Annotated in this window: 63 protein-coding genes, 1 rRNA gene and 1 riboswitch (1 of these 65 cut by a window edge); of the genes, 47 read left to right on the forward strand and 17 right to left on the reverse strand. The window is 68.2% G+C overall.

All coding sequences use genetic code 11. The features are described 5' to 3' along the window. Positions 1-3: 3 nt before the first annotated feature. The 7 genes from rrf to recN all read left to right on the forward strand — a co-directional run bounded on the left by rrf (position 4) and on the right by recN (position 5,935). Positions 4-120, forward strand: a 5S ribosomal RNA gene (gene rrf, locus IEV96_RS00005). A 139-nt stretch (positions 121-259) separates the two neighbouring features. Further along, positions 260-1,300 carry a tetratricopeptide repeat protein gene (locus IEV96_RS00010; RefSeq protein ID WP_229732869.1) on the forward strand — a complete coding sequence of 347 codons (1,041 nt, stop codon included), beginning with the start codon at positions 260-262 and terminating at the stop codon, positions 1,298-1,300. Beyond that, positions 1,293-2,300, forward strand: a complete 1,008-nt coding sequence (locus tag IEV96_RS00015; protein WP_188508677.1) for an HAD-IIA family hydrolase — start codon at positions 1,293-1,295, stop codon at positions 2,298-2,300. The genes IEV96_RS00010 and IEV96_RS00015 overlap by 8 nt, the downstream gene beginning before the upstream one ends. Then, a complete protein-coding gene (locus tag IEV96_RS00020; protein ID WP_188511279.1) occupies positions 2,297-2,467 on the forward strand; it encodes a hypothetical protein in 171 nt (56 codons plus the stop codon). Before IEV96_RS00015 ends, IEV96_RS00020 begins: the two co-directional genes overlap by 4 nt. Next, complete coding sequence (locus IEV96_RS00025) at positions 2,460-3,254, forward strand: TlyA family RNA methyltransferase (RefSeq protein ID WP_188511054.1); 795 nt, start codon at positions 2,460-2,462, stop codon at positions 3,252-3,254. The genes IEV96_RS00020 and IEV96_RS00025 overlap by 8 nt, the downstream gene beginning before the upstream one ends. Before the next feature lie 57 nt (positions 3,255-3,311). Further along, complete coding sequence (locus tag IEV96_RS00030) at positions 3,312-4,241, forward strand: NAD kinase (RefSeq protein ID WP_188508678.1); 930 nt, start codon at positions 3,312-3,314, stop codon at positions 4,239-4,241. Continuing rightward, positions 4,238-5,935, forward strand: coding sequence for a DNA repair protein RecN (recN, locus tag IEV96_RS00035; protein WP_188508679.1), 1,698 nt, complete (start codon positions 4,238-4,240; stop codon positions 5,933-5,935). The genes IEV96_RS00030 and recN overlap by 4 nt, the downstream gene beginning before the upstream one ends. Here the strand turns inward: recN and IEV96_RS00040 are convergent, their stop codons facing one another. Then, positions 5,936-6,427, reverse strand: coding sequence for a hypothetical protein (locus IEV96_RS00040; protein WP_188508680.1), 492 nt, complete (start codon positions 6,425-6,427; stop codon positions 5,936-5,938). Positions 6,428-6,462: 35 nt separating this feature from the next. On the opposite strand from IEV96_RS00040, the gene pyrG reads away from it, so the two are divergent. The 10 genes from pyrG (at position 6,463) to der (ending at position 16,264) form a co-directional block, all read left to right on the forward strand. Next, complete coding sequence (gene pyrG, locus IEV96_RS00045) at positions 6,463-8,160, forward strand: CTP synthase (RefSeq protein WP_188508681.1); 1,698 nt, start codon at positions 6,463-6,465, stop codon at positions 8,158-8,160. Then, positions 8,153-8,830 (forward strand): NUDIX domain-containing protein, encoded by a 678-nt coding sequence (locus IEV96_RS00050; protein ID WP_229732871.1) that lies wholly within the window; start codon positions 8,153-8,155, stop codon positions 8,828-8,830. Before pyrG ends, IEV96_RS00050 begins: the two co-directional genes overlap by 8 nt. Continuing rightward, entirely contained in the window at positions 8,827-9,747 is a 921-nt protein-coding gene (xerD, locus tag IEV96_RS00055) for a site-specific tyrosine recombinase XerD (RefSeq protein WP_188508682.1), read from the forward strand. The genes IEV96_RS00050 and xerD overlap by 4 nt, the downstream gene beginning before the upstream one ends. 108 nt (positions 9,748-9,855) lie before the next feature. Beyond that, the gene (locus tag IEV96_RS00060; RefSeq protein ID WP_188508683.1) at positions 9,856-10,743 is read left to right on the forward strand and encodes a ParA family protein; all 888 of its coding nucleotides are present in this window, start codon (positions 9,856-9,858) and stop codon (positions 10,741-10,743) included. After that, entirely contained in the window at positions 10,727-11,548 is an 822-nt protein-coding gene (locus IEV96_RS00065) for a segregation and condensation protein A (protein ID WP_188508684.1), read from the forward strand. The genes IEV96_RS00060 and IEV96_RS00065 overlap by 17 nt, the downstream gene beginning before the upstream one ends. After that, a complete protein-coding gene (gene scpB / locus IEV96_RS00070) occupies positions 11,538-12,137 on the forward strand; it encodes an SMC-Scp complex subunit ScpB (RefSeq protein ID WP_188508685.1) in 600 nt (199 codons plus the stop codon). The genes IEV96_RS00065 and scpB overlap by 11 nt, the downstream gene beginning before the upstream one ends. Then, on the forward strand, positions 12,124-12,966 hold the full coding sequence (locus tag IEV96_RS00075) for a pseudouridine synthase (protein ID WP_188508686.1): 843 nt from the start codon (positions 12,124-12,126) through the stop codon (positions 12,964-12,966). Before scpB ends, IEV96_RS00075 begins: the two co-directional genes overlap by 14 nt. Continuing rightward, positions 12,959-14,050 carry a prephenate dehydrogenase gene (locus IEV96_RS00080; RefSeq protein ID WP_188508687.1) on the forward strand — a complete coding sequence of 364 codons (1,092 nt, stop codon included), beginning with the start codon at positions 12,959-12,961 and terminating at the stop codon, positions 14,048-14,050. The genes IEV96_RS00075 and IEV96_RS00080 overlap by 8 nt, the downstream gene beginning before the upstream one ends. Before the next feature lie 29 nt (positions 14,051-14,079). Next, positions 14,080-14,736: a (d)CMP kinase gene (cmk, locus tag IEV96_RS00085; RefSeq protein WP_188508688.1), complete on the forward strand. Its 657-nt coding sequence runs from the start codon at positions 14,080-14,082 to the stop codon at positions 14,734-14,736. A gap of 16 nt (positions 14,737-14,752) precedes the next feature. Continuing rightward, positions 14,753-16,264: a ribosome biogenesis GTPase Der gene (gene der / locus IEV96_RS00090; RefSeq protein WP_188508689.1), complete on the forward strand. Its 1,512-nt coding sequence runs from the start codon at positions 14,753-14,755 to the stop codon at positions 16,262-16,264. Positions 16,265-16,328: 64 nt separating this feature from the next. Here the strand turns inward: der and IEV96_RS00095 are convergent, their stop codons facing one another. Further along, positions 16,329-16,910 carry an exonuclease domain-containing protein gene (locus IEV96_RS00095; protein ID WP_188508690.1) on the reverse strand — a complete coding sequence of 194 codons (582 nt, stop codon included), beginning with the start codon at positions 16,908-16,910 and terminating at the stop codon, positions 16,329-16,331. A gap of 129 nt (positions 16,911-17,039) precedes the next feature. On the opposite strand from IEV96_RS00095, the gene IEV96_RS00100 reads away from it, so the two are divergent. Both IEV96_RS00100 and IEV96_RS00105 read left to right on the forward strand, forming a co-directional pair. Further along, positions 17,040-17,384, forward strand: a complete 345-nt coding sequence (locus IEV96_RS00100; protein ID WP_188508691.1) for a PadR family transcriptional regulator — start codon at positions 17,040-17,042, stop codon at positions 17,382-17,384. Further along, the gene (locus IEV96_RS00105) at positions 17,381-18,454 is read left to right on the forward strand and encodes a hypothetical protein (protein WP_188508692.1); all 1,074 of its coding nucleotides are present in this window, start codon (positions 17,381-17,383) and stop codon (positions 18,452-18,454) included. The genes IEV96_RS00100 and IEV96_RS00105 overlap by 4 nt, the downstream gene beginning before the upstream one ends. A 3-nt stretch (positions 18,455-18,457) precedes the next feature. Here the strand turns inward: IEV96_RS00105 and IEV96_RS00110 are convergent, their stop codons facing one another. Then, positions 18,458-19,663 (reverse strand): flavin-containing monooxygenase, encoded by a 1,206-nt coding sequence (locus IEV96_RS00110; RefSeq protein ID WP_188508693.1) that lies wholly within the window; start codon positions 19,661-19,663, stop codon positions 18,458-18,460. A gap of 114 nt (positions 19,664-19,777) precedes the next feature. On the opposite strand from IEV96_RS00110, the gene ychF reads away from it, so the two are divergent. The 5 genes from ychF to IEV96_RS00135 all read left to right on the forward strand — a co-directional run bounded on the left by ychF (position 19,778) and on the right by IEV96_RS00135 (position 24,027). Beyond that, positions 19,778-20,854, forward strand: a complete 1,077-nt coding sequence (gene ychF, locus IEV96_RS00115; protein WP_188508694.1) for a redox-regulated ATPase YchF — start codon at positions 19,778-19,780, stop codon at positions 20,852-20,854. A gap of 290 nt (positions 20,855-21,144) precedes the next feature. Further along, positions 21,145-22,026: a hypothetical protein gene (locus IEV96_RS00120; RefSeq protein ID WP_188508695.1), complete on the forward strand. Its 882-nt coding sequence runs from the start codon at positions 21,145-21,147 to the stop codon at positions 22,024-22,026. 1 nt (position 22,027) lies between these two features. Continuing rightward, positions 22,028-22,474: a hypothetical protein gene (locus IEV96_RS00125; protein WP_188508696.1), complete on the forward strand. Its 447-nt coding sequence runs from the start codon at positions 22,028-22,030 to the stop codon at positions 22,472-22,474. Further along, positions 22,471-23,010 (forward strand): hypothetical protein, encoded by a 540-nt coding sequence (locus IEV96_RS00130; protein WP_188508697.1) that lies wholly within the window; start codon positions 22,471-22,473, stop codon positions 23,008-23,010. Before IEV96_RS00125 ends, IEV96_RS00130 begins: the two co-directional genes overlap by 4 nt. A 342-nt stretch (positions 23,011-23,352) precedes the next feature. Continuing rightward, entirely contained in the window at positions 23,353-24,027 is a 675-nt protein-coding gene (locus tag IEV96_RS00135) for an SDR family NAD(P)-dependent oxidoreductase (RefSeq protein WP_188508698.1), read from the forward strand. Positions 24,028-24,034: 7 nt separating this feature from the next. Here the strand turns inward: IEV96_RS00135 and IEV96_RS00140 are convergent, their stop codons facing one another. From IEV96_RS00140 to IEV96_RS00150, 3 genes are all read right to left on the reverse strand, one after another. After that, positions 24,035-24,502 carry a universal stress protein gene (locus tag IEV96_RS00140; RefSeq protein ID WP_188508699.1) on the reverse strand — a complete coding sequence of 156 codons (468 nt, stop codon included), beginning with the start codon at positions 24,500-24,502 and terminating at the stop codon, positions 24,035-24,037. 3 nt (positions 24,503-24,505) lie between these two features. Next, positions 24,506-25,972: an APC family permease gene (locus IEV96_RS00145; protein WP_229732873.1), complete on the reverse strand. Its 1,467-nt coding sequence runs from the start codon at positions 25,970-25,972 to the stop codon at positions 24,506-24,508. 95 nt (positions 25,973-26,067) lie between these two features. Further along, entirely contained in the window at positions 26,068-27,132 is a 1,065-nt protein-coding gene (locus tag IEV96_RS00150) for an NAD(P)-dependent alcohol dehydrogenase (RefSeq protein ID WP_188508701.1), read from the reverse strand. A gap of 44 nt (positions 27,133-27,176) precedes the next feature. Here IEV96_RS00150 and IEV96_RS16775 point away from each other — a divergent pair, with 44 nt between their 5' ends. The 3 genes from IEV96_RS16775 (at position 27,177) to IEV96_RS00165 (ending at position 29,032) form a co-directional block, all read left to right on the forward strand. After that, positions 27,177-27,773: a TetR/AcrR family transcriptional regulator gene (locus IEV96_RS16775; protein ID WP_188508702.1), complete on the forward strand. Its 597-nt coding sequence runs from the start codon at positions 27,177-27,179 to the stop codon at positions 27,771-27,773. 88 nt (positions 27,774-27,861) lie between these two features. After that, entirely contained in the window at positions 27,862-28,317 is a 456-nt protein-coding gene (locus IEV96_RS00160; protein ID WP_188508703.1) for an iron chaperone, read from the forward strand. Positions 28,318-28,351: 34 nt separating this feature from the next. Further along, the gene (locus tag IEV96_RS00165) at positions 28,352-29,032 is read left to right on the forward strand and encodes an NADPH-dependent F420 reductase (protein ID WP_188508704.1); all 681 of its coding nucleotides are present in this window, start codon (positions 28,352-28,354) and stop codon (positions 29,030-29,032) included. On the opposite strand, the gene IEV96_RS00170 is transcribed toward IEV96_RS00165, so the two are convergent. Next, the gene (locus IEV96_RS00170) at positions 29,029-29,598 is read right to left on the reverse strand and encodes a GNAT family N-acetyltransferase (protein WP_188508705.1); all 570 of its coding nucleotides are present in this window, start codon (positions 29,596-29,598) and stop codon (positions 29,029-29,031) included. The genes IEV96_RS00165 and IEV96_RS00170 overlap by 4 nt on opposite strands. After that, complete coding sequence (locus IEV96_RS00175) at positions 29,595-30,524, reverse strand: DMT family transporter (RefSeq protein WP_188508706.1); 930 nt, start codon at positions 30,522-30,524, stop codon at positions 29,595-29,597. Before IEV96_RS00175 ends, IEV96_RS00170 begins: the two co-directional genes overlap by 4 nt. A gap of 33 nt (positions 30,525-30,557) precedes the next feature. Between IEV96_RS00175 and IEV96_RS00180 the strand changes: the two genes are divergently transcribed. The 12 genes from IEV96_RS00180 to IEV96_RS00230 all read left to right on the forward strand — a co-directional run bounded on the left by IEV96_RS00180 (position 30,558) and on the right by IEV96_RS00230 (position 38,899). After that, positions 30,558-31,142 (forward strand): TetR/AcrR family transcriptional regulator, encoded by a 585-nt coding sequence (locus IEV96_RS00180; protein WP_188508707.1) that lies wholly within the window; start codon positions 30,558-30,560, stop codon positions 31,140-31,142. A 138-nt stretch (positions 31,143-31,280) separates the two neighbouring features. Beyond that, on the forward strand, positions 31,281-31,964 hold the full coding sequence (locus IEV96_RS16605; RefSeq protein WP_229732875.1) for a hypothetical protein: 684 nt from the start codon (positions 31,281-31,283) through the stop codon (positions 31,962-31,964). Beyond that, a complete protein-coding gene (locus IEV96_RS16820; RefSeq protein WP_373282433.1) occupies positions 31,853-32,134 on the forward strand; it encodes a TNT domain-containing protein in 282 nt (93 codons plus the stop codon). Before IEV96_RS16605 ends, IEV96_RS16820 begins: the two co-directional genes overlap by 112 nt. A 17-nt stretch (positions 32,135-32,151) precedes the next feature. Beyond that, positions 32,152-32,520 carry a hypothetical protein gene (locus IEV96_RS00190; protein WP_188508709.1) on the forward strand — a complete coding sequence of 123 codons (369 nt, stop codon included), beginning with the start codon at positions 32,152-32,154 and terminating at the stop codon, positions 32,518-32,520. A 265-nt stretch (positions 32,521-32,785) separates the two neighbouring features. Further along, a complete protein-coding gene (locus IEV96_RS00195; RefSeq protein WP_188508710.1) occupies positions 32,786-33,145 on the forward strand; it encodes a hypothetical protein in 360 nt (119 codons plus the stop codon). Between the two features lie 3 nt (positions 33,146-33,148). Next, positions 33,149-33,508: a cupin domain-containing protein gene (locus tag IEV96_RS00200; protein WP_188508711.1), complete on the forward strand. Its 360-nt coding sequence runs from the start codon at positions 33,149-33,151 to the stop codon at positions 33,506-33,508. Positions 33,509-33,551: 43 nt separating this feature from the next. Further along, positions 33,552-33,782, forward strand: a complete 231-nt coding sequence (locus tag IEV96_RS00205) for a hypothetical protein (RefSeq protein WP_188508712.1) — start codon at positions 33,552-33,554, stop codon at positions 33,780-33,782. Between the two features lie 59 nt (positions 33,783-33,841). Then, positions 33,842-34,132, forward strand: coding sequence for a hypothetical protein (locus IEV96_RS00210; protein ID WP_188508713.1), 291 nt, complete (start codon positions 33,842-33,844; stop codon positions 34,130-34,132). Between the two features lie 48 nt (positions 34,133-34,180). Next, a complete protein-coding gene (locus IEV96_RS00215; RefSeq protein WP_188508714.1) occupies positions 34,181-35,284 on the forward strand; it encodes a hypothetical protein in 1,104 nt (367 codons plus the stop codon). Positions 35,285-35,336: 52 nt separating this feature from the next. Then, the gene (locus IEV96_RS00220) at positions 35,337-36,920 is read left to right on the forward strand and encodes an ABC-F family ATP-binding cassette domain-containing protein (protein ID WP_188508715.1); all 1,584 of its coding nucleotides are present in this window, start codon (positions 35,337-35,339) and stop codon (positions 36,918-36,920) included. An 88-nt stretch (positions 36,921-37,008) separates the two neighbouring features. Further along, entirely contained in the window at positions 37,009-37,521 is a 513-nt protein-coding gene (locus IEV96_RS00225) for a hypothetical protein (RefSeq protein WP_188508716.1), read from the forward strand. Positions 37,522-37,714: 193 nt separating this feature from the next. Then, positions 37,715-38,899 carry a lipid-transfer protein gene (locus IEV96_RS00230; protein ID WP_229732877.1) on the forward strand — a complete coding sequence of 395 codons (1,185 nt, stop codon included), beginning with the start codon at positions 37,715-37,717 and terminating at the stop codon, positions 38,897-38,899. 4 nt (positions 38,900-38,903) lie between these two features. On the opposite strand, the gene IEV96_RS00235 is transcribed toward IEV96_RS00230, so the two are convergent. Further along, on the reverse strand, positions 38,904-39,344 hold the full coding sequence (locus tag IEV96_RS00235; RefSeq protein WP_188508717.1) for a DoxX family protein: 441 nt from the start codon (positions 39,342-39,344) through the stop codon (positions 38,904-38,906). A gap of 9 nt (positions 39,345-39,353) precedes the next feature. Beyond that, the gene (locus IEV96_RS00240) at positions 39,354-39,635 is read right to left on the reverse strand and encodes a hypothetical protein (RefSeq protein ID WP_188508718.1); all 282 of its coding nucleotides are present in this window, start codon (positions 39,633-39,635) and stop codon (positions 39,354-39,356) included. A gap of 141 nt (positions 39,636-39,776) precedes the next feature. On the opposite strand from IEV96_RS00240, the gene IEV96_RS00245 reads away from it, so the two are divergent. Continuing rightward, positions 39,777-40,784, forward strand: coding sequence for an LLM class flavin-dependent oxidoreductase (locus tag IEV96_RS00245; protein WP_188508719.1), 1,008 nt, complete (start codon positions 39,777-39,779; stop codon positions 40,782-40,784). Here the strand turns inward: IEV96_RS00245 and IEV96_RS00250 are convergent. Next, complete coding sequence (locus IEV96_RS00250) at positions 40,781-42,163, reverse strand: pyridoxal phosphate-dependent decarboxylase family protein (protein WP_188508720.1); 1,383 nt, start codon at positions 42,161-42,163, stop codon at positions 40,781-40,783. The genes IEV96_RS00245 and IEV96_RS00250 overlap by 4 nt on opposite strands. A gap of 68 nt (positions 42,164-42,231) precedes the next feature. Further along, the gene (locus IEV96_RS00255; protein WP_188508721.1) at positions 42,232-42,582 is read right to left on the reverse strand and encodes a winged helix-turn-helix transcriptional regulator; all 351 of its coding nucleotides are present in this window, start codon (positions 42,580-42,582) and stop codon (positions 42,232-42,234) included. A 64-nt stretch (positions 42,583-42,646) separates the two neighbouring features. Between IEV96_RS00255 and IEV96_RS00260 the strand changes: the two genes are divergently transcribed. Next, the gene (locus tag IEV96_RS00260; protein ID WP_188508722.1) at positions 42,647-44,896 is read left to right on the forward strand and encodes an LLM class flavin-dependent oxidoreductase; all 2,250 of its coding nucleotides are present in this window, start codon (positions 42,647-42,649) and stop codon (positions 44,894-44,896) included. Positions 44,897-44,957: 61 nt separating this feature from the next. Here the strand turns inward: IEV96_RS00260 and IEV96_RS00265 are convergent, their stop codons facing one another. After that, positions 44,958-45,305, reverse strand: a complete 348-nt coding sequence (locus tag IEV96_RS00265; protein WP_188508723.1) for a LysR family transcriptional regulator — start codon at positions 45,303-45,305, stop codon at positions 44,958-44,960. 108 nt (positions 45,306-45,413) lie between these two features. On the opposite strand from IEV96_RS00265, the gene IEV96_RS00270 reads away from it, so the two are divergent. The 3 genes from IEV96_RS00270 to IEV96_RS00280 are packed head-to-tail and all read left to right on the forward strand — an operon-like array spanning position 45,414 to position 48,141. After that, positions 45,414-45,815, forward strand: coding sequence for a VOC family protein (locus IEV96_RS00270; RefSeq protein ID WP_188508724.1), 402 nt, complete (start codon positions 45,414-45,416; stop codon positions 45,813-45,815). A gap of 13 nt (positions 45,816-45,828) precedes the next feature. Continuing rightward, entirely contained in the window at positions 45,829-46,476 is a 648-nt protein-coding gene (locus IEV96_RS00275) for an LON peptidase substrate-binding domain-containing protein (protein WP_188508725.1), read from the forward strand. A gap of 12 nt (positions 46,477-46,488) precedes the next feature. Then, complete coding sequence (locus IEV96_RS00280) at positions 46,489-48,141, forward strand: ABC-F family ATP-binding cassette domain-containing protein (RefSeq protein ID WP_188508726.1); 1,653 nt, start codon at positions 46,489-46,491, stop codon at positions 48,139-48,141. Here the strand turns inward: IEV96_RS00280 and IEV96_RS00285 are convergent. After that, entirely contained in the window at positions 48,128-48,484 is a 357-nt protein-coding gene (locus IEV96_RS00285; protein WP_229732879.1) for an iron chaperone, read from the reverse strand. The two genes, IEV96_RS00280 and IEV96_RS00285, sit on opposite strands and share 14 nt — an antisense overlap. 152 nt (positions 48,485-48,636) lie before the next feature. Continuing rightward, positions 48,637-48,734, forward strand: a riboswitch (glycine riboswitch). A gap of 165 nt (positions 48,735-48,899) precedes the next feature. On the opposite strand from IEV96_RS00285, the gene gcvT reads away from it, so the two are divergent. The 3 genes from gcvT to gcvP are packed head-to-tail and all read left to right on the forward strand — an operon-like array spanning position 48,900 to position 53,304. After that, positions 48,900-50,030 carry a glycine cleavage system aminomethyltransferase GcvT gene (gene gcvT, locus IEV96_RS00290; protein ID WP_229732881.1) on the forward strand — a complete coding sequence of 377 codons (1,131 nt, stop codon included), beginning with the start codon at positions 48,900-48,902 and terminating at the stop codon, positions 50,028-50,030. Then, positions 50,030-50,401 carry a glycine cleavage system protein GcvH gene (gene gcvH / locus IEV96_RS00295; protein ID WP_188508729.1) on the forward strand — a complete coding sequence of 124 codons (372 nt, stop codon included), beginning with the start codon at positions 50,030-50,032 and terminating at the stop codon, positions 50,399-50,401. The genes gcvT and gcvH overlap by 1 nt, the downstream gene beginning before the upstream one ends. An 11-nt stretch (positions 50,402-50,412) precedes the next feature. After that, positions 50,413-53,304, forward strand: a complete 2,892-nt coding sequence (gene gcvP / locus IEV96_RS00300; protein ID WP_188508730.1) for an aminomethyl-transferring glycine dehydrogenase — start codon at positions 50,413-50,415, stop codon at positions 53,302-53,304. A gap of 101 nt (positions 53,305-53,405) precedes the next feature. Here gcvP and IEV96_RS00305 read toward each other — a convergent pair whose 3' ends face one another. From IEV96_RS00305 to IEV96_RS00315, 3 genes are all read right to left on the reverse strand, one after another. After that, entirely contained in the window at positions 53,406-55,013 is a 1,608-nt protein-coding gene (locus tag IEV96_RS00305) for a monocarboxylic acid transporter (protein WP_188508731.1), read from the reverse strand. After that, positions 55,010-55,375, reverse strand: a complete 366-nt coding sequence (locus tag IEV96_RS00310) for a DUF485 domain-containing protein (RefSeq protein WP_188508732.1) — start codon at positions 55,373-55,375, stop codon at positions 55,010-55,012. Before IEV96_RS00310 ends, IEV96_RS00305 begins: the two co-directional genes overlap by 4 nt. 114 nt (positions 55,376-55,489) lie before the next feature. Next, positions 55,490-55,606, reverse strand: the end of a protein-coding gene (locus IEV96_RS00315) for a CPBP family intramembrane glutamic endopeptidase (protein WP_188508733.1). Its footprint extends 546 nt past the window's final position; only the last 117 of its 663 coding nucleotides appear in the window; the start codon falls outside the window, past its right edge; the stop codon is at positions 55,490-55,492.

The following is a 55,606-nucleotide window of genomic DNA, read 5'->3' on the forward strand; positions in this document are numbered from 1 at the left end:
AGTTTCGGCGGCCATAGCGAGAGGGAAACGCCCGGTCACATTCCGAACCCGGAAGCTAAGACTCTCAGCGCCGATGGTACTGCAAGGGGGACCTTGTGGGAGAGTAGGACACCGCCGGACACAATTTAGACAATGGCCACCCTTCGGGGTGGCCATTGTGCTTTAACAACCGACTAATCGCGGCCAGGCTGCGACAATGGACTGTCGGCTCGAGCCTCGGCTCGCCGATAGTCGACAACAAGTACACAGGAGACGACCAGTGAGTGATTCCGGAGACCGCGGCAGAAGCCAAGGCCCGTCAGGAGGGGAGCCACGGCGCCCAGGCGGCGGCAACACCGGTGGTCGGTACGACCGCAACTCGGGTCCGGCCAAGGGTCGACCCGAGGGCGACCGCCCCCAGCGCAGCCACGCCGAGCGCGGCGGCGCCGGCCGCAAGCCCGAGGGCGAGAAGCGCCTCTGGACCAGCGGTGGCAAGCCCGCCCGCGGTGACCGCGACGCCCGTGCCTTCGAGCCCGAGGAAGACCGCGACCCCTTCAACATCCGCTCGGTGCGTCCCCGCCACGACGACCCGGAGATTCCCGAGGACACCAACCCGAAGGACCTCGACCGCGTCGCCGGCAACGAACTGAAGACCCTCGCGAAAGACAACGCGGAGGGCGTCGCCCAGCACCTCGTGATGGCCGCACGCCTGATCGAGAGCGACCCCGAGCTCGCCCACCGTCATGCCCTGTCGGCGGCGCGACGTGCCGGCCGCATCGGCGTCGTGCGCGAGACCCTCGCGATCACCGCTTACGCCATCGGCGACTTCGCCCTGGCGCTGCGCGAACTGCGTACCTACCGACGCATCACCGGTCGCGACGACCAGCTGGCCATGATGGTCGACAGCGAACGTGGCATCGGTCGACCCGACCGCGCGCTCGAACTCGGCCGTTCCGTGCCGCGCTCGTCGCTCCCGGTTCCCGTGCAGGTGGAGGTCGCGATCGCCATGTCGGGCGCCCGCCTCGACCTCGGCCAGCCCGACCTCGCCCTTATCGAGCTGCAGATCCCGCAGTTGAACGCTAAGACCGCGTTCTCGTACAGCCCGAACCTGTTCGCCGCCTACGCCGCCGTGCTCGAAGAGCTCGGCCGCGACGAGGAGGCCGAGCTCTGGTACGGCCACGCCGACGCCGCGGCCGACGCCCTCGAGTTCGCCGAGAGCGGCGGAGAAGACGCCACGATGGAAATCATCGAAGAAGAGTTGGAGTACACCGAGAGTGATGTGGAAGCGCCGAACGAGGACGACTCCCAGCGCAATGAGTAGCGCCACACCGCTCGACGGCGTCGACCTGGTGCTCGCCGACCTCGATGGCGTGGTCTACAAGGGCCCCGACGCGATTCCGTTCGCGGTCGACGCCCTCAACGCGGCAGCGAAAGACCACCGTGTCGGGTACCTGACCAACAACGCGTCGCGCACCGCGGCATCCGTCGCTGAGCACCTGACGTCGCTCGGACTGACGGTGACGCCGGAAGAGGTCGTCACCTCGCCGCAGGCCGCCATGCGCGTGATGAAGACGCTGGTGCCCGCGGGCTCGACGATCATGGTCGTCGGGGGAGCGGGCCTCGTCGACGAGGTCGAAAAGGCCGGTTTCACCGTGACGCGGTCCGCGCTGGACCAGCCGGCCGCTGTCGTGCAGGGCTTCTCGCCCGACGTCGCCTGGGCACACCTCGCCGAAGCGGCGTACGCGCTGCACGCCCCCAAGGGCGAGACCGGCATCCCCTGGGTCGCGACGAACACCGACTGGACCATTCCGCAGGCCCGCGGCACCGCGCCCGGCAACGGCACGCTCGTCTCCGCCGTGCACACCGCGGTGGGGCGCCTCGCCGTCGTCGCCGGCAAGCCGGAGGTGCCGATGTTCGAGGTCGCCACCGACCGGTTCAACGCCTCGAGCACACTCGTGATCGGCGACCGCCTCGACACCGACATCCTCGGCGCGAACCGCGCCGGTCTGTCCTCGGTGCTCGTGCTGACCGGGATCGACCAGGCCAAGCAGGTGCTCGCCGCCGCGGTCGACCAACGGCCGACCTACATCCTCGACGATCTGAGGCAGCTGTCGGAGCCGTATCCGCAGGCGGTGGAAACGACGGATGGCACGGCCACCCTCACCACGGTCGGCGACGCCGTCGTGCGTCGCGACGGCGAGAACCTCACGGTGCAGACCGCGGGTACCCCCATCAACCTGCTGCGCGCCGGCTGCGCCGCGATCTGGAATTCCGGCGTGGCAATCTACGGGCTGCGCGTCGCCCCGGAGCTATATTCGTGAGCATGAACGGTGGTGACGGCACGGCGGCGACGACGCACGAGTCCGACGCCCTGCTGTCGCGCCTGCGCGTGATCGAGGACCAACCGCTCGACGCCCGGGCCGAGGCCTACGCGCACGTGCACGAGCAGCTGCAGGCCGAGCTCGAGGGCGGCGACACCCATCGCTGACTCCCGGCTCGACGCCGCGCTCTCCGACCGGGGTCTCGCCAGGTCGCGCACCCACGCCGCCCGGCTCATCGCCGACGGGCTGGTGACGGTCGACGGCGCCCCGGTCGTCAAGGCGTCCGCGAAGGTGCGCGAGAACCAGACCATCGTCGTCGCCGAAACCGACCACTACGTGAGCCGCGCGGCGCACAAACTGGCGGCGGCGCTCGACGCCTTCCCCGTGGTCGTGGAGGGGCAACTCGCCCTCGACGTGGGCGCCTCCACGGGCGGGTTCAGCCAGGTCCTGCTCGAGCGCGGCGCGACCCGGGTGATCGCGCTGGACGTCGGTCACGGCCAGCTCGCGCCCACCGTGCGGGACGACGAACGCGTGACTGTCGTCGAAGGCTTCAACGCGCGGTTCATGACGGCGGAATCACTTGCGGGCGCATCCGCGATCTCGCAGGTGCCGACCGTCGTGGTCGCCGACCTCTCCTTCATCTCCCTGCCCACCGTGCTGCCCGCCGTCGTGGCGAGCGTCGGGCTCGGCGCGCAGTACGTGCTGCTGGTGAAGCCGCAGTTCGAGGTGGGGCGAACCGGTATCCGCGAGGGCATCGTGAAGAGCGCCGGCCTGCGCAACGACGCCGTCACCGGTGTGCTCTGGGCTGGCTGGGACCTCGGCCTGTCGACCGCGGGCGTCATCGCCTCCCCAATAGCCGGAGGCTCCGGGAATCATGAGTATCTCGTCTGGTTGAGCGCGACGACCGGCAGTAATCCGACAGAATGGTTGGAACACGTTTCTGCGATCACCTGAGTCTGCCCCGCAGTCGAAGCAGTCGAGGCGTTTGAGAGTGGCGAAGGGGTTGCACGAGTGACAGAGGCACGGCACATACTCATCGTCGCGCACACCGGCCGAGCCGATTCGCTCGACGCCGCGGTGCAGGTCTGCCGGCAGCTGCTGGGCGCCGGCATCCGCCCGGTGCTCTACGGCGACGAGTACGCCGAGGTGCTCGAAGCCGCGCCCGATCTCGACCTCGTCGAGCTGCTGGGCTCGACCGTGCAGACCTCCGACCTCGAGCTCGTGATCGTTCTGGGCGGCGACGGCACCATCCTCCGCGCGGCCGAGCTGACGCGCGGTTGCCCGGTCCCCCTGCTCGGCGTCAATCTCGGCCACGTCGGGTTCCTCGCCGAGAGCGAGCGTGAAGACCTCACCGAGACCGTGACCCGCGCTCTGGCCCGCGACTACACGGTCGAAGAACGGCTCACCCTCAACGTGCGCGTCAAAGTCGACTCCGAGGTCGTCTACGAGACCTGGGCGCTCAACGAGGCCACCGTCGAGAAGGCCTCGAGAGAACGGATGCTCGAGGTCGTCATCGAAGTGGACGGTCGCCCTCTTCTCTCCTTCGGTTGCGACGGCGTGGTCATGTCCACGCCGACAGGGTCGACCGCCTACGCCTTCTCGGCCGGCGGACCCATCGTGTGGCCGAGCGTCGACGCCCTGCTGCTCGTGCCGCTGAGCCCCCACGCCCTGTTCGCCCGTCCGCTCGTGGTCGGTCCCGATTCGTCGTTCGCCGTCGAGGTGCTCGACCGCACCCAGGGCACCGGCGTGCTCTGGTGCGACGGACGCCGCGCCCACGACCTTCCCCGCGGCGCCCGCGTCGTCGTGCGCCGCTCGAACGAGCCCGTGCGGCTCGCCCGTCTCTCGCAGGGGCCGTTCACCGACCGCCTCGTGCACAAGTTCAACCTGCCGGTCACCGGCTGGCGCGGCCCCGCCGACGACGTTGCCGGGCAGACCACGTGATCGAAGAGATCTTCATCCGCAACCTCGGCGTGATCGGCGAGGCCCGCCTGCCGCTCGGTCCCGGCTTCACCGCCATCACCGGCGAGACCGGCGCGGGCAAGACCATGGTGGTCACCGCTCTCGGCCTGCTGCTCGGCGAACGTTCCGACGCCTCGGCGATCCGTTCCGGCAGCGCCCAGGCGATCGTCGAGGGCCACTGGCTCATCGACCAGGACGGCTCCGTGGCAGACCGGGTGCGCGACGCCGGGGGAGACCTCGACGACGGCGAACTCATCATCGGCCGCTCGCTCTCGGCCGAGGGGCGCGGGCGGGCGACCGTCGGCGGCCGCACGACGCCCGTGAGTGTCTTGAACGAGATCGGCGAGCAGCTGGTCGTCGTGCACGGGCAGTCCGACCAGATCCGGCTGCGCTCGTCGACCGCGCAGCGCGAGGCCCTCGACCGCTTCGCGGGCGCCGGGCTGGCGGCCATCGTGGGTACCTATCAGGGTGTCTTCCGCCGCTGGCAGGCGAACCAGGCCGAGCTCGACCTGCTCGTCGCCGAGAGCGACCGCCGCGCCCGCGAGGCCGAAGACCTGCGTCTCGCCACCGCCGAGATCGAGGCCGCGGCTCCCCAGCGCGGCGAAGACGACGAACTCGCCGAACGCGTCGACCGGCTCACCAACCTCGAAGACCTCCGGCTCGCCTCGGCCCAGGCGCTCGACCTGGTCTCCGGCCAGAACTCCGACGAGGCCGCCGACGCGATCAGCCTGCTCGACACGGCCAAGCGACAGCTCGAGCGCGTCGCCCCGCACGACCCCGAGCTCGCCCCGATCGTCGAGGCGCTCGACGCCGCGAACATCGCCGTCTCCGAGATCTCCGGCCAGCTGTCGAGCTACCTCGGTGGACTCGACAGCGACGGCGGCCGCGAACTCGAGGCGCTGCAAGAGAGGCGCGCAGACCTCGCCGCGCTCGTGCGCAAGTACGGACCGACCCTCGACGACGTCATCGACTACCTCGACCAGGGCAGCGGGCGCCTGCTCGAACTCGACACCGACTCCGACCGCATCGAGGCGCTCGTCGACGAGGTCGCGGCCGACCAGGCGCTCGTCGTCGAACTCGCCGGCCGCCTCACCGCCGTGCGCACGGCCGCGGCGACCCGGTTGGCCGAGCGGGTCACCGCCGAGCTCGGGGCCCTCGCCATGCCGAACGCCACCCTCACCGTGCAGGTCGACGACCGCGCGGAATACGGGCTGAGCGGCAAAGACCAGGTCGCCATCCTGCTGCAGCCGCACTCCGGTGCCGAACCGCGGCCGATCGGCCGGGGCGCATCCGGCGGCGAACTGTCGCGCGTGATGCTCGCCATCGAGGTGGTTATCGCGGGCAACGACCCCGTACCCACCTTCATCTTCGACGAGGTCGATGCCGGCGTGGGTGGTGCGGCCGCGATCGAGATCGGCCGGCGTCTCGCCGAGCTCAGCCACAGCGCCCAGGTGATCGTGGTCACCCACCTCGCCCAGGTCGCCGCCTTCGCGACCAACCATCTGCGCGTGCTGAAAGACAGCGAGGGGTCGGTCACCGCCTCGAGCGTCGAACAGCTCGAGGGCGAGCAGCGCATCGCCGAGATGGCGCGCCTGCTCTCCGGGCTGCCCGACAGCGAGAACGCCCTCGCCCACGCGCGCGAACTCGTCGAGACGGCTCGGGCGTTGGACGCCTGATCAGCCCGCGATCGTCACCTTTTGATCGGTCGTTTTGCCGTCGTACTCGAACGTCATCGTGAGTTCGACTTCGCCGTCGGCCGCGACTCCGTCCGGAGTATCGAAGCGGAAAGTGGTCGGCGCCATGTCGGCCGTACAGACCTCGCGCGGATTCTCGGCGAAGTCGATCGCGAGCGACGCCGGGTCGGTGACCGTCACCGCGGTCGGGATCGGCGCGCACGACGAGCTGCCATAGACAACGACCACGAAGGAGTCCCGGTCGTCGCGCTCCCAGGCGGCAGCCGGGCCGGTATCGAAGTCATCTGCGGAAGGTCGCAGCGCATCGGGAACGTCGACGCCCGTCTCGACGGCGATGCTCTGCGGCCCGGAGCACGCCGCGAGCAGCGCGACGGCGGCCAGCGCGGGCAGGAGCCGTGTCATCCGGAACATGAGAGAAGCGTAGTACCGCTCCGTTGTGTTGCGGGAGTGTGACATTTCGACCGACACGCGCACGAGGGGGCAATCGTGAGATACGCTAGAACCCCGTGGTGAACAATTCTGAAGCGGGCGTAACCAAGCACATTTTCGTTACTGGCGGGGTGGTGTCTTCCCTCGGCAAGGGACTCACGGCTGCCAGTCTGGGCAACCTTCTCACGGCGCGTGGTCTTCGCGTCGTTATGCAGAAGCTTGACCCCTACCTGAACGTCGATCCCGGAACGATGAACCCGTTCCAGCACGGCGAGGTGTTCGTGACCGACGACGGCGCGGAGACCGACCTCGATATCGGGCACTACGAGCGGTTCCTCGACATCAACCTCGACCAGGCCGCGAACGTGACGACCGGGCAGATCTACTCGACCGTGATCGCCAAGGAGCGCCGTGGCGAGTACCTCGGCGACACCGTTCAGGTCATCCCGCACATCACCGACGAGATCAAGCGCCGCATGCGCCTGCAGGCCGAGGAGCCCGCGGACGGCACCGGCCGACCCGACGTGATCATCACCGAGATCGGCGGCACCGTCGGCGACATCGAGAGCCAGCCGTTCATCGAGTCGGCCCGCCAGGTGCGCCACGAGCTCGGCCGCAAGAACGTCTTCTTCGTGCACGTGTCGCTCGTGCCGTTTATGAACGCCTCCGGCGAGCAGAAGACCAAGCCGACGCAGCACTCCGTCGCCGCCCTGCGCTCGATCGGTATCCAGCCCGACGCGCTCGTGCTGCGCTCCGACCGTCCCGTCTCCGAGAGCAACAAGCGCAAGATCGCGCTCATGTGCGACGTCGACGAGCAGGCCGTGGTCAACGCGGTCGACGTGCCCTCGATCTACGACATCCCGACGATGCTGCACGACCAGGGCCTCGACGCCTACATCATCGACCAGCTCGGCCTCGAGGCCGACGGCGTGAACTGGGACGGCTGGAACATCGTGCTCGATGCGGTGCACAACCCGAAGGACGAGGTCACCATCGGCCTCGTCGGTAAGTACATCGACCTGCCCGACGCGTACCTCTCGGTCACCGAGGCGCTCAAGGCCGGCGGCTTCGCCCACCAGGCCAAGGTCAACATCCGCTGGGTCGCGTCCGACACCTGCGAGACCCCGGAGGGTGCCGCGAAGCAGCTATCCGACCTCGACGGCATCTGCGTACCCGGTGGTTTCGGCGTGCGCGGCATCGAGGGCAAGCTCGGCGCCCTGCTCTTCGCCCGCGAGAACCAGATCCCCGTGCTCGGACTCTGCCTCGGCCTGCAGTGCATGGTCATCGAGTACGCCCGCGACGTCGTGGGTCTCGAGGGCGCATCGTCGAGCGAGTTCGACCCCGACACCCTCTACCCGGTGATCGCGACGATCGCCGAGCAGGTCGACATCATCGCCGGCGGCGACCTCGGCGGAACCATGCGTCTCGGCCTCTACGAGGCGTCCCTCACCGAGGGGTCGATCGTCGCCGGACTGTACGACGACGCGTCGAGCATCGGCGAGCGTCACCGTCACCGCTACGAGGTCAACAACGCCTACCGCGAGCAGATCGCTGCGGCCGGACTCAGCTTCTCGGGTGTCTCGCCCAACGGCCACCTCGTCGAGTTCGTCGAGCTGCCGCGCGAGGTGCACCCGTTCTACGTGGGCACCCAGGCGCACCCCGAACTGCGGTCGCGCCCGAACCACGCGCACCCGCTGTTCAAGGGTCTCGTCGGCGCCGCGCTCGAGCGCCAGCAGGCCACCCGACTGTTCGAGGTCCCGGAGCCCGCGAGTGCCTGAAGCCTCGGTCCCTGAGCCTGTCGGAGGGCGGGGCGACGTGCTCGCCGACGAGCTCGTCGACCTGCCCGTCGTCTCGAGCGAGGTCGTCTTCGACGGCGCGATCTGGAATGTGCGCCGCGACCGCTTCGTCTACGCGGGCAACGAGATCGTGCGCGAGTACATCGACCACCCCGGTGCCGTCGCGGTTCTCGTGCTCGACGACGACGACCGCGTCTGCCTGATCAAGCAGTACCGGCACCCCGTCGCCACGCGCGAGTGGGAGCTGCCCGCCGGCCTGCTCGACTTCGCGGGGGAGTCCGCGCTCAGCGCAGCGCAGCGCGAGCTGGCCGAGGAGGTCGACCTCGTGGCCGCCGACTGGTCGGTGCTCGCCGACTTCCACACCTCGCCGGGCGGCAACAACGAGGCTCTCCGGGTCTATCTGGCGCGGGGCGTGACCGCCGCCGCCGAGGTCTTCGCCCGCACCGACGAAGAGAGTGACATCGAGACGCGCTGGGCGCCGCTCGACGAGATCGTCGACGCCGTGCTCGACCGCCGGCTGCAGAACTCGATCCTGCAGGTCGCCGCGCTCTCGGCGTTCGCATCGAAAGCCAAGGGCTGGTCGACGCTCGCCCCCGCGGATGCACCGTGGCCGCGGCATCCGGTCGCCCGGAATCTCGCGCGCTCAGAATGAGCGAGGCGGCGCCGGCGATCGCGATCATCATTGATCGCTACCTGCGCCACCTCGCCATCGAGCGGGGTCTCGCGGCCAACACGCTCGCGGCCTACCGGCGCGACCTCGACGGTTACGCGTCGTTCCTCGCCGAGAGCGGCGTCGAGACGCCCGAGGGGGTCGAGCCCGCCCACGTTGCCGCGTACGCGCGCCGTCTCGGGTCGCGTCCCGAGGGGGCGCTGGTCGCGTCATCCATGGCCCGCATGCTGTCGTCTGTGCGCGGATTCCATCGGTTCCTGCTCGGTGAGGGACTCGTGCAGACGGATGTCGCGAGCGACACGAAACCGCCGAAGCTCGGGTCGCGCCTGCCCAAGGCCATCACGATCGAACAGATGGGCCAGGTTCTCGCGGCGACCGACGGCGACGAACCGCAGCAGCTGCGCGACAAGGCACTGCTCGAACTGCTCTACGCGACCGGCGCCCGCATCAGCGAGGCTGTGGCGCTCAACGTCGACGACGTGATCGACGGCGACGTCGTGCGCCTGTTCGGCAAGGGCGGCAAGCAGCGCATCGTGCCGGTCGGCAGTTTCGCCCGTGCCGCCATCGACACCTACCTCGTGCGTGCGCGGCCGGGCTTCTCGCTGCGCGGCACGTCGACGCCGGCACTCTTCCTCGGCGCGCGGGGCCAGCGGGTGTCCAGGCAGAACGCCTGGCTCATCATCCGCGCCGCGGCCGAGCGGGCCGAGCTCGGATTCGAGATCTCGCCGCACACGTTCCGGCACTCGTTCGCGACCCACCTGCTGCAGGGCGGTGCCGACGTGCGCGTCGTGCAGGAACTGCTCGGGCATTCGTCGGTCGCGACCACCCAGATCTACACCCAGGTCACGGCGGACACCCTGCGCGACATGTACACGACGGCGCACCCGCGAGCCCGCTGAGGCGTCGATCTGGGTGACCCGCGGGCGGCCTACGCGGCTGGTCCGAGACGAGCGGATACAGTTGTACCGCTCGGCCATGCACGGCCGGCAAGAACGGGAGCAGTACGCGTGACGGCCAAGAAGAACACGGGTAGCGAACTTCCCGGCCTCGAGACGCCCCCGGTCGGTCCCACCGGTCGTCCGATCAGCGTTTTCCCCGTTCCCGAGCCGCTTTCTGGCCACGGACCCGCGCGCATCATCACCCTCTGCAACCAGAAGGGTGGCGTCGGAAAGACCACGACGGCGATCAACCTCGCGGCCTCGCTCGCCGAGTACGGTCGCCGCGTTCTCGCGATCGACTTTGACCCCCAGGGCGCGCTCTCGGCCGGGCTCGGCGTGCGCAACCACGACGTGCCCACCATCTACGACCTCATGCTCGGCACCATGAAGAACCCGAGCGAGGCGATCGTCGAGACCGCCTACCCCAACCTGCACATCATCCCCGCCAACATCGACCTGTCCGCCGCGGAGGTGCACCTCGTCAACGAGGTCGCCCGCGAGAACATCCTCGCCCGCGTGCTCGCCAAGGTGAGCGACAAGTACGACGTCATCCTCATCGACTGCCAGCCGTCGCTCGGCCTGCTCACCGTCAACGCACTCACCGCGGCGCACGGCGTACTCATCCCGCTCGAGTGCGAGTTCTTCGCCCTGCGCGGCGTCGCCCTGCTCGTCGAGACCATCGACAAGGTGCGCGACCGCCTGAACCCGGCCCTCGAGCTCGACGGCATCCTCGCCACGATGTACGACTCGCGCACCCTGCACTCGCGCGAGGTGCTCGAGCGCGTCGTTGACACCTTCGGCGACAAGGTCTTCGAGACCGTCATCGGCCGCACCGTGAAGTTCCCCGACGCCAGCGTCGCCGGTGCCCCGATCACCACCTTTGCCCCCGAGCACCAGGCCGCCGAGGCCTACCGCCAGCTCGCCAGAGAGTTGATCTCCCGTGGCGCAGCCGCCTAGCAGCGAGCTCGCAGAACCCGCCGTCACGAAGTTCTCGGTCAGCGTCGGCAGCTTCGACGGACCGTTCGACCTGCTGCTCTCGCTCATCGCGAAGCACGAGATGGACATCACCGAGATCTCGCTGAGCGTCGTCACCGGCGAGTTCATCGCCTACCTGCGCTCCCTCGACACGTCGGCCGAACTCGATCAGGCCAGCGAGTTCCTCGTCGTCGCCGCGACCCTGCTCGACCTGAAGGTCGCGGGCCTCCTGCCGCAGGGCGAACTCGTCGACGCCGAAGACGTCGCCCTGTTCGAGGCCCGCGACCTGCTGTTTGCCCGCCTGCTGCAGTACCGCGCGTTCAAAGAGGCGACATCGTGGTTCTCCGAACGCCTCGAGACCGAGTCGACCAGGCACTACCGTTCCGTGCGGCTCGAGGAGAAGTACCGCCAGCAGACCCCCGACCTCGTCTGGACGCTTTCTCCGCAGGACTTCGCCGCCCTCGCCGCGCTCGCGATGGCACCGCGGGAGATCCCGGTCGTCGGGCTCGACCACCTGCACGCGCCGCTCGTCAGCATCCGCGAACAGGCGTCGCACGTCGTCGCCCTGCTGCGGGGCAACGGAACGATGACCTTCCGCCAGCTCATCGCCGGAGCTGAGCTCAAGGGCGTCGTCATCGCGCGCTTTCTCGCCGTGCTCGAGCTCTACCGTCACGCGGCCATCGCCTTCGACCAGCTCGAGCCGCTCGGTGAGCTCAGCATCAGGTGGAATGCGGAACACTGGTCTGAGGACAGCCTCGCCAATTTGGGATCAGATTATGACAATTGAGACGGATGCCACGTCGCTCATCGCCCCCGACGCATCGGTAGTCGCACTCGACCGCGCCCTCGAGGCCATCTTCATGGTCGCCGACGAGCCGATGAGTCTCGTCGCCATCGCGACTTCCGTGCAGATGCCGGTCGCCGAGGTGCGCAAGGCGATCGCGCGACTCGTCGCCGACTTCGACGGGGCCGACGGGGGAGTGCGTCGCGGGTTCGAGCTGCGCGAGGTCGCTGGCGGCTGGCGCTTCTACGTGCGCCCCGAGCTCGACGAGGTCGTGCGCGACTTCGTGCTCACCCAGAACCCGACGAAACTCAGCCAGGCCGCCCTCGAGACGCTCGCCGTCATCGCCTACAAGCAGCCGATCAGCCGGGGCGCGGTGGCATCCATCCGCGCCGTCAATGTCGACTCGGTCGTGCGTACGCTGCTCGGCCGCGGACTGATCACCGAGAGCTTCACCGACAGTGAGACCGGTGCTATTCACTACGCCACAACCGACCTGATGCTCAGCCAGCTCGGAATCAACAGCATCGACGAGTTGCCGCACCTTTCGCCGCTTCTCGCCGATGGATCGGACGGATTCGATGAACGACAGTAGCTCCTCCCAGTCAGACAACGGCCCAGAGCCCTACAGCAACCCCGAGGGCGAGCGCCTGCAGAAGGTCATGGCAGCCGCGGGCGTCGCCTCACGCCGGGTCTGCGAAGACCTCATCGCCGCCGGCCGCGTCGCGGTCAACGGCGTGCGGGTCGAGGAGCCGGGGCGCCGGGTGCTGCCCACCGACCTCGTCTCGGTCGACGGCAAGGCGATCCAGCTCGACACCACCAAGCTCTACATCATGCTGAACAAGCCCACCGGCATCGTCTCGTCGCTGAACGACGACCGCGGCCGCCCCGACCTGCGCCGCTACACCAGCATGTTCGACGAGCGGCTGTTCAACGTCGGTCGCCTCGACGCAGAGACGTCGGGCCTGCTGCTGCTCACGAACGACGGCGAGCTCGCGCACATCCTCGCGCACCCCTCGTTCGGCGTGCTCAAGACCTACATCGCCAAGGTCGAGGGCGTCGTCAACCAGCACACGATCAACAAACTCGTCGGGGGCATCGAACTCGAAGACGGGCTCATCGAGGCCGACAAGGCGCGCATCATCGGCACGCCGTCGAACGACGAGACCGTGGTCGAAGTCACCCTGCACTCCGGCCGCAACCGCATCGTGCGCCGCATGCTCGAAGAGGTCGGCCACCCCGTGATCGACCTCGTACGCCGCCAGTTCGGACCGCTCCACCTCGGCAGCCTCGCGCCCGACGCCATGCGCGACCTCACGAAGGCCGAGATCGGCGAACTGCTGACGATCGCGCGCGGCTCGAAGGGAACGCCCGCGGCCACGGACGACGAAGCCGAAACCGGGGAAGACAACTCGGATGACTGATCGGCGACTCGCCGGCCCCGTGCGGATCGTGGGCACCGGCCTGCTCGGAACGAGCATCGCCCTCGCCCTGCGCGCCCGCGGGGTCGACGTCTCGCTCGCCGACGTCTCGCCCTCGAGTCTCGCCCTGGCCATCGACTACGGTGCCGGACGCGCCGCCGCCGACGGCGACAACCCCGAGCTCGTCGTGGTGTGTGTGCCGCCGGATGTGACCGCCCGTATCGTCGCGCACGAACTCGAGGCCTTTCCGAACGCCCTCGTCACCGACGTCGCCAGCGTCAAGGTCGAACCGCTGCGCGAACTGATCGCGCTCGGCGCCGACGTGAGCCGCTACATCGGTTCCCACCCGATGGCCGGACGGGAACGCAGCGGCGCCATCTCGGCCCGCGCCGACCTGTTCAACGGCCGCCCCTGGGTCATCGCCGGCCACGACGCCATCAGCTACGGCCGCGCGGCGGCGGTCGAACAACTCGCCCTCGACCTGGGCGCACTCCCGATCGAGATGACCGCGGAGGATCACGACCGCAACGTCGCCCTCGTCTCGCATGCTCCACAGGTGATCTCCTCCCTACTCGCCGCCAGACTGACCGATGCCACCGACGCGGCGACCGCACTCGCCGGCCAGGGCCTGCGGGACACCACGCGCATCGCGTCGAGCGACCCCGAACTCTGGGTGCAGATTCTGCGCGCCAATGCGCCGGCAATCCGCGACATCCTGCACGCCTACCGCGACGACCTCGACCGCGCCATAGCGACGCTCGATGCTCCGGATGCCACGGGCTCCCGCCGCGCGCTCGCCGAGCTCATCGGCGCCGGCAATGTCGGCGTCGCCCGCATCCCCGGAAAGCACGGGCAGGCCAAACACTTCAGCCGCATCGTCGTCCTCGTGGACGACAAGCCGGGCGAACTCGCCCGGCTGCTCACCGAAATCGGCGAGCTCGGCATCAACATGGAAGACCTCCGCCTCGAGCACTCGCCCGGCGCCCAGATCGGCCTCGCGGAAATCTCCGTGCTGCCGGCCGCGGAAAGCCGGCTCGTGAGCGAACTCGAACAGCGCGGATGGAAGATCTCGGAGGCACTCGCGTGACACATTCGGCAAGCTCAGGGCAGGGCGCAATGACAGTAGTAGCGATCGACGGCCCGGCCGGCAGCGGCAAGTCGAGCGTCAGCCGCGCCGCCGCGCGCGCCCTCGGCTTCTCCTACCAGGACACCGGCGCCGCCTACCGCGCGCTCGCCTGGACCGCGCTCGACCGCGGCGTCGACACCGAGCAGCCCGAACAGCTCGTCGCGCTGCTGCGCGACTTCCCGTATTCGATCGGCATCCACCCCGACGACTACTTCGTGCGGGTGGGGGCCACCGACGTCACCGACGCGATCCGCGAGCCGCGCGTCACCGCCGTGGTGAGCGCCGTCGCGCGGGTACCCGAGGTGCGCGCCTACCTCGTGGAACTGTTCCGTAGCGTCATCCGATCGTCTTCAACTCCCGGAATCATCATCGAGGGCAGGGACATCACCACCGTCGTCGCGCCGGATGCTACCGTGAGAATTCTCCTCACCGCGACCGAAGAGGCTAGAATGGCTAGGCGTTCAGCCGAACTCTCCACAGAGTCGGCCGCGAAGACCGCGCAGCAGCTCAGCTCGCGCGATGCCCAAGACTCCAAGGTCGTCGACTTCATGAACGCCGCCGATGGCGTTGTGACCATCGATTCAACCGACCTCGACTTCGACCAGACCGTTAGCGCGGTCGTAGATCTCGTGCGCACCAGTGACTGATTAAGGACGACCACCCATGGCCGAGCAAGACGACTACCCCGCGATCGACGGCGATCTCGCCGACCGCATCATCTCCCTCGACGACGCCGAAGCGGCACAGCGCGCGGCGAGCCTGCGCGCCGGACTCGGCGACTACGACCTCGACGCCGAAGACCTCGGTCTGCTCGACTCGCTCAGCGACGACCCCGACGCGATCACCTACCTTCCCGCGCTTCCCGTGCTGGCGATCGTCGGCCGCCCGAACGTCGGCAAGTCGGCCCTCGTCAACCGCATCATCGGCCGCCGCGAGGCCGTCGTCGAAGACACCCCCGGCGTCACCCGCGACCGCGTGAACTACAAGGGCGAGTGGGCCGGACGCAAGTTCACCATCGTCGACACCGGCGGCTGGGAGCCCGACGCCCGCGGCATCAACGCCTCCGTCGCCGCGCAGGCCGAGATCGCCGTCGACCTCGCCGACGCCGTTCTGTTCGTCGTGGATGCCACGGTCGGAGCCACCTCCACCGACGAGCACGTCGTGCGCATGCTGCGCGGAACCAAGAAGCCCGTGATCCTCGTCGCCAACAAGGTCGACGACGTGCGTCAAGAGGCAGATGCCGCGGCGCTCTGGTCGCTCGGACTCGGCGAGCCGTGGGCGGTCTCCGCCGTGCACGGCCGCGGTGTCGCCGACCTGCTCGACAAGGTGCTCACGGTGCTGCCCGAGGTTTCCGCCGTCGCCAAGGAAGAGGTCGGCGGACCCCGCCGCGTCGCCATCATCGGCCGCCCGAACGTGGGCAAGTCGAGCCTGCTGAACAAGACCGCGGGCGAAGAGCGCGTCGTTGTGAACGACCTCGCCGGCACCACCCGCGACCCGGTCGACGAGCAGGTGGAGATCGGCGGCAAGTTCTGGCGCTTCGTCGACACCGCCGGTATCCGCCGTCGTGTGCACCTCGCCCAGGGCGCCGACTTCTACGCGACGCTGCGCACCAGCGCCGCACTCGAAAAGGCCGAGGTCGCCATCGTCGTGATGGACGTCTCCGAGCCGATCAGCGTGCAAGACCTCAAGATCGTCGACCTCGTGCTCGAGTCGGGCCGCGCGCTCGTACTCGCCTTCAACAAGTGGGACATTCTCGACGACGAGCGCCGCGAGATGCTCGAACGCGAAATCGAGCAGGACCTCAGCCACGTCGCCTGGGCGCCCCGCGTCAACATCTCGGCCAAGACCGGCCGTCACATGGAGAAGCTGGTCCCCGCCCTCGAGACCGCTCTCGAGTCCTGGGACACCCGCATCCAGACGGGCAAGTTCAACGCCCTGCTCGCAGAACTCACGGCCGAGCACCCGCACCCCGTGCGCGGCGGAAAGCAGCCGCGCATCCTGTTCGGCACCCAGGCCGCCTCGCGCCCGCCGACGTTCGTGCTGTTCACCACCGGGTTCCTCGACCCGCAGTACCGTCGCTTCATCACGCGCCGTCTGCGCGAGATCTTCGGCTTCGAGGGCAGCCCGATCAACGTAAACATGCGCGTGCGCGAGAAGCGCCAGCGCCGCTCCTAACGCCAGTCGTCGACCGCTGGTTGAGTAGGGCCGCAGACGGCCCTACTCAACCAGCGGTTCTGCGTTAAGCCGCGAGCACGGCCCCGATACGTCCGAGCTTCGTGCCCGTGATCGTCACCAGGTGCTCGAGATCGCTCGCCTCGTGCCGCTTCGCCGCGTGCACGATGATGGCCGCGCACGCCTCGGCGTCGGCCAGCGCGTCGTGGTGCGCGAAGTCTTCGAAGCCCGCCGCCATCGCCGCGACCGGCAGTTTGTACGAGTCGAGGTTGTAGGTCTTGCGGGCGATCTGCAGGCTGCAGGCGTAGGCGAAGCTCGGCGTCTCGACGAAGCTCGCCGCGCAGCCGCCGTTGATCACGCCCATGTCGAAGCCGGCGTTGTGGGCGACGAGGTGGTCTCCGTCGACGAATTCGACAAGGTCGGTGAGCTGCTCGCTCCAGAGCAGTGCCCCCGCGACATCCGACTCGACGATTCCGTGGATCCGCGTGTTCCACTCGTTGAAGTAGTCGTGCCCGGCCGGTGGGCGGATGAACCAGCTCACCCTGTCGACGACGCGGCCGTCGACCACCTTCACGAGACCGACGGAGCACGCGCTGGCGCTCGAGGAGTTGGCGGTCTCGAAGTCGATGGCGGTGAAATTCAGGGGCACGATCCAATGGTCACACGCACCCCTGACGGTCGCGGGAGACCGCAGGGCGATTCGCCATGCTGGTGGCAACACAGCGCGACACGCCGCTCGACGTTCGTCATATATCGACAACCAGAATATGCTGGGCGCATGACAACTACCGAAATGCGGGAACCCACGTTCCTTGTGCTCGCGGCTCTCGCCGACGGGCGCAAGCACGGCTACGCCTTGATCGCCGAGGCCGCCGAACTCTCCGACGGGCGCGTGCAGCTCAAGGTCGGCACCCTCTACGCGGCCCTCGACCGCCTCGGCGAGCAGGGACTCGTCGAGGGTGCGGGAGACGAGGTCGTGGCCGGCAGGCTGCGTCGCTATTACAAGCTGACGGATGTCGGGGCTCTCCGTCTCGAAGAGGAGGCCGCGCGGCTCGCAGCCAACGCGGCCAGCGCCCGCGCGAAACTGCGCAGCCGCACCGCCGCGAAGGTGGCCACCGCGTGAGCGCCTCGCTGGAGCGCCGGTACCGCGCCGCCCTCGATTGGTATCCGTCGGCGTGGCGTGCCGAGAACGGCGAGGCGATGCTCGGCACGCTGCTCGACGAGGCGGAGGCCACCGGGCGCGAGAAGCCGCGGCTGGGCGACCTCGCCAATCTCGCGGTCTTCGGCCTGAAATCCCGGCTCCACCGGCTGTCGGTCGCCGTGCCGGCCAGGATCCGCGACCGGGTGTCGGCGATCACGCTCGCGACGGGATTCTCATTCGCCCTCGTGATGTTCGTCGGTGCCGAGTGGGCGCCGTGGGATGTGCGCGGCCCGTGGAACGGATGGACCGCCGACTGGCGGCCGATGGGCAGCGACGTGCCAGGGTTCGGCCCGTTCGCAAGCGCGGCCGTCGGTCTCTATGCGCTGTGGATCGCGGCCTTCGTGCTCGCCTCGATCGGGCTACCCCGCATCGCGTCGATCACTCTGTTGCTGACGCTGCCGACCAGCCTCGTTCTGCTCGACCTCGGCAGTCGAGTCGAAACCATGCGGTTCGTCTCGCTCGCCCCGCGCGGCCACGTGCTCCTGCTTCTCGCGGTGCTCGCCGTCATAGCGAGCTTCGGGCTGGCCACCAGACGCGGGCAGCGCGCGCGGGGAGCGCTCTGGCTGCTCGCCTCGGCGGCACTAGCCCTCGTGGCGCTCGTCGGACACGCCGCTCCCGGGTTCACATACCTCGATGCACTCAACCAGGGGTGGGCCTTCGAGAACCGTCTCGCTCCGGTGTACATCTGGGACACGCTGATCGACCCTGCCTTCTACCTCGCCGTGCTCACCGTCGGCGGGGTCGTGTTCATCGTGCGCTCGCGTTACGAGTGGGCGATCGCCGTCGGGCTGGCAGCGGTGCCGTGGGCGATCGCGTTCCTCGGGATCGCCCTCGGCGGCGGGGGATCGCTGAGCGCCGCCGTGTACTCGTTCCTCGTCACTCCGGCCGCGGTCGCGGTGGGCTACGCGGTCGTCCGCAAGCGCGGCTACCGCATCGTGTTGCAGCGCCGCGAAGAGGCTCCCGCCGCGACATCCGCCCCGCTGGCTTCGTAACGGCTACGCCGTCCCGGCCGCTCGCGGCACGGTCGCCCGCACCACACGCGGAGCGACCGTGTCGCGTTTGCCGACGCGGCGCGCGATCAACCGCGCGTCGATTCCGAGCTGGCGGAGGTTGCCCGTCAACGGGTTCGAGTAGCCGAGGAAGTAGAGGCCATCGAGCCCGGGCGCCTGCTGGTCGGCGTTGATCGTCGGCCGCCCGCCCGGCGCGAGCACCCCGAGGTGCCCGACGAGCGGCTCGAGCCCGCGCCGGTAGCCCGTCGCCACGACCACCGCCTCAGGTCTGAGCACCTCGCCGTCGACGAGCGACACGGTGTTCCCCTCGAAGGACTCGACCGCTGCAACCACCTTCACCGCGCCCGAGCGCACCGCGTCGATGAGGCCGACGTCGAGCAGCGGCTGCACGTCGTCCTGCAGCACCCGGCTCGCGACGCCGAGCGGCGACGGCGGCAGCCCGTACCTTGTCAGGTCGCCCACCGAGAGGCGTTGCACGACGCGTCCGACCCGGTCGCCCATGCTCGGCGGAAACGGCGACATGGAGATCGCGAGCAGCTGCGAGGGTACGCCGAGCACCTGACGGCGCACGATGTTCGGCGGCGTACGCACCGCGAGCCACACCCGCCTGCCCGCGCCGGCGAGGTCGGCCGCGATCTCGGCTCCGCTGTTGCCGGGCCCGATCACGAGCACCGACGAAGCGTCGAGGGCGGCGGGATTGCGGTACTCGCTCGAGTGCAGCAGCCGTCCCTCGAACGATTCGCGGCCCGGCCAGTCGGGCAGCGCCGGAGTGTTGTTGTACCCGGTGGCGATGATCACCAGCGGGGTCACGATGGTTCCGACGCCGCATCCGATTCTCCACAGTCCCTCGGCGAGACGGTCGACGGATGTCACGGGCGTGCCCAGCCGCACATCGAGGTTCTGGCGCTCGACGTATTCGCGCAGGTAGGCGCGGAAGTCGTCCCTGGCCACCCACCGCCCGTTCGACCGCGGAATCGGGCACCCCGGCAGCCCGCTCAACCAGCGCGCCGTGTGCAGGTGCAGCCGGTCGTAGTGGTTCGCCCAGCTCGAGCCGACCTCGCCTTTCGACTCGAGAACGACCGCGTGGATGCCGACGCGGCCCAGCTCGGCCGCCACCGCCAGCCCGGCGGGGCCGGCGCCCACGACGACGGCGGGGGAGGTGTCGGGTAGTGCTCGAGCGTCATTGCTCACAGCTGTCTCCTCGGATGACGATTGGTGTGGTGGCACGACTCTAGTGCTCGCCGCGCGCCGCCGAAATAGCCCGGGGCGGGCCGGATGCCGCCGCGCCCGGTACCCTTGACTCTCGTGGCTCTCACTATTGCAATCGTCGGACTCCCCAATGTGGGCAAGTCAACCCTGTTCAACGCTCTGACCAAGAGCTCGGTGCTCGCCGCGAACTATCCGTTCGCGACCATTGAACCCAACACGGGAATCGTGAGCCTGCCGGACGCACGCCTCGCCGTCCTCGCCGAGATCTTCGGCAGCGAGAAGATCCTGCCCGCCGCCGTGTCGTTCGTCGACATCGCCGGCATCGTCAAGGGCGCCTCCGTGGGTGAGGGCCTCGGCAACAAGTTCCTCGCCAATATCCGCGAGGCCGACGCCATCGCGCAGGTCGTGCGCGGCTTCGAGGACCCGGATGTCGTGCACGTCGACGGAAAAGTCGACGCCGCGAGCGACATGGAGACCATCAACACCGAGCTGATCCTGGCCGACATGCAGACCCTCGAGAAGGCCGAAAGCCGCTACGAGAAGGAGCTGCGCGCCAAGAAGATCACGCAGGCCACCGTCGACACCGCGAAGGCGGCCATGGAGTGGCTGAACGAGGGCAAGCCGCTCTCGTCGAACACCAAGCTCGACCTGTCGCTGCTCGCCGAACTCGGACTGCTGACGGTCAAGCCGTTCATCTACGTTTTCAATGTGGATGAAGCGGTCCTGACGAACGACGACCGCAAGGCAGCGCTGGCGGCTCTCGTCGCTCCCGCCCACGCCGTATTTCTCGACGCGAAGCTCGAGAGCGAGCTCATCGACCTCGACGCCGCCGACGCCGCGGAACTGCTCGAGTCGACCGGCCAGGACGAGAGCGGCCTCGACCAGCTCGCCCGCATCGGCTTCGACACGCTCGGCCTGCAGACGTACCTCACCGCCGGCCCGAAAGAGACCCGCGCCTGGACGATCCCGAAGGGTGCCAAGGCGCCCCAGGCCGCCGGCGTCATCCACACCGACTTCGAAAAGGGCTTCATCAAGGCCGAGATCATCGGCTTCGACGACCTCGTCGAAACCGGCTCGATCGCCGAGGCGCGCTCGAAGGGCAAGGCCCGCATCGAGGGCAAGGAGTACGTCATGCAAGACGGCGACGTGGTGGAGTTCCGCTTCAACAACTAAGCGGCCCCTCGGGCGGTCGTCGGCGACGAGGCCGGGGCCGCTGTGTAGGCTGACGACGAACCTAGGGGGAGACAAGCATGACCATCGAGGTCGACACATCCGTCGTTCGAGCTGGCAGCGAGGCGTCTGGAGAGCTCGCTTCCGATGTAAATCGTGCGCTGGGGTACTTCGATTCGCACATCGACACGTCCCAGTCGTGGGTAGCAGGCGCGTTGATGGACCGGCTTCTTTCGGAGCACAGTTCTTTTGCGGCGAGTGTCGAGTCTGGGCTCCTGCGCTCCAAGGCACTGATGCTCGCCACTCAGGGTGCGCTGGATAACGTCGCACAGCGCTTCGACGACACCGAGCACGACGCCCAAGTAGATGTCCGCAGCCTCTTCAGCGACCTCGACCCCACGGCGGCCACGGTGCCGCTCGACGCCAGCACCGCTCGTCAGAGCCTCGCGTTCGCTTCCCCCGGCGGCGCACTTGTGACGCCCGAATCGTCACTGGCCGACCCGGCCTTCGCGGTCGTGTGGGACGTCATTAATTGGCCCGACTATCTTTCGCTGTCCTACTGGGCCCGCCAGATCCTCAACGGCGTTATCCAGCTGGTCCAACCGGGATGGACCGGGGGGCAGGATGTCTTCGAGTTCCTCGCCCAGAAGATCAGCGGCGACTGGGACAAGGTGGCCCTCGCGGGCAGCGCCTTCGGTCATGTGGGGGAGTTCTTCGAGGAGCTTGCCGCAGCTCTTCAGAACCTCGCCGTGGACATCTTCGCTGCCTGGACGAGCGGGGACGGTGCAGACCGTGCGGGCGAGTACTTCGCGGAGCTCGTGGGCGCGGTCGCAGCCCAGCCCGAAGTGTACGGCGACCTCGAGACGAAGTACACCAACGCGGCGTGGGCCGCCTTCGGGGCGTGCCAGGCCATGCTCTCCGCGCTCGACGCCCTCATCGATGCGGTGATTGCCGCATCGATGGGAGCGTCGTCGGTCGCCGAGGCGATCGGCGCACTCTTCACCCTCGGTGGTCTGGCTCCGGCCGCCATCGTCACGGCAGTAGTCGCGGCGGTAGAGGCGTTTTCTGCCGCGTGGGGCGTGATGATGACCGCAACCTCGACGGCCATCGCGGCAGGAGCGGCCATCGGCTCCGCGACCACTACCATCGAGTTCGTCCCGCTTCCGGAGGCCTGACGTGGATCAACCTGACGTGTCGGCTGCGCTGCTGCGCGCCACGGGCGGCGACTTCGCCCAGAAACTCCAGACCAGGCTCATTGAACTCGCTGGCGCGACGGACGACGAGGCGTACGCCAGCCGACTGCGCCTCGTCGCGAGCGGGAAGCGACCGCTGCGCACCCTGCTCGCGGACCCGCAATGGCGCGAGGCTTTCGGGTCCCGCATGCGGCTCCTCGCGGAGCCGCCTGCGCTCGACGAGGAGCAACGTCGCGCGCTCGACGACGCCGTCGAGCAGGCACGTCATGTGGCCAGCCCGTCGGAAGACCAAGCGGCCTCTGACGCCGCCGATGTCATGCGCCGCGCGATTCTCGCCCAGGAAGCCATTCGCGAGGAGGAGCTCAACGGCTGGACATATGTTCACGACGCCGGCGAGAAACTCGACGAACCCACCGTGGGTGATCGATGACCTCCGACGCGACGGTGGTTGTGCGCTATGACGAGGCCAGCCGAGCAGCCGTCGAACAGACTCTCCACAACCTCGTGCGCAAGCAGGGCATCCTGCTGCTGATCCTCGGCACGCTGCTCGGACTCCTCGTGCTGGTGCCGTTCATTGGCGCGGCGACCGCCGCGGACGGCGTCGACGCGGCCTTCGTCTTCGCCGCGATCGCGATGCTCGTGGTTCCCATCGCAATCGGTGCGTTGGGAGTACGGCAACTTCGGCGACAGCCGCACCTGCCCGAGGTCGCGGTCACGATCACTCCCGCCGCCGTGCTTTTTCCCGCCATTGATCGGCCGTCGGCGCTGGCACCTCGGATCCGTGCCGCGGAGTGGACCCGGGAGGGAACTAGCGCCGAGATCATCCCCGCGTCTGGTCTCCAGTTGGCACGCGTCGAGTTCACCCGGCAGGACGGCGGCAAGCGGCGCCGGCGCTCGATTGCCGCCGGCAACCTCGACGTTGACGCCACGGTGATCGTCGATGCGCTGCGGGGCCCACACAACTAATCGAAGCCTGCCGGCAGCCACCACGGGCGATGGAGGTCAGGGGTGACGACGGCACCTCGGGCGGACTTCGACATCGAGCCTTGAAGGCGTATTGAGCAAGGATGTTCCCAAGTCTGTCGACTGGGATGATGTCGAGCTCCACGTCTTTGTCAAGAACGTGCCGCATCTCCGGCCGCTACGTCCCGGCGTTCCGATTCAACATGCTCGCGCGGTTCTCGAGCGTCCCGGAGTGCGCTTTCGGGGCGGCAGGTTCTAGCAGGATGGGCACCGTCGCGACAGCTCACTTTTCTCATTGCGAGGCGGGCTAGAGTCGCTAGTCCGCCATCGTTCGAAGGAGCCACCATGCCCGTCATCGCAATCATCGGAGCCGGACCGGGACTCGGGGCCGCCGTCGCGCGCCGGTTCGGTCGCGAAGGCTTCTCCATCGCACTGATCTCGCGAGACCGGTCAAAGCTCGACGCCATGGCTGCCGAGCTCGGAGCGGCCGGTGTGACCGCCAGCGGTTTCGCCGCGGACGTGCGGGAGCCCGGTGCACTCGAAGACGCTCTGGCGCTCGCCGCGGCCGAGCTGGGACCGATCACCGCGCTGCAGTACAGCCCGCTCCCGTCGCGCGACTACCTGAAGCCGGTGCTCGACCTGACGCCCGAGCTGGCGCTGGAGGCGTTGCAGTTCTCGGCTCTCGGGCTCATCCGTGCGGTGCGCACGGTACTCCCCGCGATGCGCGAGGCGGGGGCTGGCAGCGTCATCCTGATCAACGGCGGGACCTCGGTCAAGGCTCGGGCCGGCTTCGCGGGCACCTCGGTCGCGTTCCCGGCCGAGAGCGCCTACGGCGAGATGCTCCACGAGGCACTCGAGGCCGAGGGCATCCGTGTCGCTCAGCTCGTCATCCCCGGAGGAATCCCCCAGCTCGAGCTGCCCAACGGCATCGACGACGTCGCCGATCGCATCTGGGGACTCCACGCGGAGGCGGGTCCGTTCCGCACCATGCTCATCCCGCTGGAAGACGGCCGGGAGTAGGCAGCGGTCACCTGCGCAGCGCGCGCTCGCTGCCGGGAGTGGGACGGCAGACGAGCACCGGGCACGGCGCCGAGTGTTGCACGCGCGAGGCTGTGCTGCCCAGCAGGATCGTCGGACTGAGGCCGCGGCTGCCCGAGGCCATTGCGATGAGGTCGGCGTCGAGGTCTTCGGCGGCCCGGATGATCTCCTGCGCGGGGGAGCCACTGCGCACCTGCTTGTGGATCGTCGGGCCCCACCCGTCGAACTCGGCGGCCACCGTGTCGACGGCGGCCTTGGCGTCTTCGCGGAAACTCACCTCGGTGAACCCCGGGGTCTTCTGCGGTCCCAGTTCGTTGGCGAAGGGTGCCGCGGCGTACGGGCTGACCACGGCGACTACGGTGACGTCGGTGATCTCGCGGGAGTCGGCGATCCACTTGAACTGGCGGGCGGCGGCCAGGGAGGCCTGCGACCCGTCGGTGGCTACGATGGCGTGCACGATTCAGAGCTCCTTGCTCGCGGGCGGCGTCTCGACCTGCGTGGCGCGATCCGGACCGGCGGTTGGCGGCTTCTTCTTGCCGAAGAAGTTCTGCACAAGGTAGAGCACGAGCCCGACGGCCAGCAACCCTGCCACCCAGAACAGGGCGTCGGGGTCGTCGATCAGTGTGTAAGCCAGCACGGCGAGGTTGCCGATGATGCCCACGATCAACAGCACGGTGTTCGCCCGGTACGTGTCACTGGTCTCGTCCGACCCGCGCAGCTTGAGGCACGCAACGATCACCAGTGCGTAGATGAAGAGCAGGAAGACCACGGTGATCGTGGCGAGACGGTCGACGATGTCGAGCTGGTCTTCCGCGGGGATGCCGGCCTGACTCGTACGGATCGCAGCGCCGATCACCAACAGCGAGCCGACGATCACGGCACCGAAGATGAGCGCGACGTACGGGCTGCGCCTCGTGGGGTGCACCTTGGAAAAGACCCTCGGCACGACGTTCTCCCTGGCCATGCCGAACAGGATGCGGGACTGGGCGACCACGGTCACCAGCGTCGTGTTGCTGATCGCGATCATCGCGATGATGCCGAAGACGACCAGCATGACACTGGCGGGCACGAAGAAGAGGTCGGCACGGATGACCTCGAGCAGGGTGTTTCCGGCGAGGGTCTCGATCGGCACGGCCAGCGCGGCGGCGATCGACACCAGTACATAGACCACGCCCGCCGTCATCATGCCGCCGATCAGCGCGCGGGGGAAAGCGTGCGAGGGGTCGATGGTCTCCTCGGCCACGTTGGCCGCGTTCTCGAATCCGGTCATGGCGAAGAAGGCGAGCGATACCCCGGCCAGCACGGCCAGGACCGCGGAACCCGCGCCGCCCTCGGTGTTGAACTGGAGAAGCACTGACGGGTCGTTGACCCCCTCGACCAGCGCGACGACGCCGATGATCACGACGATGATGAGGCCGCTGATCTCGATGAAGGTCATGATCACGTTCGCCACCACCGACTCGGTGATGCCGATCAGGTTGATGATCGTGATCAAGGCGATGAACGCGAGAGCGATGAAGGTTGCCGCCCAGATGGCGTCCTCCGGGAGCCCGATCAGGCCGCTGAAGTAGCGCACAAAGCCGGCGGCGAGCGATCCCACCGCCGCCATGTTGGCCGAGAGCATGCAGATGGTGATGAAGAACGTCAGCGCCGGATTGCGGAACGCTTTGTGGATGTAGAGCGACGCTCCGGCGGCCTGCGGGTACTTGGTGACCAACTCGGCGTAAGCGAGGCCGGTGATCGTGGCGATTGCCACCCCGGCAAGGAACGCCATCCAGAAGGCTCCACCCACGGCGGCCGCGACAAGGCCGACGAGAACGTAGATTCCGGAACCGAGCACGTCGCCGACGACGTAGAAATACAACTGTTTGGCCGTGATCGAGCGCTTCAGCTCACCGTGCTGGACAACGTCTGTTTCGGTTGGCATCACCATTTCGCAACGATAGGGCAATCGGAACACGAGGTGAATAGTTTTATTTGGCCTTGCGTCCTGCCTTTTTAGCGGGACCACACCCTCGGAAGCTACTTCTCTGGAGAGGTCAGGTCGTCGATATCACGCATGTCGAGCACAAAACGGTAGCGCACGTCGTTGCGGGCGAGACGTTCCAGGGCGATCGCGACGTCTGCGGCCGATACCACCTCGACGTCGGCCACCACGTCGTGCTCGCCACAGAAGTCGAGCAGTTCCTGGGTGAAACGGTGACCGCCGCTGCCTCCCGAAGCGAGGCGTTTGCGTCCAACCAGGAGCGCGAGGGTCTGCACGGTCACGGGCCCGAGGTAGCCCAGGAGGAATAGGGTGCCGTCGAGATCGAGTGTCGAGAGGTAGGGCTCGAGTTCGTGGTCGACCGAGACGGTGTCGATGATCACGTCGACGCTGCCCGAGCTCGCCTCCATCGCCGCGGGATCCGTCGACACCACGACACGGCTGGCGCCGAGCGCTTTCGCGTCGTCCGCCTTCGCGGCGGTCGTGGTGAAGACGGTGACGTCCGCCCCCAGCGCGCGTCCGAGTCGCACGGCCAGATGGCCGAGCCCGCCGAGCCCGACGACCCCGAGCCGCGTTCCCGGTCCCACCCCCGCGACGCGGAGCGGCTCCCACACGGTCACGCCGGCGCACATGAGAGGGGCGACCGCGGCGGGGTCGAGAGCGGCCGGACGGTGGTAGACGAAGTGCTCCTGAACCACGTAGCGACCGGAGTAGGCCCCGTCGGTCGTCGTGCCGTCGCCGCGGTCCCTGCCGCCGTAGGTCAGGGTGGGGAATTCTTCGCAGAAGTTCTCCTGGCCCGCGAGGCACATGCGGCACGCTCCGCAGGAGTCGACGATGTTGCCGACCGCGACCGGATCGCCGACGGAGAAGGATGTCACGGAGTCGCCCACCGCTACCACCTCGCCGACGAACTCGTGACCGGGAACAAGCGGGAAAGAACCGCCCGCCTCGGCTGGAGTGTGGATGGCGTGCAGGTCGCTGTGGCAGACGCCGCAGAACGTGACGCGGATGTCGACGTCGCCGGGTCGGAGATCCCGCCGCTGAATCCGGACGGGGAGGAGGGGAGCGTCGACGTGCGCGGCGCGGAGGGCTGTGGTTTCCATGCCGCCATACTACCTACTAGTTGGTAGTAACGTAAGCTCAGACCATGACATCCGCGAATGAAACACGCAGCCGCATCCTCGCCGCAGCAACGGCCGAGTTCGCAGCGCGCGGCATCGCCGGCGCGCGCGTCGATCGCATCGCGGCATCATCCGGCGCCAGCAAACCCATGCTGTACGCCTACTTCGGCGGCAAAGAGCAGCTGTTCGAGGCCGTCTTCACCGACCATGTCATCGCGAACAGCGATCGGGTTCCGTTCACGGCGGACGACCTGCCGGGCTACGCCGTGCGGCTGTACGACGACTATCTGGCCGACCCCGACCTCCTGCGGCTCATCGCCTGGAAACGATTGGAGCGCGTCCCCGAGGGGTACCTCTACGTGGGGCTCGAGGGAAACGACGAGGAGCATCTCCGCGACATCGTGGTGCAGCAGCAGAACGGTTCCATCCGCTCCGACCTGGATCCGCGAGACGTCTGGTCGCTGCTGATCTCGCTGTCGTCGACATGGGCGCAGGCGGCGGTGACGGAGGTCGCCGGCACGACCGACCCGGAGGCGGTACACGAACGTCGCAAAACGGCTCTGGCCGAAACGGTGCGGACGGGGCTCTGTGCCGCGACCGCCGCAACGGCCGTGACGGCCTAGCTGTGCTGCCGGGTCTTTTCGTTGCGCCGTAACCGCCGCAGCGGGAAAATGGCCGCAGAGCCCCTACTCGACGAGGAGAGCAGCCGCCATGAGCGAAGCGAAGAAGCCAGCCACCGACGAATCATCCGGAGTCTTCACCGCCGAGGAGAAGGCGGCGATGAAGGAGCGGGCGAACGAGGTCAAGGCCGAGAAAAAACGCGGCAAGGGTAAAGAGAGCGACGAACAGGCCGTGCTCGCGAAGATCGCCGAGCTGACCGAGCCCGACCGATCACTCGCCGCGCGACTGCACGAGATCATCCTCGAGGCGGCCCCCGACCTCGCGCCGAAGACCTGGTACGGCATGCCCGGGTACGCCAAAGACGGCAAGGTGCTCGTGTTCTTCCAAGGGGCCGACAAGTTCAAGACGCGGTACGCGACCCTCGGTTTCAACGACAGCGCGAAACTCGACGACGGCAGCATGTGGCCGAACGCCTACGCGCTCACCGAGCTGACCGCCGCGGACGAGGCGACGATCGCCGAGCTGGTCAAGAAGGCCGTGCGCTAGGAATACCGAGGCCATTTCGGGCGTTGTCGCGAGCATGACAACGCCTCCCACGATCGGAATCCTCGGCGCCGGCAAGGTCGGTACCATTCTCGCCCGCCTCGCCCTGCTCGCCGGTTACCGGGTTCTGATCGCTGGGTCAGGCAAGCCGCAGCGGATCAGTCTCATCGTCGATGTGCTCGCTCCGGGGGCGAAGGCCGTGACCGGGGAAGAGGTGGCGCTGCACTCCGACGTCGTGATTCTGGCGCTGCCGCTCGGCAAGCTGGAATCCGTTCCGGCGCGGGCGCTCGACGGAAAGCTCGTGATCGACGCGATGAACTACTGGTGGGAGACCGACGGCGTGCGTGACGACCTGCTCGACCCGCGCACGTCGACGAGCGAGATCGTGCAGTCGTTCTTGACCGGGTCGACGGTCGTGAAGGCGTTCAACCACATGGGCTATCACGACCTCGACGAGGGCTACCGTCCCCACGGTGCATCCGACCGCCGCGCGATCGCGGTCGCAGGCGACGACGTCGAGGCGGTGCGCGAGGTCGCGGCGATCGTCGACGCGCTCGGTTTCGACCCGCTGACCATCGCGAGCCTGGCCGACGGCGTGCTGCTGCAGCCGGGCAACCCGGCGTTCGGCGCCAACCTCTCGCTCGACGAGCTGCGCGCGCTCGTCGAGGCCTTCCCCGCCTCCGAGCAGGGTCGCGCGCTCGCCGCGGCCCGCGCCTAGAGGCCCAGCCGCATCAGGATGCGGGGAATGCCGCCCGACACCGACTCGGTGTCTGCCGCCTTGCTGAATCCGGCGCGTTCGAACATGCCGCGCGTTCCCACGAACGCCATGGTCTGGTCGACCTTCTTCCCCGCGTTGTCGACGGGGCAGCTCTCGACCGCGGGTGCTCCGGATGCGCGCGCGTAGTCGACGGCGCCGTCGATGAGAGCGGCCGTGATTCCCTGCCCCCTGTGGCCGGGCCGCACGCGGAGGCACCAGACGGACCAGACCGGTAGATCGTCGATGTGCGGGATCTTGCGCGAGTGCTCGATCGGGTACAGGTCGGAGCGTGGGGCGACACCGCCCCAGCCGACGACCTCGCCGTCGAGGTGCGCGAGAACCCCGGGCGCGATGGTGCGCCGGGTGAGGTCTCGCACCTTTTCGGCGCGTGCGGCGCCCACGAGAGCTCGGTTCTCCTTCGAACCCAGCCGCCAGGAAAGGCACCAGCACACCGACGACTCGGGCTTCTTCGGGCCGAGCATCGTCGCTATGCCGTCGAAGTCGTGGGCGGGTGTCACCTCGATCATGCGGCGATCTTAGGGCGGTCGTCCGAGGCGGTTAAGACCTTGCGTTCTGCGACCAGCACGATCGTGACCGCGGCCGCGCTAACGACGAACCCGAGCGCGGTGAGCGCGGAGAACTCTTCGCCGAGCAGAACCGCGCCCGCCACGGCGGTCGTCGGCGCCACCGCGAACAGCAGCGCGTTGAGCGAGGTCACACCGATGCGCCGGATCAGCCACCAGTAGAGGGCGTAGGCCGCGAGTGACGGCACGAACGCCGTGAAAGCGGTCGTCGCCCAGAAGGCGGCGGAAACAGGCGGCGCGGCGTTTCCCGTCGCGAGAGCCACACCGGCGAGTACGACGACAACTACGGCGACATGGATGGTCAGGGTCGTGAGGATCGGCAGGTCGTTCGGCCTGCGCCGGTCGATGAACGTCGCCGCGATCAGGCACAGCATGGCCAGCGCGGGCAGCGCGTAGGCGAGGGGCGGGGCCTCGCCGCCCAGCTGTGAGCCGACGACGAGGGCGACCCCGACGACTCCGAGCGCGAGGCCGGCCCACGATGCGCCGCGCACCCGCAGCCCGAGGATCGGGCCGACCAGCGTCGCGACGACGAGGGGCTGCACGGCGTCGATCAGCGCCGTCGTGCCTGTGCTGATCCCGGCGGCGACCGACGCGTAGACGAAGACGACGTAGCCGAGCTGCGAGAACGCGCCCACGGTTGCCTGCCGGCGCAGGTCCGCGGCGCGCAGGCCGCGGAGGGCTCCGGTCGCGGCGCACGCCGCGATCAGGACGACCGCCAGCAACAGATAGCGCCAGAGCAGGAGCGTCCACATCGACCCGTCGACCGTCGCCACCTTCGCCGCGACGAAGCCCGAGCTCCACGACAGCACGAAGGCGACGGCGGCCGCTACCGTGACGACGCGGCGAGGTATACAGGTCGGTATAGTCATCGCCTCGACTATACAGGTCGGTATACTCGTGCCATGACCGCTCCCGTGCCGCAGCTCGCCCCACTCACCCCCGGCGCTCGCCGCGTGCTCGATGCCGCGAGCGCCCTCTTCTACGAGCGCGGAATCCACGCCGTCGGCGTCGACACCATCTCCGAAGCGGCCGGGGTGTCGAAGAAGACGCTTTACGACCGTTTCGGCTCGAAGGACGCGCTGGTCGTCGCCTACCTGCAGCATCGCGACGCGCGCTGGCGGGCGCACCTCGACGGGGCTCTCGCCGCGGTACCCGAGCCGGGTGTCTCCCGCGTGCTCGCGGTCTTCGACGCCGCGATCTCGTGGAGCGAAGACAACAGCCCCAAGGGGTGCAGCGCCATCAACGCGCGCGCCGAGGTGAGCGACGACGACGGCGCGCAGTCCGTCTTCCCGGAGGTGACCAGACAGAAGGTATGGCTGCTCGACCTCTTTGCCGAGCTGTGTGCGGATGCCGGAGTCGCCGACCCGGTCGGCACGGCGCAGACCTTGACGCTGCTTTACGAAGGCGCGATCGTCACCGTCGGCATGCACACCTTCGCCGAGCCGTTGGAGCGCGCGCGCACGGTCGCGCGCCGACTGCTCGCCTAGAGAGAGTCCCCGGTAAGGAATCGTTGGCCTATCCGCCGAGCCCATGTAAGTTCTAACTAATGGATCCTCAATCTTCCCCGTGGGGATCGGCCGACGACATGATCGCCCGCGTCAACGAGCAGAACCTGGGCGGATGCGATGGCCGTCGGACTGCAGATCGCTTCGACGATCGTCAAGATCGTGCACGACCTGGTGCGCGACGCCATCGCCCAGGTCGTCGGTTCCGTCGTCTCGTATGCGGCGACTCTTGTGGTGACTGCCGGCCTCGCGACGCCGCTCGTGATCGAGCAGGTTGCGACTCGGGTCGCATCACTCGTCGGACGTATCGGCAAGACCATCACCCAGCTTCTCTCCTCTGGCAAGCAGCTCTCGAAGCTGCTCGATAGCCTGCAGGCGCTGTTCAAGAAGGCGAAGGACCTGTTTGACGGGGTGATCCCGGGCGGTCTAGCGCGCCGAAGACGCCGAAGCCGGTCGATCCCGCACCGCGACATCGCGTCCTTGATCCCAGGAAGACCCAGGTTCTACGGAAGAAGATGGAGGAGTGGCAGGCACGTGGAGGGCCTGGATACGATCCCACGAGCGGCCTTGGCTGGGATGCGTTTCTCGACAAGTACCTGGTCGGATTCAACTCCGAGGGGATCCCCGAATGGCGGTGGCCAGATCAATACCCTCACGGTTTCGATTCCGCGGGCGGCTCACGAAACACCCTCATGCAGGGCGATACGATCAACCGTCTCGCGCCCCCAAACTCGAAGAAAGGAAGCTTCGCGGCCCCGCCGGGGACTTCCTTTCCAGAGATGGGGCTGCCACCGGATCGTCTGAACCCGTCGTGGAACACAACTGAGTATGTAGTGGTGCAGAAGTTGCCGCCCGAAGTGTTGGAAGGCGTGACGGAGTCAGCTTTTGGACAAAGTGGGGGTGGAGTGCAGTATTTCTTCCCCAAAGGTATCCAGTGGTACGTCGACAACCATTACCTTGATGTCCTGCCATAAACGTTAGGGAGTTACCAATGAAGTTCGATGAACTTTCAGCCCGGGTGAAGGATCGGTTTCCGAACCCCGAGTATCTTTTGACCTGGTATACGGGCGAGTATTTCGAGGCAGATAATGCGATCGTTCCGCTATCCGATGGGCGTTTCACTGTGTATCACGCCTCGGGCCGGGGCGGTTTCTCGGAAGAGTTCGATTCCGAGGGCCGACCGAGAATCTTCGAGAGCGAGGACATGGTTTGCGACTTTGTGTGGGCGGAGCTGACGACGCCACGTTCGGCAGACACGCTAGCGTCGCCTATCTCGCCAGAGGTGAAGGCGTCTCGCGCTGATGAGCAGCGCCGACGGATTTTGGCGAAGCGTGCGGGGCCAATTCGGCCAGCGAGATGATTTCCGAGCGTGACAACCTCTGATTCGAGGTGAGATCGATGCGCACCGGCGAGCACATCACACGCGTGGGCCGCGCCCCATGGCCGCTGCGTGGAGTGAGCACGACGAGATCCTTCTGCAGAAACTAGGATGGAACCGCGGCACCCCGATCCGGGGGCTCAAGCCGTTGGAGTAAGCGGCTACACTGGCATACGATCGGCTCATTTGAGACAGTGCAGACCAGAGACGTGGCAGCGAGATGAGATATCAAGACCTCGTCGCGCGGGTGGAACAGCTCGGGCCGCGGGTCGGCTACACGATCAGCTGGTATGACGGCGTCTACTCCGAGGCTAACTACACCATCGTGCCCCTCGCCGATGGGAAATTTACCGTCTACCGCCCGTCAGGACGCGGCTCGAACTTTCCCGATCATGATTTCGACGGCCGCGAGGTGGTCTTCGATTCTGAGGACGCGGCCTGCGACTACGTCTGGGCGAAGATCACCCATCCGAAGCCGGAGCCGGAGCCGGAGCCGAAGAAATTCACGATGCCCTCTGCGGCGGAACTCGCCGAACAGCGACGAGTTGCATTCGCGAACCTGGGCATTGCCGATCCACGGCTCGCGCGTCGCGAGGATGGCCTGTGACAGATGAAATTCGGCGAACTACAGCGACGGGTGCACGAAGAGATCCCGAAATTGCGCCGGGCGCTGGTTTGGTTCAATCCTGACGAGGTGACGAATGCGGCGTATGTCATCGTGCCCATGACTGACGGCCGATTCACGATTTACCACCCATCGGGACGCGGCGAGTACTACCAGGACCTCGCCCCCGATGGCGAGCCGCGCGTCTTTGCGAATGAGGACGACGTCTGCGACTTCGTCTGGACTGAACTGCATGCACCGAAGCTGCCGGAGCGAGTTCTCCGGCAGCAAACGCCGGAAGAAGCAGCCGATCAAAAACGACGTTTCGAGGAAAGCATGCGCAACGCGCGTAAGTCGGAACCCTAGGCTTACGTCTGAGCGAAAGACGACCCGACTTTGGAGACGCGAAATGCAACCACGCGACGAGTTCTTTTCGCGCGTTGAGCGCTATTCGCTCGGGGTCGACGAGGAATCCGGGCGCCTCTATGCGTCCTTTCCCGTCAACAGCAGTGCCGTGGGCTACGAGGAGTATTACGAGCTGACCGACGACCAGTATCGGCGTTGCATGGCAGATAGCACTGTCGCGTTAGCGTTCGTGGAGGAGTGCCGCCGGCACGAGCATGACGAGCTACTTCTATAAAAGCCAGGTTGGAACAGGGGTATTCCTGTCTAACCGGCGTCTGTGGATGGGAACTGAGAATGAAGCTGCAGCCACGCGATGAGTGCTCCTCCCGCGAGAACCTCTACTCGCTCGGAGTAGATGAGATGTCGGGGCGCCGCTATGCGTCTCTGCCCGTCACCATCGGTGTCGTCGACTACGACGAGTACTACGAGTTGACCGACGACGAATACGCTCGGTTCATGGCCGACCCCGCCAGCACGGCGGCGTTTATCGAGGAGTGCCGTCGGCACGAGCACGATGAGCTCCTCATGCAGAAGCCGGGGTGGAACCGGGGCACCCCGATTCGTCGGCTCAAGCCGTTGAAGTAGGTGTCGCGCGGGCTGAGCGTGACGACCTCGACTATTTAAGGTAGACACATGCTCATCGAAGAACTCGTGACGCGTGTGAACGCGACGCTGGAGCACCCCGAGTACGCGGTGACGTGGTTTCAGCAGGGCCAGTACTCGGACACCAATTACACGATCGTGCCGTTGCCGGGCGGCCAGTTCGCACTCCATCGCCCCACGGGGCGCGGAGGCAACTATCTCGACCGTGACTACGACCACGGCGGACGTCCGAGGATCTTCCACTCCGAAGACGCCGTGTGTGATTACGTCTGGGAGCAGTTGACGAAGACCCGGCCGCCGACCGAGACCGCGAGCCTGCCGCCGGCGGAGGAGCTGGCGCAGCTGCGGCTGAAACTCCTCCCCGGCGGATCACCAGACGATCCCGGCACCCCGCTCGGGCCGGTTCGCTCGCGGCCGTACCCGAAGGCGCTGCGTCCGCTCGCGCAACTGGGCTGGACGTGCCTTGCGGCGGTCTGGGGCGCCGCGACGGTCTCTCTGGTCGTGTCGCTGGCGCCGGGGGAGCACGGCCCTTCGCCCTCCGTGTTCTTTGTGATCGCGACATCCTTCTGCGTCGCCCTCGTCACGTGGATCGGGGCGATCGTCGGGTTGCTGGTGACCGCGCGATCCCTGAGTGCAGTGGTGGTCTTTGTGGCGAATGCAGCGTTCGCCGCACTGGGCGGGGCGCTGACGGTGATCGTGGGCGGATTCGGCCTGGGGTGGGCGCGTGAGTCCTTCTGGCCGTGGGTGAACGGCGGGGCACTGGTCCCCGCGCTCGTCGTCGCCGTGGTCGTACGGGCGCTGGGCGCGAGCGCAGCGAAGCGCCGATACGTCGACGTCGAGGGAATGGTGGCGCGCCTTGAGCGCACCGTCCCCGAGATGCGAGGCCAGATGGAGCGTTACCGCGCCGACGCGAGGCCGCAGGGCCGAATCGGCATCTCGCCGCTCGAGACCGGCGGTTTCGCCGTCTACCGCCGCAACGACGATCGCGACGGGTGGAGCCGAGCGGCCGACAGCGCCGGAGCGCCGATCGTTCTGGACGACGAGGCAGCGGTGAGCCAATTCGTCCAGGACGAGGGGGCCGCGCTCACCGCGCCGAAACCTCCGACACCGTCCGGGCCGGGTGTGGGCGGGTAACCTGTAGGTCGCTGAGCCTGTCGAAGCGCATCACCCTCGAGAGGACCCCGGCATGAGCCTGATCAGACTGCACGACGTCGAAGTGCGCTTCGAGAAAACCCCGGTGCTGCGCGAGGCCTTCTTCCGCCTCGAGACCGGCGACCGGGTCGGTCTGATCGGTCGCAATGGTTCCGGCAAGTCGACGCTGCTGAAGCTCGTGCTGGAACAGGTGACCGCCGACTCCGGCACCGTCACGGTCGAAGACGGCCTGAAGCTGGGCTACTTCTCCCAGTTCTCCGAACTGAACGGCGCGTCATCCATCACCCAGGTCCTCGATGCTCTCTTCGTCGACATCAAGGCGACCGAAGCGGAACTCGCCGAGATCGACGCGACCATCGCCGCCGACCCGAACGCCGACCTCGACGCGATCATCCTGCGCCAGAGCGAGCTGTTCGAGCGCATGGACCATCTCGGCGGCTGGGACTACACCCGCCGTATCGACACGGCCCTCACCACCCTCGGCTTCACCGAGGCCCACCGCGTCTGCCCGATCGACGACCTCTCGGGCGGCTGGCGCAACCGTGCGGCCCTCGCCAAGATCGTGCTCGAGCAGCCCGACGTGCTTCTTCTCGACGAACCGACCAACTATCTGGATGTCGCGGGGGTCGAGTGGCTCGAAGCGTGGTTCCGCGACTTCCGCGGTGCCGCCATCATCGTGTCGCACGACCGCAAGTTCCTCGACTCCGTGGTCACCCGCATCATCGAGGTCGAGAACTTCCACCTGCACGAGTACCCGGGTAATTTCGCGGAGTACGTCGTGCAGAAGCAGTTCCGGCTGAAGACCCTCGAGGCGCAGTTCCAGCACGAGAACGAGCTGCTCGCCTTCGAGGCCGAGGGCATCTCCGACCGGCGCGAGGCCGCGAAGGCCGCGAGCAAAGGACTCGACAAGCAGCTCTCGAACATCAAGAAGTCCCGCGCGCCGCGCCCGGTCGACCAGATCATCACCGAGATCTACGGCGGCCTGCACGTGAAAGACGTGCTGTGCCGGGTCGAGTCGCTCAGCAAGAGCTACGGCGACAAGCAGCTTTTCACCGACCTCACCCTCGAGATCCGCCGCGGCAACCGCATCGTTGTGCTCGGCTCGAACGGCAGCGGCAAGACGACCCTGCTGCGCGTGCTCACCGGCGAGGAGAAGGCCGACCACGGGCGGGCCGACTGGGCTGCCGGCGCCAAGATCGTCTCCTACAACCAGATGCTCGAAGACCTGGATGACACGGATACGGTCACCCACGCGGTGAACGCCCTCCCCGACAGCCTGGCCCTCACGGCCACACGCAAATCGGTCGGCCGCTTCCTGTCGATGTTCCAGTTCTCCGAGGCCGACCTCAAGAGCCGCATCGGCACCCTGTCGGGAGGTCAGCGGGCCCGGGTCGCCATGGCGCAGTGCCTGCTCTCCGGTGCATCCGTTCTCCTCCTCGACGAACCGACCAACCACCTCGACATGGCGAGCACCCAGGTGATGGAACGTGCCCTCGTGCACTTTCCCGGCGCCGTGGTGGTGGTGAGCCACGACCGGTTCTTCACCGACAAGATCGCGAACCGGCAGCTGGTGTTCGATGCCGCCGCGCCCGGGGTGATCGACGTGCGCGCGGTCTGACCTGGAGCACAAGCAGCGCGATAGCCTCTCTGCCATGGGAAAGTCGATCGTCAAAGCGTTACGGACCGCGTTGGCCGACGCGGTGCCAGTGAGCGTGCCGCGTGCACGGCTAAAGAAGAGCGAGACGATCGACGGATATGTCGTCGAAGTCGGTGAGCACTGGGTGGTCGTCGCCGCCACCTCGCACGTCGTCTACCTCGACGGCTGGGAGGTGCTGCGCATCCGTGACATCTCAGAGGTGGAGGTAGCTGGCAAGCAGGCGCGGCGGTACAGCGACCGGGCTCTCGCGTCACTGGGCACACCGCCGTCTAAGCCGACAGGGTTGAGCGTGTCGCACGGCGGCCGGAAAGAAGTTCTACGCAGCGCGCTCGAATCCGCGCCCATCGTTTCCGTGCACAGCGAGAAGAAGTACCCCGACTCGCTCTGGGTCGGTCGTGTTCTCGGCTACCGTGGCGAAAAGTTCGGCCTACAACCCATCGACTCGAACGGCGTCTGGGAAGAACACGATCGATCGTTCACGTTGGCCGAGATCTCCCGCGTCACGATCGGCGGGCGATACAACGACGCTCTGCAGAAGTTCGGCGACCCACGGCCCGAGTAGCCGCCACCGACGGCGCCATCGTCGCGATCCTGAAGGACCTCACGGTCGCGGGCAGCGGCTTGCGCGCCATCTCGGGACATGCGCTACAGCGCGCCGTGGCGCGGACGTCCCAAAATGTAGCGCAAACGAGCGCGCCCTAGCCATTCGCGCGGCATCGTGCTGAGCTAGGGGCATAACCGACGAAGGAGTCGACTTGCCGCACGCACGCATAGCCGGGGTCGGGATGGTGCCGTTCGCCACGCCGCGCACCGCGCCGCCCGTTCTCGACATGGCCGAGGGGGCGATCCGGGCGGCGCTCGCCGACTCGGGGCTCGAGTTTACGGCCGTGCAACAGGCCTATGCCGGCTACGTCTATGGCGACTCCACCTCGGGGCAGGCGGCGATCTACCGGGTCGGGGCCACCGGCATCCCCATCGTCAACGTGAATAACAACTGCTCGACGGGGTCGACGGCGTTGTGGCTCGCGCGGCAGGCGGTCGAGAGCGGCGAGGCGGACTGCGTGCTCGCGGTGGGCTTCGAGCAGATGCAGCGCGGCGCGATCCAGTCGCACTGGACCGACAGGCCGAGCCCGTTCGATATGTTTCAGGATGTCGCGGACGCCACCCAGGGCAAGAACCCGGGTGTGCCGATCGCAGCGCAGTGGTTCGGCGGCGCGGGGCAGCAGTACGCGGAGCGCTGGGGCGTGGGGCCGGAGACCTTCGCGGCCGTGTCGGTGAAGTCGCGCCTGCACGCGGTGGGCAATCCCTACGCGGTATTCCGCGAGCCGGTCACCGTGGAGCAGGTGCTCGCGTCCGACCACGTGTTCGGCCCGCTCACCCGGCTGCAGTGCTGCCCGCCGACGTGCGGTGCGGCGGCAGCGATCGTCTGCTCGGAGGAGTTCGCGCGAGCCAACGGGATCGACGCGAGCGTGCGCATCCGGGCCCAGGCGATGACCACCGACACCCCGCAGACCTTCGGTGGCGACCTGGTCGACCTCGTCGGCTACGGCATGGCGCAGTCGGCCGCGCGGCAGGTCTACGAGAAAAGCGGGGTCGACCCGCTCGACCTGAGGGTCGTCGAACTGCACGACTGCTTCACGTCGAACGAGATCCTGTCGTACGAGGCCCTCGGGCTGACCGGGCCGGGCACTGCCGCGCAGTTCGTCGCCGACGGCGACAACACCTACGGCGGCCGGGTGGTCACCAACCCCTCGGGCGGGCTGCTCTCGAAGGGCCACCCGCTCGGCGCTTCCGGACTGGCTCAGTGCGCCGAATTGGTCTGGCAGCTGCGCGGCCAGGCCGGCGCGCGCCAGGTCGACGACGTCACCGTCGCGCTGCAGCACAATATCGGCATCGGGGGAGCGGCCGTGGTCACGCTCTACGAGGCCGTCGCGTCGTAGGGAACTACTTCGACCGGCGCAGCGCCCGCCAGGCGCCCGTCGACCAGAGCGCCCACAGCACGAGCAGCGGCTGGAAGACGAGGCGCACGGCTCGCTTCGAATCCGTGTCGAGGCCGAAGGCGGGGGTGCGCGTGACCCACTGCGAGATGTTGCCGGGGAAGATGGCGATGAAGAACGCCGCCGCGACGAGCCCGACCAGCACGCGCCGCTTCGGCAGGGCAACGAGCGCGCCACCGAGGGAGATCTCGACGACGCCGGACGCCAACACCACGAAGTCTTTGTCGAGGGGCAGCCACTCGGGCACCTGCGCCTGGAAATCGCCGCGCGCGAATGTCAGGTGCGAGACTCCCGCGAGAACGAGGACGGCCCCGAGCCCGATCCTGCCGATGGTGCGGGGGACCGAGGCCGGGGCCTTCTTTTCGAGCTTGTCGAGCGTTGACGTCATTCCGTCAGGCTACGCCTCCGCGATGGAGAAGCGCACGGCGCCGCCGTCGTCGATCGTTGCGTCGAGGGTCTTGTCGGCGAGGGCCGTCGCCGCGTTCGACTCGAGGAACACGTGCGCCCCGTCGTTCTCGACGACGAGGTCGTCGGCCTGCGGGACCGGGGTCATGGTGACCTCGAAGTTGGTGGGATCGGTCTCCTGCGTCGCAATGCGCAGGCCGCCGGTCTCGGTTCCGGTGACGCGGTCGGCGAGGCCCTTGACGATCGAGGCGGCGTTGTCGGTGAGTGTAAGCATTGTGTGCTGTTCCTTCCGTTGCGTTTCGAAGACAGCTACGTTCGTCGCCACGGCCGGGCGATGCAAGCTCAGCCGTCCACTCGCAGGGACTTCCCACCTTCTCCCCGGGAAGGATTCGGGCGGTCAGGCGTTGCACTCACTATGACTATCCCGCTCTCCCTGCTCGACCTGGCTCCGATCGCTCCCGGCACCACCGCGAGGGAGAGTTTCGCCGGCAGCGTCGCGCTCGCCCAGGCCGCCGAACGCACCGGGTACACCCGCGTTTGGTACGCCGAGCACCACAACATGCCGTCGATCGCCTCCTCGGCCACGAGCGTCCTGATAGGCCACGTCGCCGGCCAGACCAGCACGATCCGCCTCGGCTCCGGCGGCATCATGCTGCCGAACCACGCACCGCTCACGATTGCCGAGCAGTTCGGCACGCTCGCCACCCTCTACCCCGACCGCATCGACCTCGGTCTCGGCCGCGCTCCCGGCAGCGACCAGAACACGATGCGCGCGCTGCGGCGCGACCCCATGTCGGCGGAGTCGTTCCCGCAGGACATCATCGAACTGCAGGGGTACCTCAGCGGCCAGTCCGTCATCCCCGACGTGCAGGCCGTTCCGGGCGCGGGTACGAACGTGCCGCTCTACATCCTCGGGTCGTCGCTGTTCGGCGCGAAGCTGGCGGCCGCCCTCGGCCTGCCGTACGCCTTCGCCTCCCACTTCGCCCCCGACGCACTGATGGACGCCGTCGCGATCTACCGGCGCGATTTCCGCCCCTCGGCGCAGCTCGACGCCCCGCACCTCATCGTCGCGGTGAACGCGATCGCCGCCGAGGATTCGGCCGACGCCGTCGAGCAGGCGACCATCGTGCGCCGTTCCCGGGTGCGCATGATGATCGCCCGCGGCCAGAACACGCCGGAATACACCGACGCGCAGATCGATGAGTTCCTGACGACCGCGCAGGGCGCCCAGCTCGCCAACATGATGAAGCACACCGCCGTCGGAACCCCCGCCGAGGTGCGCGACTACCTCACGGATTTCGCCACGGCGACCGGCGCCGACGAGCTCATCGTCGCGCACGCGTCATCCGGACTCGACGACCGCCTGCGCTCCGTCGAGCTGACGGCCGTGGCGATGGGCATCACCTCGGCCGTCGCGGCCTAGGGCTCGGCGTCGATCGCCCGGGCGACCGCGGCGACCGATGCCGCCACGTCGTCCGGTCCGGTCGACCAGTTGCTGACGGAGATGCGCAGGATGTCCCGTCCGCGCCAGCGCGACCCCGACATCCACACGGTGCCGTCGTCCATCACGCGCTGGCTCACCCGCCGGGTGCGTTCGTCCGACCCGAAGCTCAGGCACACCTGGGTGAACACGACGTCGTTGAGCACCTCGACGCCCGGCAGCCGCGCGAGGCCGTCGGCGAGGGCGCGGGCATTGGCCGCGAGTCCTTCGACGAGCGCGACGGCTCCCTCCCGGCCGAGCGAGCTGAGCGCGGCCCACACCGGGACCTCCCTGGCCCGCCGCGACATTTCGGGCACCTTCTCGAACGGGTCCGCCGGGGCGGAATCGTCGTGGATGATGTAGCTCGTGTGCAGGCTGAACACCCTGCGTAAGGCCTCGGGGTCGGCGACGACCGCGATGCCGCAGTCGTAGGGCACGTTGAGCGTCTTGTGCGCGTCGGTCGCCCACGAGTCGGCACCTTCGATGCCGCGCAACCGTTCGGAGTACAGCGGGCTCGCCGCGGCCCACAGGCCGAACGCCCCGTCGACGTGCACCCAGGCGCCCGCGGCGTGGGCGGCGGCGATGCAGTCGGCCATCGGGTCGAAGGCACCCGAATGCAGGTTGCCGGCCTGCAGGCAGACGATCGTCGGACCGTCGGCCGCTTCGAGGGCAGAGTTCAGGGCGTCGGGGCGGATGCGCCCCTGGTCGTCCGCAGCCACCGTCACCGGCGCGCCGAGACCGAGGTACCGCAGCGCGAGGTCGATCGAGCCGTGGTATTCGTCGCCGACGAGCACCGTGATGCGCGGCGACCCACTGAGGCCGAGGGCGTCGAGATCCCAGCCGACCGCGTCGAGCACGGCCTTGCGCCCGGCGGCGAGGCCCACGAAGTTCGCCATCGTGCCACCCGTCGTGAAGCCGACGCCGCTACCCTCCGGCAGTCCGAGCAGGTCGACGATCCACCGGCCGGTCACCTGCTCGATCGCGGCGGCGGCGGGTGTGGCGAAACGCATGGCGGCGTTCTGGTCCCACGCGCTGACCAACCAGTCCGCCGCGAGGGCCGCGGGCAGCGTGCCGCCCATCACCCAGCCGAAGAACCTCCCCGACGGGATGGCCATGAGTCCCGGTTCGCCCAACTCGACCAGACGGTCGACGACAGCCGTGGCATCCGCCCCCTTCTCCGGCAGCGGAGCGTCGAAATCCGCCGCCAGCTCGTCGGCCGTGCGGGCCGGTGAGACCTGCCGGGTCGGCAGCGAGTCGAGCCAGCGCAGGGCCGACTCGTGTGCGTGGTCGAGTGGACCGCGGTATCCGCCGATGATCGCCATGTGCTTCCTCGCAACTGTCGTATCCCCACGCCCATGGTGGCACTGCGCGACGGCTGCCGGTAGGGGCCTCAGGGCTGCTCGGGTGTGCCCCAGCGCTGGCCCCAGCCGACGAGCGGCTGCAGCGACTCGATCAGGTCGGTGCCGCTCGCGGTCAGCGTGTACCGCACCTGCACGGGCGTGCTCGCGATGATCTCGCGTTCGAGCAGGCCGGCCGCCTCGAGCTCTTTCAACCGTTGAGCCAGCAGCCGGTCGGATAGCCCCGGCACCGAGGCGGTTATCTCGCTGAACCGAGAAGCGCCCCTGGCGATCGCGAGCAGGACGCCCGAACTCCACCGCCTGCCCACCAGTTCGACCGAGGAGAGGAACCGGCGGCACTCGGCGTCGTCGATGTGCTGGATGGCTAATGCGTGCGTGCTCACTTACCTATGGTAAGCCGCTAACCCGAGGTTTGTCAGCGCGCGGTATCGCGCGCAGAGTTGGTGCATGCCCGATTATGGTTTGCCGCTGCACTTCGGCACGTTCATCACCCCCACCAACCGCCAGCCTGACGCGCCGGTGGCTCTCGCCAAGCTCAGCGAGCAGCTCGGCTACGACCTCGTCACGTTCCAGGACCACCCGTACCAGCCGTCGTTCCTCGACACGTGGACGCTGATGACCTGGGTCGCGGCGCAGACCTCCACGATCCGCATCGCGCCGAACGTGCTCAACGTCCCGCTGCGCCCGCCCGCCGTCACCGCGCGCGCCGCCGCGAGCCTCGACCTGCTCTCGGGCGGCCGGTTCGACCTGGGCCTCGGGGCAGGCGGCTTCTGGGACGCCGTCGACGCCATGGGAGGCGCCCACCTGTCGCCGGGGCAGGCCGTCGACGCTCTCAGCGAGGCGATCGACGTGATCCGCGGCATCTGGGCGGTGGACGACAGGACTCCGCTGCGCATCGAGGGCGAGCACTACCACCTGCGCGGTGCGAAACGCGGTCCGGCCCCCGCGCACGAGATCCCGCTGTGGATCGGGGCGTTGAAGCCTCGGATGCTGCGGCTCACCGGCCGCAAAGGTGACGGGTGGCTGCCCTCCCTCGCCTATCTCGAGCCGGGCGACTACGCGCGCGGCAACGCCACCATCGACGAGGCCGCGCTCGCCGCCGGACGGAATCCGCGCGAGATCCGGCGGCTCGCCAATGTCGGCGGACGCTTCGGAGCGTCGAACGGCGGCTTCCTCGTCGGGCCGAGCGAACAGTGGGTCGAGCAGCTGCTTCCCTATGCGATCGACGACGGGGTCTCGACGTTCATCCTCGCGGGCGACGACCCGACCGCGATGCAACGCTTCGCCGAAGAGGTGGCTCCCGCGCTGCGCGAAGCCGTTCGCCGCGAGCGCGCGTCCGCGGGCACGGTCACAGGCGTCGTGAGGCGGGCGTCGGTCATCGCCAGCCGCCGCGACGGCATCGACTACGACGGCGTCCCCGCGGGCGTCACCGCGATCGAGCCGGGCGACCTCGGTTTCGCGGGCGTGCGCTCCACCTACATGCGCGGCGGTTCGCCCGGGCTGGTGCTCAGGCCCGCCGACACGGCCCAGGTCGTCGAGGCGCTCGCGTTCGCGCGGCGCAACGACGTGCGCCTCGCGATCCGCAGCGGCGGACACGGCATCAGCGGACGCTCGACGAACGACGGCGGCATCGTCATCGACCTCGGCGCGATGAACGCGATCGAGATCCTCGACGAGGGATCCCGCCGCATCCGGGTGCAACCGGGAGCGCGGTGGGCGGATGTCGCGGCCGCCCTCGAACCGTACGGGTGGGCCCTCAGCTCGGGCGACTACGGGGGAGTGGGCGTCGGCGGCCTCGCCACCGCGGGCGGCATCGGCTGGCTCGCCCGCGAGCACGGCCTGACCATCGACCACCTGCGCGCGGTCGAGATCGTGCTCGCCGACGGCAGCGTGGTCACCGCGAACGACGACGAGAACACCGACCTGTTCTGGGCGGTGCGCGGGGCGGGAGCAAACTTCGGCATCGTCACGTCGTTCGAGTTCGAGGTCGACGAGGTGGGGCCGGTCGGCTTCGCGCAGCTCGCGTTCGACGCGACCGACACCGCCGGCTTCCTCGAGGGATGGGGCGCGGCCGTCGAGGCGGCGCCCCGCGACCTCACCAGCTTCCTGATCATGGGTCCCTCGAGCGCCGAACAGCCCGCCGTGGCGCAGCTGATGACCGTCGTCGACTCCGACGACCCCGACACGGTGCTCGACCGGCTCCAGCCGCTCGCCGACCTCGCCCCGCTGCTGCAGCAGTCGGTGCAGATCCTGCCGTACTCGGCCGTGATGGCGAACGCCAGCGACGCCCCGCACAACGGCAGGGGCGAACCGCAGGCGCGGTCGGGACTCGTCGAGCACATCACCCCCGAGTTCGCCCGCGCCGCGGCCGCGATGCTGGCGAGCGGGGACGTGCATTTCTTCCAGATCCGCTCGGTGGGAGGGGCGGTCGCCGACGTCGCTCCGGATGCCACGGCCTACGCCCACAGGTCGGCGAACTTCTCCGTGGTCGCCTTGGGTGCGAGCGCCGAAACGCTCGACCGGCGGTGGCGTGAGCTGTACGGCCACTTCACCGGGCTCTACCTGAGTTTCGACACCGACCAGCGTGCCGAGCGCCTCACCGACGCGTTCCCGGAGGCGACGCTGGACCGGCTGCGACTGCTCAAGGCGCGGCTCGACCCGGAGAACACCTTCCGCGACAACTTCAACATCGTGTGACACCGGTCGCTGAGCTCGTCGAAGCGGCCCTTCGACGAGCTCAGGGAACGAAGATCAACGGTCAGCGCGACTGGCGGCGCTTTCCCGGCTTGCGCTCGCCCTTGACGGCGGGCGCGCGCCCCTTGCCCTTGTTCGCCTTGGCCTTGCCGCCCGGCGCCGCGACGTTCGCGCGCTGCGAGGCCGCCATCGCCTTCAACTGGCGCTGCGCGTCGACGAGAAACGCCTCGCCCTCGGGGGTGAGTGTCGTGCTGGTCGCGGCCGTGTCGAAAAGCGGGTAGCCCAGTTCCTCCTCGAGCACGCGGATCGACAGCAGCAGCGACGAGCGCGGAATGTCGAGGCGCTTGGCGGCATGGGCGAAGTGCAGCTCTTCGGCGGCGGCTTCGAAGTGCCGCAGGAGAGTGGAGTCCACGGGAATGCCTTTCGTCGGTCCCGCGACGAAACGGGGGTTGGTGACAGGCTACGCGCATCCGTTCGAAAGGGATTTACAGCCTCGGGTGTCGGCTACTAGCGTCGCACTATGAGCCGAATGATGTTCGTCAACCTGCCCGTCAAGGATCTGCAGCGCTCGGTCGCCTTCTTCGGCGGCTTGGGCTTCGAGTTCAATCCCGTCTTCACCGACGAGAACGCCACGGCGATGATCGTCAACGACCAGGCCATCGTGATGCTGCTCGTCGAGGAGTATTACGCCACCTTCACGCCGAAGAGCATTGCGGATGCGACGCAGGTCTCAGAGGTCCTGGTCGGCGTCTCGGCCGACAGTCGCGAAGAAGTGGACACCCTCGTCGCGAACGCGGTAGCGGCGGGCGCCGGCGAGGTGGGCGAACCGGTCGACATGGGCGAGATGTATCAGCGGGCCTTCCACGACCTCGACGGTCACAAGTGGGAGATCATCTGGATGGACCCGGGTTTCACCGGTTGAGGCGGGCGGGAACATGACCGAGTTGCCGATGTTCCCGCTGGGTTCAGTGCTCTTCCCCCACATGCCCCTCGCGCTGCGGGTGTTCGAGGAGCGCTACATCGTGATGCTCTCGCGCATCCTCGGCGAGGAGCCCAGCGAGTTCGGAGTGGTGCTCATCGAGCGCGGCCAGGAGGTCGGCGGCGGCGAGCAGCGGTTCGGGTTCGCGACGGTGGCCGAGGTCGTGCAGCTCGAGGCGGGGGAGGGCTACATCGGACTCGTCGCCCAGGGCGGCCGGCGGGTCGAGGTGCTCGAGTGGCAGGGCGACGACCCGTACCCGCGCGCCGTGATCCGCGAGCTCGACGAACTGGAGTGGACCGACGACCTGTTGCCGTTGCTGGCGCAGGCCGAGCACGAGGTTCGCAGAACCCTCGCCCTCGCGAGCGAGTTCGCCGACCTGCCGTGGTCGGCGACGGTGGAGATCTCGGAGGACCCGGTCGAGGCGGCCTGGCAGCTCGCCGCTATCTCGCCGCTGGGGCCGCTCGACCAGGTGTCGTTGCTGCGCGCCACCTCGATGAAGCAGCTGCTGTTGCTGCTATTCAAACTCACGGTCGATGCGTCGGAGACGCTCGGCGACACGTGGCCGACCGACGATGACGATGACGATGACGACGATTCCCGGTGACACACTAGGAGCATGACCGCAACGCTCGTCGCCAAGGGCCTGGCCGGCGGGTATGCCCACCGCACCCTGTTCGAATCGCTCGACCTCACCGTCGCCCCCGGCGACGTGGTGGGCGTGGTCGGCGTGAACGGCGCCGGCAAGTCGACCCTGCTGCGCATCCTCGCCGGCGTCGTCGAACCGCAGGCGGGAACCGTCAGCCTGGCGCCCGCCGACGCCTTCGTCGGCTGGCTGCCGCAGGAGCACGAGCGTCTCGACGGCGAGACCATCGCCGCCTATGTCGGGCGGCGCACCGGCTGCACCGAGACCACCCGGGACATGGATGCCGCGGCAGCGGCGCTCGCGGAACCCCCATCGACGGGCTCGGGGACCGACCCCTCGGACACCTATTCGGCCGCCCTCGACCGCTGGCTGGCCAGCGGCGCGGCCGACCTCGACGAACGTCTGCCCGTCGTGCTCGCCGACCTCGGGCTGTCACTCGACCCCGGCGCGCTCATGACCTCGCTCTCCGGCGGGCAGGCGGCCCGCGTCGCGCTCGCCGCCCTGTTGCTCAGCCGCTTCGACATCGTGCTGCTCGACGAGCCGACCAACGACCTCGATCTCGACGGGCTCGAACGGCTCGAGAACTTCGTCACCGGACTGCGGGGCGGGGTCGTACTCGTGAGCCACGACCGCGAGTTCCTGGCCCGCTGCGTCACCCGCGTGCTCGAACTCGACCTCGCCCAGGGTGCCAACCGCGTCTTCGGCGGCGGCTACGACTCCTACCTCGAAGAACGCGAGACGGCGCGGCGCCACAAACGCGAGGAATACGACGAGTTCGCCGACAAGAAGGCAGACCTGGTGGGCCGGATGCGCGTGCAACGCGAATGGTCCAGCCAGGGAGTGCGCAACGCGATGAAGAAGGCTCCCGACAACGACAAGATCCGCCGCAAGGCGTCGATGGAGTCGAGCGAGAAGCAGGGGCAGAAGGTGCGGCAGATGGAGAGCCGCATCGCGCGGCTCGAAGAGGTCGACGAACCGCGCAAGGAATGGCAGCTCGAGTTCACCATCGGTGCGGCGCCCCGTTCGAGCACCGTCGTCTCGACGTTGAGCGACGCGGTGTTCCGGCAGGGTGACTTCACGCTCGGGCCGGTGTCGCTGCAGGTGAACGCGGGCGAGCGCATCGGCATCACCGGGCCCAACGGCGCGGGCAAGTCGACGCTCCTGCGCGCGCTGCTGGGTCGCCAGGCCGCAGACGAAGGCATCGCCAGCCTCGGAGCGAGCGTCAAGATCGGCGAGATCGACCAGGCACGCTCGCTGCTCGCGGGTGCCACGCCGCTCGCCACGGCCTTCGAGGCGCTCGTACCGGAATGGCCGGTCGCCGAGGTGCGCACGCTGCTGGCGAAATTCGGGCTCAAGGCCGACCACGTGAACCGGCCCGTCGACGAACTGTCGCCGGGCGAGCGCACGCGGGCGGGGCTCGCCCTGCTGCAGGCGCGCGGCATCAACCTGCTGGTGCTCGACGAGCCGACCAACCACCTCGACCTCGCCGCGATCGAGCAGCTCGAGCAGGCACTCGACGGCTACGAGGGCACCCTGTTGCTCGTCACCCACGACCGCCGCATGCTCGGCAACGTGCACACCGACCGCCACTGGCGCGTCGAGGCCGGGCGCGTCACCGAGCTCTAGCGAATACGCTCGCGTCGATCTCCGCGGTGCGCAGCCCGACGATGCGTCGCACCGTCTCCTCGCTCAACGGCCGCTCGGGAGCGAAGTGCACGGTGCAACCGAGCAATTCGCCCTCGGCGAGCGGGCCGGCGAGCTGGCGCGCGAGCGGCGGACTCATGAGGTGCAGGCAGCAGTCCCCGTCGGTGACAGAAAGTCCGACGAGATAGTTGCGGTGGTACTCGAACATCGGGATCTGGTAGCCGATGCGCTCCGTGGCGCCCGGAGCCGCGGCACGGATCATCCGGCGCACCGATTCGAGTGCCGTCTTCTGTTCTTCGGGAAGCGCGGCGAGATATTCGTCCACGGTTCCGGCTGGATAACCACGCTCCATTGCGTCGCTCCTTACTTCTTCAAGCAACCGTAACCCCGCGAGCCCCCGAACGGCAGACCTTTCGTCACCCGCTTGAAACACAAGCCGCGATAGGCTGGGCGCACAAACGAATATCGGGCCGCACACATCGCACTGCGGGAGAGTCCATTCGCGAACAACGCGCAGGACACCGAAGGAGCAAGCCTCCCCGCCAATCTCTCAGGTTCAGTACCGCACAGCGAAGGCCACTCTGAAAAGCGGAATGCGCAGCATTCCGGATCGAGCGAAGCGAGAATACCGCCAAGCCGACCCGGCGCGTCCCACCCACGGTGAAAACCGGCCGAGCGCCGGTGAAGCTCTCAGGTATATGACAGAGGGGGAGTTCCGCCCGCGCCGCCGAGGAGAACTCTTGACCGACCCACGCCCAGATTCAGATCGCACGTCACCGCTGCATCAGATCCACGTCGACGGTGGCGCCAGCTTCACCGACTTCGCCGGTTGGCAGATGCCCGTGAGCTACGGCTCCGACCTCGCCGAGCACCACGCCGTGCGCACGACCGCCGGCATCTTCGACATCTCGCACATGGCCGAGATCCTCGTCGACGGTCCCGACGCGGCGGCCTTCCTCGACTACGCCCTCGCCGGCAGGCTCTCCGCCATCTCGATCGCCCAGGCCAAGTACAGCCTGCTGCTGAACCCCGAGGGCGGCATCGTCGACGACCTCGTGACCTACCGCCTCACCGACGACACGTTCTTCGTCGTGGCCAACGCGGGCAACCGTTTCGCCGTCGCGACGGCGCTGCAGGAGCGTGCCGAGAACTTCGACGTGCGCGTTTCCGACCTGAGCGACTCCTACGCGCTCATCGCCGTGCAGGGGCCGAATTCGCGCGAGATCGCCAAGGCGGCGGCCGGAATCACCGAGGTGAGCGTGCCCCTCGACGAGCTCAAGTACTACTGGAGCACCGACGCACTGTTCGACGACCAGCCGCTGCTCATCGGGCGCACCGGGTACACGGGCGAAGACGGTTTCGAGTTCTACATTCAGACGGATGCCGCGGCCAGCCTCTGGGCCGCGCTCGTCGTGGCCGGCGAAGCGTACGGCCTCGTTCCGGCCGGTCTCGCGAGCCGCGACACCCTCCGGCTCGAAGCGGGCATGCCGCTGTACGGACACGAGCTCGGAATCGACAGCTTCCCGGTGCAGGCCGGACTCGGCCGCGTCGTCAACCTCAAGAAGGAGGGCGACTTCGTCGGCCGCTCCGCCGTCGAGGCCGGTCCGCCGCACGGCTCGCATGTGCTCGTCGGCCTCACCACCGAGGGCAAGCGCGCCGGACGGGCCGGTTACTCGGTGGTCACCGAAGACGGCTCGCGGGTCGGCATGGTCACCTCGGGTGCCCTGTCTCCCACCCTCGGCCATCCCGTCGCCATGGCCTACGTCGACCCCTTCGTGATCGAAAACGGCACCCCCATCTTCATCGACGTGCGCGGAAACCGCATCGCGGCATCCGTCGTCGACCTCCCCTTCTATAAGAGAGACAAATAATGACCGACCAGAACTCCCTCCAGTACACCGCCGAGCACGAGTGGATTCTCGTCGACGGTGACACCGCCACCGTGGGCATCACCGCGTACGCCGCCGACAAGCTCGGCGACGTCGTCTACGTCGAGCTGCCCAAGGCCGGCTCGGTCGTGTCCGGCGGCACCGTGGTCGGAGAGATCGAGTCGACCAAGTCGGTCGGCGAGCTGTTCGCCCCCGTCGACGGCACCATCCTCGAGGCCAACGCGGCCGTCGACGCCGACCCGAGCCTGGTCAATAGCGACCCGTTCGGCGAGGGCTGGCTCATCAAGGTGACCTACACCGCGCTCCCGACGCTGCTCAGCTTCGACGAGTACTCCGCCCTGATCGCCGAGTAGAGACGTCAGCTATGCCCTTCACCTTCGCCGAACGCCACATCGGAACCACCGCCGACGCTCAGGCGCGCATGCTCGAGACGCTGGGCTACGACTCCGTCGAGGCTCTCGTCACCGCGGCCGTGCCCGAGTCGATCCATGTGCAGCCCGTCGCGAACTCCGTGATCCCGGCCGCCGCCACCGAACGCGAGTCGCTCGCCGAGCTGCGCCTGCTCGCGAACCGCAACGTCGTGCGCCGGTCGATGATCGGTCTCGGCTACTACGACACGATCACGCCCGCCGTGATCAAGCGCAACGTGCTCGAGAACCCGAGCTGGTACACCGCCTACACGCCCTACCAGCCCGAGATCAGCCAGGGCCGCCTCGAGGCGCTCATCAACTTCCAGACGATGGTCGCCGACCTCACCGGTCTGGCCACCGCGAACGCATCGATGCTCGACGAGGGCACCGCCGTCGTCGAGGGCATGCTGCTCGCGCGCCGCGGCTCCGGCTCGACGTCGAAGGTCTTCATCGTCGACGCCGACGCCCTGCCGCAGACCAAGGCCCTCCTCGCCAACCGCGCGGAGGCCGTGGGCATCGAGCTGGTCGAGATCGACCTGGCGTCGTACAGTTCGGTCGCTGAGCCTGTCGAAGCGCTGCCCGACGCGTTCGGCGTGTTCGTGCAGTACCCGGGCGCATCCGGAAACGTCTGGAACCCGGCATCCGTCATCTCCGCGGTGAAGGCGAACGGCGGCCTCGCGGTCGTCGCCGCCGACCTGCTGGCCATGACGCTGCTGACCTCGCCCGGCGAGCTCGGCGCGGACGTCGCGGTCGGCACGAGCCAGCGCTTCGGCGTACCCATGGGCTTCGGCGGACCGCACGCCGGCTACATGGCCGTGCGCAAGGGACTCGAACGCCAGCTGCCCGGCCGTCTCGTCGGGGTGTCGAAGGACGCCGCCGACAACACCGCCTACCGGCTCACCCTGCAGACCCGCGAGCAGCACATCCGCCGCGAGAAGGCCACCTCGAACATCTGCACCGCCCAGGTGCTGCTCGCCGTGATGGCCGGCATGTACGCCGTCTATCACGGCCCCGAGGGCCTCAAGCGCATCGCCACCCGCGTCAACCAGCGGGCCGTCGAACTCGCCGCACTGCTGCGCTCCGCCGAGATCGGCGTCGCGAACGACAGCTTCTTCGACACCCTCACGGTGACCGTACCCGGCGAGGCCGCTGCCACCGTGGCCCGCGCGCGCCTGTCGAACATCAACCTGTTCCAGGCCGACGAGAACACCGTGCAGATCGCGCTCGACGAGACGACGACCGAGCAGGACATCCTCGCGCTCGCCACCGTCTTCGACGCCGTGCCGCGCAGCCTCAGCGTGTACGACGGCATCGTCGAGTCGCTGCCCGCCGAGCTGAACCGCGAGAGCGCCTACCTCACGCACTCCGTGTTCAACACGCACCGCTCGGAGACGAGCATGATGCGCTACCTCAAGTACCTCGCCGACAAGGACTACGCGCTCGACCGCGGCATGATCCCGCTCGGCTCGTGCACCATGAAGCTCAACGCCGCGAGCGAGATGGAGGCGGTGACCTGGCCCGAGTTCGCCGGCATCCACCCCTTCGCCCCCGAGGCCGACGTCGAGGGCTACCTCACGCTCATCGAACAGCTGCAGTCCTGGCTCGCCGAGGTCACCGGTTACGACTCGGTGTCGCTGCAGCCCAACGCCGGCAGCCAGGGCGAGCTCGCCGGCCTCCTCGCGATCCGGGGCTTCCACCGTGCCGCCGGGGACTTCGAGCGCACCGTCTGCCTCATCCCGTCGAGCGCGCACGGCACCAACGCCGCGAGCGCGGTCCTCGCCGGCATGAAGGTCGTCGTCGTCGCCTGCGACGAACTGGGCAACGTGGATGTCACGGACCTGCGGGCCAAGATCGCCGACCATGCGCACGAACTCGCCGCCCTGATGATCACCTACCCGTCGACCCACGGCGTCTACGAGCACGAGATCCGCGAGATCACCGACGCCGTGCACGAGGCGGGCGGGCAGGTCTACGTCGACGGCGCCAACCTCAACGCGCTGCTCGGCTACGCCCGATTCGGCGACTTCGGCGGGGACGTCTCGCACCTCAACCTGCACAAGACGTTCTGCATCCCGCACGGCGGCGGAGGCCCCGGCGTCGGTCCCGTCGCGGCCAAGGCTCACCTGGCCCCCTACCTGCCCGGCCATCCGATGGCGCAGCGCGACACCATCGCGCACCGCGACGCGGCCTCGAACGGCGACCACGCCAACATCGTGAGCGCCGCGCCCTTCGGCAGCCCGAGCATCCTGCCGATCTCGTGGGCCTACGTGCGCATGATGGGCTCGCAGGGTCTGAAGGACGCGACCGGTGCTGCCGTGCTCGCGGCCAACTACGTGGCGGCGCGCCTGCGCGACCACTTCCCGGTGCTCTACGCGGGCGACAACGGCCTCGTCGCGCACGAGTGCATCCTCGACCTGCGTCCGCTCAAGGAGGCGACCGGCGTCTCGAACGACGACGTCGCCAAGCGGCTCGTCGACTACGGGTTCCACGCTCCGACCATGTCGTTCCCGGTCGTGGGCACGCTTATGGTCGAGCCGACCGAGAGCGAAGACCTCGCCGAGATCGACCGCTTCATCGACGCGATGATCGCGATCAAGGCCGAGGCCGACGAGCTCGCCGGCGGCGCCTGGAGCGCCGACGACAACCCGCTGCACAACGCCCCGCACACCGCGGAGAGCGTGATCGTGGGCGAGTGGGAGCACCCGTACTCCCGCGAACGCGCCGTCTACCCGCTGAAGTCGCTGATCAGCGGAAAGTACTGGCCGCCGGTGCGCCGCATCGACCAGGCCTGGGGCGACCGCAACCTGTTCTGCAACTGCCCGCCGCCCGAGGCGTTCGAGGCGTGATTGCCCTCGCGCCGACCGAACCCGCCCTCGCAGGCTCGGTCGGCGCTGGGGTCGCGCAAACGCTGGCGCGTTTGCCATAGCTCCACCGCGCTCAACCAGCGTCAGTGCTTGGTCGCCTCCTCGGCGCCGTAACCGGTGAGCGACCGCACCTCCATCTCCGCGGCCACGGCGGGGTTCTCGAGCGTGCGGCTCGTGATCGTGCCGAGGAACCCGAGCAGGAACCCGAGCGGGATCGACACGATGCCGGGGTTGCTGAGCGGATAGAGCGAGAAGTCCACATCCTTGAAGATGGATGTCTCGGCGCCCGACACGACGGGCGACAGCAGGATGAGCAGCACGGCCGATCCGAGGCCGCCGTACATGCTCCACAGGGCGCCGCGGGTGTTGAACCGCTTCCAGTACAGCGAGTAGAGGATCGTCGGCAGGTTGGCGGAGGCCGCGACCGCGAAGGCGAGCGCCACGAGGAACGCCACGTTCTGCCCCTGCACTCCGATGCCGCCCACGATGGCGACGATGCCGATGACCACGACGGTGATGCGGGCCACCCGCACCTCCGTGCCCGGCTCGGCCTTGCCCTTCTTCAGCACGCTCGCGTACACGTCGTGGGCGAAGCTCGTCGCGGCGGTGATGGTGAGCCCGGCGACCACCGCGAGGATCGTCGCGAACGCGACCGCCGAGATCAGGCCGAGCAGCAACGGTCCGCCGAGCTCGAAGGCGAGCAGAGGGGCCGCCGAGTTCACTCCGCCCGGTGCGGCGAGGATCGTCTCTTTGCCGATCAGGGCTCCCGCGCCGTAGCCGAGCACGAGGGTGAAGAGGTAGAAGACGCCGATCAGCCAGATGGCCCAGACCACCGAGCGCCGCGCCTCCCGTGCGGTCGGCACCGTATAGAAGCGCATGAGCACGTGCGGAAGGCCGGCGGTTCCGAGAACGAGAGCGAGGGCGAGCGACACGAAGTCGAGCCGGCTCAGGTCGGTGAGCCCGTAGGCCAGACCGGGGCTCAACACCGCCTCGCCGCCCTTGTCGGCGGCCGCGCCGAGCAGTTCGGAGAGGTTGAAGCCGTAGATCGCGAGCACCCACACCGTCATGATGAATGCGCCGGCGATGAGCAGGGCCGCCTTGATGATCTGCACCCAGGTCGTGCCCTTCATGCCGCCGACCAGCACGTAGAGAATCATCAGCGCGCCGACGACCGCGACCACGATCGACTGTCCGACGGCCTCGTCGATGCCGAGCAGCAACGACACGAGTCCGCCGGCACCCGCCATCTGCGCGAGCAGGTAGAAGAAACACACCGCGAGGGTCGTGGTCGCCGCCGCGAGGCGCACGGGGCGCTGCTTCAGCCGGAACGACAGCACGTCGGCCATCGTGAACTTGCCGGTGTTGCGCATCAGCTCCGCGACGAAGAGCAGCGCGACGAGCCACGCCACCAGGAAGCCGATCGAGTAGAGGAAGCCGTCGTAACCGTTGACGGCGATGGCGCCGCAGATGCCGAGGAACGATGCCGCCGAAAGGTAGTCTCCCGCGATCGCCGTGCCGTTCTGCGGCCCGGTGAACGACCGGCCCGCCGCGTAGTAGTCGGCGGCGGTCTTGTTGTTGCGGCTCGCGCGCAGCACCACGACGAGGGTGATCGCCACGAACGCCGCGAAGATCCCGATGTTGAGCAGCGGTTCGCCGACGCTCGTGGTCTCGGCCACGGCCGCCGCGATCATCGTGCGCTCCTCGACGCGTGCCCGGTCGAGGCCAGATCGCTGCGGATCTCGTCGGCGAGCGGGTCGAGCCTGCGGTTGGCGAATGCGACGTACCAGGTGGTGATCGCGAACGTCGTGACGAACTGCCCGAGACCGAGCAGCAGGCCGACGTTGACGTTGCCGATCACGGGGGTCGCCATGAAGTCGTGCGCGTAGTCGGCGAGCAGCACGTAGGCGAAGTACCAGACGAGGAACGCGACGCCGAGCGGGAAGACGAAGCTGCGATGTGTTCTCTTCAGCCGCCTGAACGGTTCTGAAGCTTCTGCCTGTTCAAAATCGGTCACCCGGTCGCTCTTGGCGGCACCGGGAGCGTCGTCGCTCATGGGTTCCCCTTTTGCCTGGCGCGCATAGCGCTGCACACGTCGATGTGTGGTGAGACAACCTTGGTTCACCCTCCGGGGGGTGTCAATAGCGGGGTCGGGTTATGAACAGCCCCGCTACGACGACGGTCCGAACAGCGCCGGGAACGTTGCCGCCGCCCATGGATAACCGACGAAGACCGCCGCGTCGAGCAGGAAGTGCGCCACGACAAGCGGCAGCAGCCGGCCGTACCG

The organism is Conyzicola nivalis (assembly GCF_014639655.1).
Classification (GTDB): Bacteria; Actinomycetota; Actinomycetes; order Actinomycetales; family Microbacteriaceae; genus Conyzicola; species Conyzicola nivalis.

Coding starts and splice junctions, on each gene's coding strand:
- IEV96_RS00015 (WP_188508677.1), top strand. CDS start 1,293: ATGAGTAGCGCCACACCGCTCGACGGCGTCGACCTGGTGCTCGCCGAC.
- xerD (WP_188508682.1), top strand. CDS start 8,827: ATGAGCGAGGCGGCGCCGGCGATCGCGATCATCATTGATCGCTACCTG.
- scpB (WP_188508685.1), top strand. CDS start 11,538: ATGACAATTGAGACGGATGCCACGTCGCTCATCGCCCCCGACGCATCG.
- IEV96_RS00075 (WP_188508686.1), top strand. CDS start 12,124: ATGAACGACAGTAGCTCCTCCCAGTCAGACAACGGCCCAGAGCCCTAC.
- IEV96_RS00080 (WP_188508687.1), top strand. CDS start 12,959: ATGACTGATCGGCGACTCGCCGGCCCCGTGCGGATCGTGGGCACCGGC.
- cmk (WP_188508688.1), top strand. CDS start 14,080: ATGACAGTAGTAGCGATCGACGGCCCGGCCGGCAGCGGCAAGTCGAGC.
- der (WP_188508689.1), top strand. CDS start 14,753: ATGGCCGAGCAAGACGACTACCCCGCGATCGACGGCGATCTCGCCGAC.
- IEV96_RS00100 (WP_188508691.1), top strand. CDS start 17,040: ATGACAACTACCGAAATGCGGGAACCCACGTTCCTTGTGCTCGCGGCT.
- IEV96_RS00120 (WP_188508695.1), top strand. CDS start 21,145: ATGCTCGCCACTCAGGGTGCGCTGGATAACGTCGCACAGCGCTTCGAC.
- IEV96_RS00130 (WP_188508697.1), top strand. CDS start 22,471: ATGACCTCCGACGCGACGGTGGTTGTGCGCTATGACGAGGCCAGCCGA.
- IEV96_RS00135 (WP_188508698.1), top strand. CDS start 23,353: ATGCCCGTCATCGCAATCATCGGAGCCGGACCGGGACTCGGGGCCGCC.
- IEV96_RS00145 (WP_229732873.1), bottom strand. CDS start 25,972: ATGCCAACCGAAACAGACGTTGTCCAGCACGGTGAGCTGAAGCGCTCG.
- IEV96_RS00150 (WP_188508701.1), bottom strand. CDS start 27,132: ATGGAAACCACAGCCCTCCGCGCCGCGCACGTCGACGCTCCCCTCCTC.
- IEV96_RS16775 (WP_188508702.1), top strand. CDS start 27,177: ATGACATCCGCGAATGAAACACGCAGCCGCATCCTCGCCGCAGCAACG.
- IEV96_RS00160 (WP_188508703.1), top strand. CDS start 27,862: ATGAGCGAAGCGAAGAAGCCAGCCACCGACGAATCATCCGGAGTCTTC.
- IEV96_RS00165 (WP_188508704.1), top strand. CDS start 28,352: ATGACAACGCCTCCCACGATCGGAATCCTCGGCGCCGGCAAGGTCGGT.
- IEV96_RS00170 (WP_188508705.1), bottom strand. CDS start 29,598: ATGATCGAGGTGACACCCGCCCACGACTTCGACGGCATAGCGACGATG.
- IEV96_RS00175 (WP_188508706.1), bottom strand. CDS start 30,524: ATGACTATACCGACCTGTATACCTCGCCGCGTCGTCACGGTAGCGGCC.
- IEV96_RS00180 (WP_188508707.1), top strand. CDS start 30,558: ATGACCGCTCCCGTGCCGCAGCTCGCCCCACTCACCCCCGGCGCTCGC.
- IEV96_RS16605 (WP_229732875.1), top strand. CDS start 31,281: ATGGCCGTCGGACTGCAGATCGCTTCGACGATCGTCAAGATCGTGCAC.
- IEV96_RS16820 (WP_373282433.1), top strand. CDS start 31,853: ATGCAGGGCGATACGATCAACCGTCTCGCGCCCCCAAACTCGAAGAAA.
- IEV96_RS00190 (WP_188508709.1), top strand. CDS start 32,152: ATGAAGTTCGATGAACTTTCAGCCCGGGTGAAGGATCGGTTTCCGAAC.
- IEV96_RS00200 (WP_188508711.1), top strand. CDS start 33,149: ATGAAATTCGGCGAACTACAGCGACGGGTGCACGAAGAGATCCCGAAA.
- IEV96_RS00205 (WP_188508712.1), top strand. CDS start 33,552: ATGCAACCACGCGACGAGTTCTTTTCGCGCGTTGAGCGCTATTCGCTC.
- IEV96_RS00210 (WP_188508713.1), top strand. CDS start 33,842: ATGAAGCTGCAGCCACGCGATGAGTGCTCCTCCCGCGAGAACCTCTAC.
- IEV96_RS00215 (WP_188508714.1), top strand. CDS start 34,181: ATGCTCATCGAAGAACTCGTGACGCGTGTGAACGCGACGCTGGAGCAC.
- IEV96_RS00220 (WP_188508715.1), top strand. CDS start 35,337: ATGAGCCTGATCAGACTGCACGACGTCGAAGTGCGCTTCGAGAAAACC.
- IEV96_RS00235 (WP_188508717.1), bottom strand. CDS start 39,344: ATGACGTCAACGCTCGACAAGCTCGAAAAGAAGGCCCCGGCCTCGGTC.
- IEV96_RS00240 (WP_188508718.1), bottom strand. CDS start 39,635: ATGCTTACACTCACCGACAACGCCGCCTCGATCGTCAAGGGCCTCGCC.
- IEV96_RS00245 (WP_188508719.1), top strand. CDS start 39,777: ATGACTATCCCGCTCTCCCTGCTCGACCTGGCTCCGATCGCTCCCGGC.
- IEV96_RS00250 (WP_188508720.1), bottom strand. CDS start 42,163: ATGGCGATCATCGGCGGATACCGCGGTCCACTCGACCACGCACACGAG.
- IEV96_RS00260 (WP_188508722.1), top strand. CDS start 42,647: ATGCCCGATTATGGTTTGCCGCTGCACTTCGGCACGTTCATCACCCCC.
- IEV96_RS00270 (WP_188508724.1), top strand. CDS start 45,414: ATGAGCCGAATGATGTTCGTCAACCTGCCCGTCAAGGATCTGCAGCGC.
- IEV96_RS00275 (WP_188508725.1), top strand. CDS start 45,829: ATGACCGAGTTGCCGATGTTCCCGCTGGGTTCAGTGCTCTTCCCCCAC.
- IEV96_RS00280 (WP_188508726.1), top strand. CDS start 46,489: ATGACCGCAACGCTCGTCGCCAAGGGCCTGGCCGGCGGGTATGCCCAC.
- gcvH (WP_188508729.1), top strand. CDS start 50,030: ATGACCGACCAGAACTCCCTCCAGTACACCGCCGAGCACGAGTGGATT.
- gcvP (WP_188508730.1), top strand. CDS start 50,413: ATGCCCTTCACCTTCGCCGAACGCCACATCGGAACCACCGCCGACGCT.
- IEV96_RS00305 (WP_188508731.1), bottom strand. CDS start 55,013: ATGATCGCGGCGGCCGTGGCCGAGACCACGAGCGTCGGCGAACCGCTG.
- IEV96_RS00310 (WP_188508732.1), bottom strand. CDS start 55,375: ATGAGCGACGACGCTCCCGGTGCCGCCAAGAGCGACCGGGTGACCGAT.